Origin of the sequence: Stenotrophomonas acidaminiphila, from assembly GCF_001431595.1 — a bacterium.
GTDB lineage: Bacteria > Pseudomonadota > Gammaproteobacteria > Xanthomonadales > Xanthomonadaceae > Stenotrophomonas > Stenotrophomonas acidaminiphila.
The window spans coordinates 1-41,260 of record NZ_LDJO01000029.1 but is presented as its reverse complement, the minus strand read 5'-3'; the positions used below and the strand labels follow the sequence as shown (position 1 = coordinate 41,260).

The 41,260-nt window shown below is 70.6% G+C and carries 39 protein-coding genes; 22 read left to right on the top strand and 17 right to left on the bottom strand.

Annotated elements, in window-relative coordinates; genetic code table 11:
* Positions 1-2 precede the first annotated feature (2 nt).
* A complete protein-coding gene (locus ABB33_RS10820) occupies positions 3-578 on the top strand; it encodes a DUF998 domain-containing protein (protein WP_056932109.1) in 576 nt (191 codons plus the stop codon).
* Positions 579-628: 50 nt separating this feature from the next.
* Positions 629-976 (top strand): RidA family protein, encoded by a 348-nt coding sequence (locus tag ABB33_RS10815; RefSeq protein WP_054664520.1) that lies wholly within the window; start codon positions 629-631, stop codon positions 974-976.
* Positions 977-1,061: 85 nt separating this feature from the next.
* On the opposite strand, the gene ABB33_RS19300 is transcribed toward ABB33_RS10815, so the two are convergent.
* The 4 genes from ABB33_RS19300 to ABB33_RS10800 all read right to left on the bottom strand — a co-directional run bounded on the left by ABB33_RS19300 (position 1,062) and on the right by ABB33_RS10800 (position 4,710).
* Positions 1,062-1,298: a DUF3325 family protein gene (locus ABB33_RS19300; protein ID WP_161809419.1), complete on the bottom strand. Its 237-nt coding sequence runs from the start codon at positions 1,296-1,298 to the stop codon at positions 1,062-1,064.
* 40 nt (positions 1,299-1,338) lie between these two features.
* Positions 1,339-2,622, bottom strand: coding sequence for a DUF445 domain-containing protein (locus ABB33_RS10810; protein ID WP_056932108.1), 1,284 nt, complete (start codon positions 2,620-2,622; stop codon positions 1,339-1,341).
* Between the two features lie 2 nt (positions 2,623-2,624).
* Complete coding sequence (locus ABB33_RS18960) at positions 2,625-3,698, bottom strand: DUF5671 domain-containing protein (protein ID WP_182212468.1); 1,074 nt, start codon at positions 3,696-3,698, stop codon at positions 2,625-2,627.
* 136 nt (positions 3,699-3,834) lie between these two features.
* The gene (locus ABB33_RS10800; RefSeq protein WP_056932116.1) at positions 3,835-4,710 is read right to left on the bottom strand and encodes a hypothetical protein; all 876 of its coding nucleotides are present in this window, start codon (positions 4,708-4,710) and stop codon (positions 3,835-3,837) included.
* Between the two features lie 122 nt (positions 4,711-4,832).
* On the opposite strand from ABB33_RS10800, the gene ABB33_RS10795 reads away from it, so the two are divergent.
* The 3 genes from ABB33_RS10795 (at position 4,833) to dapA (ending at position 6,608) form a co-directional block, all read left to right on the top strand.
* Positions 4,833-5,192, top strand: coding sequence for a DUF1304 domain-containing protein (locus ABB33_RS10795; RefSeq protein WP_056932115.1), 360 nt, complete (start codon positions 4,833-4,835; stop codon positions 5,190-5,192).
* Between the two features lie 54 nt (positions 5,193-5,246).
* The gene (locus tag ABB33_RS10790; protein WP_054664528.1) at positions 5,247-5,603 is read left to right on the top strand and encodes a GlpM family protein; all 357 of its coding nucleotides are present in this window, start codon (positions 5,247-5,249) and stop codon (positions 5,601-5,603) included.
* Positions 5,604-5,708: 105 nt separating this feature from the next.
* Entirely contained in the window at positions 5,709-6,608 is a 900-nt protein-coding gene (gene dapA, locus ABB33_RS10785; RefSeq protein WP_056932107.1) for a 4-hydroxy-tetrahydrodipicolinate synthase, read from the top strand.
* A gap of 75 nt (positions 6,609-6,683) precedes the next feature.
* Here the strand turns inward: dapA and ABB33_RS10780 are convergent, their stop codons facing one another.
* The gene (locus ABB33_RS10780; RefSeq protein WP_054664533.1) at positions 6,684-7,118 is read right to left on the bottom strand and encodes a PepSY domain-containing protein; all 435 of its coding nucleotides are present in this window, start codon (positions 7,116-7,118) and stop codon (positions 6,684-6,686) included.
* A 365-nt stretch (positions 7,119-7,483) separates the two neighbouring features.
* Here ABB33_RS10780 and ABB33_RS10775 point away from each other — a divergent pair, with 365 nt between their 5' ends.
* Positions 7,484-8,764 (top strand): MFS transporter, encoded by a 1,281-nt coding sequence (locus tag ABB33_RS10775; protein ID WP_182212917.1) that lies wholly within the window; start codon positions 7,484-7,486, stop codon positions 8,762-8,764.
* Positions 8,765-8,912: 148 nt separating this feature from the next.
* On the opposite strand, the gene ABB33_RS10770 is transcribed toward ABB33_RS10775, so the two are convergent.
* Positions 8,913-9,374 (bottom strand): bacteriohemerythrin, encoded by a 462-nt coding sequence (locus tag ABB33_RS10770; protein ID WP_054664537.1) that lies wholly within the window; start codon positions 9,372-9,374, stop codon positions 8,913-8,915.
* An 87-nt stretch (positions 9,375-9,461) separates the two neighbouring features.
* Positions 9,462-10,772, bottom strand: coding sequence for a GGDEF domain-containing response regulator (locus ABB33_RS10765; RefSeq protein WP_056932105.1), 1,311 nt, complete (start codon positions 10,770-10,772; stop codon positions 9,462-9,464).
* Positions 10,773-10,931: 159 nt separating this feature from the next.
* Between ABB33_RS10765 and ABB33_RS10760 the strand changes: the two genes are divergently transcribed.
* The 6 genes from ABB33_RS10760 (at position 10,932) to ABB33_RS10735 (ending at position 18,929) form a co-directional block, all read left to right on the top strand.
* Positions 10,932-11,597 (top strand): response regulator transcription factor, encoded by a 666-nt coding sequence (locus ABB33_RS10760; protein ID WP_056932104.1) that lies wholly within the window; start codon positions 10,932-10,934, stop codon positions 11,595-11,597.
* A 368-nt stretch (positions 11,598-11,965) separates the two neighbouring features.
* The gene (locus ABB33_RS10755) at positions 11,966-12,979 is read left to right on the top strand and encodes a sensor histidine kinase (protein WP_056932103.1); all 1,014 of its coding nucleotides are present in this window, start codon (positions 11,966-11,968) and stop codon (positions 12,977-12,979) included.
* A gap of 248 nt (positions 12,980-13,227) precedes the next feature.
* Positions 13,228-14,310 (top strand): efflux RND transporter periplasmic adaptor subunit, encoded by a 1,083-nt coding sequence (locus tag ABB33_RS10750; RefSeq protein WP_054664546.1) that lies wholly within the window; start codon positions 13,228-13,230, stop codon positions 14,308-14,310.
* A 4-nt stretch (positions 14,311-14,314) separates the two neighbouring features.
* Positions 14,315-17,374 (top strand): efflux RND transporter permease subunit, encoded by a 3,060-nt coding sequence (locus tag ABB33_RS10745; protein ID WP_056932102.1) that lies wholly within the window; start codon positions 14,315-14,317, stop codon positions 17,372-17,374.
* Entirely contained in the window at positions 17,374-17,676 is a 303-nt protein-coding gene (locus ABB33_RS10740) for a DUF3240 family protein (RefSeq protein ID WP_056932101.1), read from the top strand. The genes ABB33_RS10745 and ABB33_RS10740 overlap by 1 nt, the downstream gene beginning before the upstream one ends.
* Positions 17,673-18,929: a TolC family protein gene (locus ABB33_RS10735; RefSeq protein WP_056932100.1), complete on the top strand. Its 1,257-nt coding sequence runs from the start codon at positions 17,673-17,675 to the stop codon at positions 18,927-18,929. Before ABB33_RS10740 ends, ABB33_RS10735 begins: the two co-directional genes overlap by 4 nt.
* A 46-nt stretch (positions 18,930-18,975) precedes the next feature.
* Here ABB33_RS10735 and ABB33_RS10730 read toward each other — a convergent pair whose 3' ends face one another.
* Positions 18,976-20,277, bottom strand: coding sequence for an NAD(P)/FAD-dependent oxidoreductase (locus ABB33_RS10730; protein ID WP_152985046.1), 1,302 nt, complete (start codon positions 20,275-20,277; stop codon positions 18,976-18,978).
* Between the two features lie 166 nt (positions 20,278-20,443).
* Between ABB33_RS10730 and ABB33_RS10725 the strand changes: the two genes are divergently transcribed.
* The 6 genes from ABB33_RS10725 to ABB33_RS10700 all read left to right on the top strand — a co-directional run bounded on the left by ABB33_RS10725 (position 20,444) and on the right by ABB33_RS10700 (position 27,739).
* Positions 20,444-21,835 (top strand): glutamine synthetase family protein, encoded by a 1,392-nt coding sequence (locus ABB33_RS10725; protein WP_054664559.1) that lies wholly within the window; start codon positions 20,444-20,446, stop codon positions 21,833-21,835.
* 139 nt (positions 21,836-21,974) lie between these two features.
* Positions 21,975-23,102 (top strand): polyamine ABC transporter substrate-binding protein, encoded by a 1,128-nt coding sequence (locus tag ABB33_RS10720; RefSeq protein WP_056932099.1) that lies wholly within the window; start codon positions 21,975-21,977, stop codon positions 23,100-23,102.
* Positions 23,103-23,362: 260 nt separating this feature from the next.
* Positions 23,363-24,505 carry an ABC transporter ATP-binding protein gene (locus tag ABB33_RS10715; RefSeq protein WP_056932098.1) on the top strand — a complete coding sequence of 381 codons (1,143 nt, stop codon included), beginning with the start codon at positions 23,363-23,365 and terminating at the stop codon, positions 24,503-24,505.
* Positions 24,502-25,428 (top strand): ABC transporter permease subunit, encoded by a 927-nt coding sequence (locus ABB33_RS10710; protein ID WP_056932097.1) that lies wholly within the window; start codon positions 24,502-24,504, stop codon positions 25,426-25,428. The genes ABB33_RS10715 and ABB33_RS10710 overlap by 4 nt, the downstream gene beginning before the upstream one ends.
* Entirely contained in the window at positions 25,425-26,270 is an 846-nt protein-coding gene (locus ABB33_RS10705) for an ABC transporter permease subunit (protein ID WP_054664574.1), read from the top strand. Before ABB33_RS10710 ends, ABB33_RS10705 begins: the two co-directional genes overlap by 4 nt.
* A gap of 101 nt (positions 26,271-26,371) precedes the next feature.
* Entirely contained in the window at positions 26,372-27,739 is a 1,368-nt protein-coding gene (locus ABB33_RS10700) for an NAD-dependent succinate-semialdehyde dehydrogenase (RefSeq protein ID WP_056932096.1), read from the top strand.
* A gap of 24 nt (positions 27,740-27,763) precedes the next feature.
* On the opposite strand, the gene ABB33_RS10695 is transcribed toward ABB33_RS10700, so the two are convergent.
* From ABB33_RS10695 to ABB33_RS10660, 8 genes are all read right to left on the bottom strand, one after another.
* Complete coding sequence (locus ABB33_RS10695; RefSeq protein ID WP_056932095.1) at positions 27,764-29,068, bottom strand: M24 family metallopeptidase; 1,305 nt, start codon at positions 29,066-29,068, stop codon at positions 27,764-27,766.
* Between the two features lie 54 nt (positions 29,069-29,122).
* The gene (locus ABB33_RS10690; RefSeq protein WP_152985045.1) at positions 29,123-30,136 is read right to left on the bottom strand and encodes a magnesium and cobalt transport protein CorA; all 1,014 of its coding nucleotides are present in this window, start codon (positions 30,134-30,136) and stop codon (positions 29,123-29,125) included.
* A 15-nt stretch (positions 30,137-30,151) separates the two neighbouring features.
* On the bottom strand, positions 30,152-31,405 hold the full coding sequence (locus tag ABB33_RS10685; RefSeq protein ID WP_082595069.1) for a lipoprotein N-acyltransferase Lnb domain-containing protein: 1,254 nt from the start codon (positions 31,403-31,405) through the stop codon (positions 30,152-30,154).
* Positions 31,402-32,280 (bottom strand): CorC family transporter, encoded by an 879-nt coding sequence (locus ABB33_RS10680; protein WP_056932093.1) that lies wholly within the window; start codon positions 32,278-32,280, stop codon positions 31,402-31,404. The genes ABB33_RS10685 and ABB33_RS10680 overlap by 4 nt, the downstream gene beginning before the upstream one ends.
* A gap of 69 nt (positions 32,281-32,349) precedes the next feature.
* A complete protein-coding gene (locus ABB33_RS10675; RefSeq protein ID WP_056932092.1) occupies positions 32,350-32,922 on the bottom strand; it encodes a hypothetical protein in 573 nt (190 codons plus the stop codon).
* A 34-nt stretch (positions 32,923-32,956) separates the two neighbouring features.
* Positions 32,957-33,472: a hypothetical protein gene (locus tag ABB33_RS10670; RefSeq protein WP_056932091.1), complete on the bottom strand. Its 516-nt coding sequence runs from the start codon at positions 33,470-33,472 to the stop codon at positions 32,957-32,959.
* An 82-nt stretch (positions 33,473-33,554) separates the two neighbouring features.
* On the bottom strand, positions 33,555-34,040 hold the full coding sequence (ybeY, locus tag ABB33_RS10665) for an rRNA maturation RNase YbeY (RefSeq protein WP_054664592.1): 486 nt from the start codon (positions 34,038-34,040) through the stop codon (positions 33,555-33,557).
* Positions 34,041-34,610: 570 nt separating this feature from the next.
* A complete protein-coding gene (locus ABB33_RS10660) occupies positions 34,611-35,594 on the bottom strand; it encodes a PhoH family protein (protein WP_056932112.1) in 984 nt (327 codons plus the stop codon).
* Positions 35,595-35,785: 191 nt separating this feature from the next.
* On the opposite strand from ABB33_RS10660, the gene ABB33_RS10655 reads away from it, so the two are divergent.
* Genes ABB33_RS10655 through ABB33_RS10640 form a run of 4 tightly spaced genes read left to right on the top strand, consistent with a single transcriptional unit; the run spans position 35,786 to position 39,510 of the window.
* A complete protein-coding gene (locus ABB33_RS10655; protein ID WP_082595068.1) occupies positions 35,786-36,520 on the top strand; it encodes a TetR/AcrR family transcriptional regulator in 735 nt (244 codons plus the stop codon).
* Positions 36,513-37,478, top strand: a complete 966-nt coding sequence (locus ABB33_RS10650; RefSeq protein ID WP_056932090.1) for an HlyD family secretion protein — start codon at positions 36,513-36,515, stop codon at positions 37,476-37,478. Before ABB33_RS10655 ends, ABB33_RS10650 begins: the two co-directional genes overlap by 8 nt.
* 20 nt (positions 37,479-37,498) lie before the next feature.
* On the top strand, positions 37,499-38,425 hold the full coding sequence (locus tag ABB33_RS10645; RefSeq protein WP_056932110.1) for an ABC transporter ATP-binding protein: 927 nt from the start codon (positions 37,499-37,501) through the stop codon (positions 38,423-38,425).
* Entirely contained in the window at positions 38,422-39,510 is a 1,089-nt protein-coding gene (locus tag ABB33_RS10640) for an ABC transporter permease (RefSeq protein ID WP_056932089.1), read from the top strand. Before ABB33_RS10645 ends, ABB33_RS10640 begins: the two co-directional genes overlap by 4 nt.
* A 271-nt stretch (positions 39,511-39,781) precedes the next feature.
* On the opposite strand, the gene miaB is transcribed toward ABB33_RS10640, so the two are convergent.
* Positions 39,782-41,239 (bottom strand): tRNA (N6-isopentenyl adenosine(37)-C2)-methylthiotransferase MiaB, encoded by a 1,458-nt coding sequence (miaB, locus tag ABB33_RS10635; protein ID WP_082595067.1) that lies wholly within the window; start codon positions 41,237-41,239, stop codon positions 39,782-39,784.
* Positions 41,240-41,260 lie beyond the last annotated feature (21 nt).

The window sequence follows — 41,260 nt, the reverse complement described above, 5'->3', positions numbered from 1 at the left end:
TGCTGGCCGCGCTGCTGCTGTTCGCCGCTACCGCGGCCTGGCTGCAGATCGCACGCACCGACCTGGACTGGACGCGCGCCACGCTCAGCCTGTACCTGCACGGCCCGCACGGGCTGTGGCTGCGCGGCGCCTACTGCGTGCTGGCGGTGGCGATCGTGGTGCTCGCCACCGCGCTGTACGCGCAGGCGCACGGCGCGGCACGGCGCGGCCTGCCGCTGGCCCTGTTCTGCGTGGCCGGCATCGGCCTGGCCACGGTGGCCGTGGGCGACAGCTGGCTGCCGCAGCGCGCACCGGCGCTGGCGCCGCTGGTGCATGCGCTGGCTGCGCAGGCCGCATTCCTCTGCGTCACCACGGCGATGCTGCTGCAGGCCTGGTGTTTCGGCCGCGACCGCCGCTGGCGCGGCGTCCACCGGCTTGCGTGGTGGTGGGCGTGGCTGGTGTTCGCCGGGCTGTGGCTGCACGTGCTCTGGCGCGACACGCCGCGCGGGCTGGGACAGAAGGCGGTGATCGCGCTGGTGGTCGGGTGGCTGGCGCTGGCCGCCCTGCAGTTGTGGCGGCAACCGCGCCGCCACCGCTGAAACCATCCGTTGCGGGCACAATGGGCCTACATCCACCCACGGGAAAACCCATGATCGAACGTTTCGATACCGGTCCGCGCATGTCGGAAATGACCATCTACCACGGCGTGGCGTACCTGGCCGGGCAGGTGCCCGAAGACACCAGCGCCGACATCGTCGGCCAGACCGAGCAGGTGCTGCAGGCCATCGACGACCTGCTGCGGCTGGCGCCGACCGACAAGCGCCACATCCTGCGCGCGGAGATCTTCCTGGCCGACATGGCCGATTTCGCGGGCATGAACCAGGCCTGGGACAAGTGGGTGCCGGAAGGCGCCACGCCCGCGCGCGCCACGGTGCAGGCCAAGCTCGCCAACCCGGCGTGGAAGATCGAGATCGTCGTCACCGCGGCCGTGCCGTAAGCGTGGCCGGTGCCGTTCCCGGGTTGTCGATCCGGGAACGGGGGAGCGCCCATCGCCCGGCATCGCCGCGCATGCGCCGCTGCCGTCAACCCCGCGCGACCCGCAGTCCGGCGGGCGGCGGCGTCCACGCCAGCGGCACCACCCGGCGTGGCCGGCATGGATGGAGCGCGAGGGCCAGCAGCAGTCCGGCAACGGTCAGCGCGCCAAGCCCCATTACTGGCCCCGCTGCCCAGCCCTGCGCGTGCGCGCACGGGCCTGCGCCAAGGACCAGCATCGCCCAGCCCAGCCCGCGCCATTCTCGATTGATCGAACAGGAGGCCACGCGGTGCGGCCATGCCCGGCGTATCGCGGTCCGGCCGGTATCAGAAGCGCAGCCAGACGGTCAGTGCATGCAGCAGCACGCCGATCAGGCCGCCGACCAGGGTGCCGTTGAAGCGGATGTACTGCAGGTCGCGGCCCACGCTGAGTTCCAGCTGCTCGACCAGCTTGCGCTCGTCCCAGGCCTTGAGCGTCTGCGCGATGTGCGTGGTCACGCCGCTGCGCAGGCGCGTGGTGAGGCGTTCGGCGCCGGCCAGCATGTGCTGGTTGAGCGCATCGCGCAGCGCCGGGTCGCGGCCGATGGTGGCGCCGAGCTTGCCGAGGTTGCGTTCAAGGTGCGCGGCCAGCACCGAATCCTCGCGCGACAGGTCGTCGCGCAGCTGCTGGTGGATGCGCTGCCACAGGCCCTGCACGTAGTCCTGCACGGCCGGATGGTCGATCACCTGCTGCTTGAGCGCGTCCACCCGCGCGGCCAGTGCGGGATCGTCGCGCAACCGCTGCAGGTAGCCGCCCAGCCAGCGTGCGTAGTCCTGGCGCAGCGGATGCCCGGGTTCGGACAGGATCGCCTGCAGTTCGTCCAGCCCGGCGCGGGCCATGCGCTCGGCGAGCGAATCGCCGATCTCGTCGATCGGTTTGACCCAGTCCACGGTGCTGGCCAGCTTCGGCCATTCCTTGCGGATGTAGCGCACGATCAGCGCCGAGGCGCGCTGGCGCACGGTGTCGCTGTCGAGCCAGCCGGCGATGCGGGTCAGGCCCTCGTCCAGCACCCGCTGGTGGCGGTCGTCGGCGGTCAGCAGGCCGAGCAGGTCGCCGGCGGTGGCCGCGGCGTTCCATTGCCGCAGCTGTTCGACCACGAAACCCTGGATGGCCCGGCGCACGGCCGATTCGTCCAGCAGGTCCAGCGCCTGCAGTGCCCAGCCGCGTGCCATGCCGGCCAGCATCCGCGCCTGCTGCGGCTGCGCCAGCCAGTGGCCCAGGCGCGTGGCCGGGTCGAATACCTTCAGCTTGGCCAGCAACGCCTCCGGCTCGAGGAAGTGGTCGCGCACGAACAGCGCCAGGCTGTCGGCGATGCGCGCCTTGCTGCGCGGGATGATGGCGGTATGCGGGATCGGCAGGTTCAACGGGCGGCGGAACAGCGCCACCACCGCGAACCAGTCGGCCAATGCGCCGACCATGGCCGCCTCGCAGAACGCGCCGACCCACGCCCAGGCGCCGTGCCCGCCATTGAAGTGGCTGAGGACGAAGCCGGCCAGCATCGCCAGCAGCATCGCCAGCGCGTACAGCTTGAGCCGGCGCAGCTGGGCGCGGCGCGGATCGGCCGGCGCCACGCTCAATCCTTGTCGCCCGCGCTGCGGCGGAAGCAGTGCGATCCGGCCGGATGCGCCCATTGTCCGGCCTGCGGCAGGCGCCAGCGCGCGCGGCGCTGGCCGCTGTCGGTGGCGAAGTCCGCGCACAGTTCGTAGTGGCTGTCATCGATGCGGCGGTAGCGGTAATCCGCGCCGCCGGCCGGATCGCGCCGCGGCAGGTTGACGCCCGGCTGCGCGGCCAGCGCGTCCATGTCGGGCGGCAGCGCGTCGTGTTCGCCGCGCCATGCGGCAATGGCCGACTCCAGGGTCTGCAGGTCGCCGATGCGGGCTTCGTCCAGCCGCAGCTGCCGCTGCTGCATCGGCGAGTCCATGGTCCATACGCCGGCAGCGACCGCCAGCACCGTGGCGACGCCGGTCGCCCACAGCACACCGCGACCGGAACCGGCGTGGCCGCCGTCGGCGACTTCCTCGCGGCGCAGGTCGCGCAGGTAGTGGCCGAACACGGTGCCGGCGATCGCCGCCACCACCGCGACCTTGAGCACGAAGCGCAGGCTCAGTTCGCCGCCGAGCAGGTTGAACACCAGCGTGGTCAGGTCGCCGATGAGCACGCTGGCGGCGACGAACAGGGTCAGGTAGGTCAGCCAGCGGCGAACCGGCGACAGGCGCTTGATCGGGTTGCGCGCCACGTCGTGGGCAAGGTGGCGGGCGAGGAAGGCGAACACCGGGAAGGCGATGACCAGCGCCGAGATCGACCAGCGGATCGAACCGGTCAGCCGCGCCACCTGCCACTGCGCGTCGGCCGGGTCGGGCAGGGCGTGCTCGAGCAGGGCGAACACCAGGCTGCCCAGGTTCCAGGCGAAGAAGTACAGGGTGCTGAACAGCACCAGGTAGAGGAAGGCTTCGCGCGCCGACAGCGAGGCGCGCGGGCGCGGCACCGGCAGCGCGAAACCCACTTCGGCCCAGCCGTCCAGCACGCCGCGTATCTGCTCGGCGCTCCAGCCGGCGGCGAGCAGGGCCTGGCGCACCTGCTCGCGGTCGTGGCCGCGCATCAGCGCGTCGCGGACGAACTGCTCCAGTTCAGGGGATGCCGAGGCCATGGCCGACTCCTGTGGGGACACGCGCATGGTGACCGCCTCGCCCGCCGTCTTGCAATTCCACCGCCGGCTGCCGGCAGCGCCGGCGCATGCCGCCGGTGCCCTGGCGGAGGCGCGCGGCGTGTCACCGCCAGGGCGCTCAGGCCTCGGTGGCTTCCGCCGTGGCGGCGCTGGCCAGGCGCGCGCGCAGCGCTTCCAGCTCCATGCGCAACGCCTGGTTTTCCGCGGTCAGCGAGGCCACGCGCTGGCGCAGGGCGTCCACTTCGCCCGCATCGCCGTCGGCCTGCGCGGGCATGGCCGGCGGCGTCTGTGCGGTATCCGGCTCGGGCGCCGCCCTGGGCTTGCGACGCGATTCGCGCACGCGCCGGGCGGCTTCCTTCAGCTGGTCCTTGCCCCCCTGGGCGGCCGCGCGCTGTTCCGCTTCCGGCAGGCTGGCGACCACCGCCGCGGCACTGAGCGAGATCTCGCCGGCCTTGACCGCTTCGATCACCTCCTGCGCGGCCTGCGCGCTGATCTTCTCGATCAGCGTCACCTGGCTGGCACTGAGCTTGGCTTCGCGGGCGATTTCGGCCTTGGACAGCCTCGGCGCCGGCTCCCATGGCGGCAGATCGGCATCGGCCGGACCGTCGGCGGCCGCCAGCGGTGCCTCGCCCTCGCTCTCCCGGCGCAGCTGTTCCTGCTCGGCGCGGTGCCGGGCCTCGACGATCGCGCGCTTGCGCAGGGCCAGCACGCCGCGCTGGAAGTCGGACACGCTGCGCCGGCCCAGGTGCTGCTCGATCATCCACAGGTGCACGTCCTGCATCGACTGGAAGCGGGTGTTCTGCACCGTCTGGAACGGGATGCCGTGCTTGCGGCAGATGCCGTAGCGGTTGTGGCCGTCGACCAGTACGTTGCCCCACAGCACCAGTGCGTCGCGGCACCCCTCGGCCAGCAGGCTGCGCTCCAGCGCGTCGTGCTCGTCCGGGGTCAGCGGATCGATGTAGGCCTTGAGTTCTTCGTTGACGATGATGTCCATGCGCATGCCGGTGGAACGAGGGGGCGGCATTGTAAGTGAGGCCGGGGGACGGCACGGCCGCGGTGCTTGCCGGCCTGCGGGAAGTCGATCATGCTCGCCTGCCGCGACTGCACGAGGCGGTCATGCTCCTCATTGCCGATATCGCAACCGCCCTGGTCGCGCTGATCCATGCCTGGATCCTTGTCCTGGAGATGTTCCTGTGGACGCGGCCGGCAGGACGCAGGGCCTTTGGCCTGACCCGGGAGTTCGCCGAGCAGACCCGGGTGCTGGCGGCGAACCAGGGGCTCTACAACGGCTTCCTGGCCGCCGGCCTGGTCTACGCCCTGCTGTTGGGCCCGGCCGGATACCCCGTGCGGATGTTCTTCCTGGCCTGCGTGCTCGTGGCCGGCCTCTACGGCGCCGCCACCGCCAGCCGCAGGATCCTGTTCGTGCAGGCGCTGCCGGCCGCCATCGCGCTGGCGCTGGTCCTGGCGGCCCGCTAGCCGGCGCCGGGGCAGGGCGCCCGCTTTTCCCCGCACAGCCACCTTGACGACCTGATGATTCCCCTGTTCCTGAAATCGCTGCTGGGCGCCCTGGCGGTGCTGTTGATCGCGCTGCTGGCCAGGTCGAAGAGTTTCTTCATCGCCGGCCTGGTGCCGCTGTTTCCCACTTTCGCGCTGATCGCCCACTACATCGTCGGCAGCCAGCGCTCCGGCGCCGACCTGCAGAAAACCGCGCTGTTCGGGCTGTGGTCGCTGTTCCCCTATGCCGGCTACCTGGTGGCGGTGTATTTCGGCAGCGTGCGCTGGCCGCTGGCGGTGACCCTGGGCGTGGCCACGGCGGTCTGGGTGCTCATGGCGCTGGCGATGATCGTGCTGTGGGCACGGCTGCATCCCGCCGCCGCGGGAGCCTGAGCGCGCCGGTTTGCTGCCGGTTGAAACCATTGCGGGCGTGGAAGGCGGCGGGCGCCGCTTCGCGATTAGAATCCGGGTTCCCCCGAACGCCTTCCGGATACCGCGATGACATCCTCCCACGTCCTCCTCCGCGGCAGCATCGTCGCGCTCGTCACGCCCATGCACGAAGACGGCAGCGTGGACTATGCGGCGCTGCGCAGGCTGGTGGACTGGCACGTGGCCGAGGGCACGGACTGCATCGGCGTGGTCGGTACCACCGGCGAGTCGCCCACCGTGGACGTGGAAGAGCATTGCGAGATCATCCGCGTGGCGGTGGAACAGGCCGCCGGACGGGTGCCGGTGATGGCCGGATGCGGCGGCAATTCCACCGCCGAGGCCATCGCCCTGGCGCGGTACGCGCGGGAAGTGGGCGCCGACAGCCAGCTGCAGGTGGTGCCGTACTACAACAAGCCCGGCCAGGAAGGGCAGTACCGCCATTTCCGTGCCATCGCCGAGGCCACCGGCGACCTGCCGATCGTGCTCTACAACGTGCCCGGGCGCAGCGTGGCCGACCTGCAGCACGACACCGTGCTGCGGCTGGCGCAGGTGCCGGGCGTGGTCGGGATCAAGGAAGCCACCGGCAACCTGGAACGCGCGCAATGGCTGATCCGCGAGGTGCCGGACGGGTTCGCGGTGTACTCGGGCGACGATGCCACCGCGGTGGCGCTGATGTTCTGCGGCGGCCACGGCAACGTGAGCGTCACCGCCAACGTGGCGCCGCGGCTGATGCACGCGCTGTGCATGGCGGCGATGGCCGGCCAGGTGCAGGCGGCCATGGCGATCCAGCAGCGCTTGCTGCCGCTGCACAGGCAGCTGTTCGTCGAAGCCAACCCGATCCCGGTGAAGTGGGCGATGCAGCGCCTGGGCCTGTGTGGCGGCACGCTGCGACTGCCGATGACCGAACTGGAGCCGGGAAACCAGCCCAGAGTGGAAGCAGCCCTGCGCGAGGCCGGCCTGCTGGGCTGAGCGTGGCCCGGGCCGCAGTGGTCGGCCCGGACCGGGTGAACGGCGGCGCTCATGCCGCCGGCACCGCAAGAGTGCTCAGTCCTTTTCCAGCGCGATCACTTCGCCCGTCGTCGGGTCCAGCTGGACCTTCACTTTCTCGCCCGCGGCGGTGGTGCCCTTGGCCTTCCACAGGCCGTCGTCGAGCTTGACGTCATGCACGCCGCTGTAGCCGGCGGTGGACAGCTGGGCGCGGATATCGGCCTCGCCCAGCGCCGGCACCGGCTTGTCCGGGTACACGTTGCCGCTACGCGGGTCCAGGCGCACGTCCACCCGCTTGCCGTTGGCACTGGTGGCATCGGCCTTCCACATGCCGTCCTTGAACTCCAGGTCCTCGACCTTGGTGTAGCCCTGCGCCTCCAGCTGCGCGCGCACCTGCGGCGCGGTGAGCGCGTCCTGGGCCTGGGCGGCGCCGGTGCCGGCCAGGGCCAGCGTGGCGGCGAAGAGGGCGGTATGCAGCGGTCGATTGTTCATGGGTTGCTCCTGTCGTATCGGCGCGTTGCTGCGCGTAGAGCGGAACGTAGCCGAGGTTTCCTGTACGCCACCGTGAACCGGCGTCGGCGCGCGGTACGCCGCTGCGCTGCGGTTAACCGACGTGGAGGGCGCGGCAAAAAGAAGTTCACTTCCTGTTCGGCGGGTGTGGCGAGGGCGTCAACGCGCACGCCTCCAAGCTGGATGGCTGGATGGCGGCATGCGGCCGTGGCGGCCGACGGGGCATCGCCCTGCGGCCTGCGCACAGGCGGCAGGCCGCGGCTGGACGATGGTGTCGTCCGCAACCGGCCTGCTGGCGGCGCATGGCGCGTGGCAGACTGCGCGGGTATCCCTCGGCCATGGCGCCCATGCCCTCCATCGCGACTTCCGCTAACTCACCGCGCCGGGTGCTCGCCGCCAGCCTGGTCGGCACCACCATCGAGTTCTTCGACTTCTACATCTACGCCACCGCGGCGGTACTGGTGTTCCCGAAGCTGTTCTTTCCCGAATCCAGCCCCAATGCGGCGCTGCTGCAGTCGCTGGCCACGTTCGCGGTGGCGTTCATTGCGCGGCCGGTCGGTTCGGCGCTGTTCGGGCACTACGGCGACCGCATCGGGCGCAAGGCCACGCTGGTGGCGGCGCTGCTGACGATGGGCCTGTCGACGGTTGCCATCGGCCTGTTGCCCACCTATGCCGGCATCGGCCTGCTGGCCCCGGCGCTGCTGGCGCTGTGCCGGTTCGGCCAGGGCCTGGGCCTGGGCGGCGAATGGGGCGGGGCAGTACTGCTGGCCACCGAGAACGCGCCGCCGGGCAAGCGCGCCTGGTACGGCATGTTCCCGCAGCTGGGCGCGCCACTGGGCTTCCTGATGTCGGCCGGGATCTTCCTGCTGCTGGGCCGGCTGATGGACGATGCCGCGTTCCTGGCCTGGGGCTGGCGCGTGCCCTTCCTGGCCAGCGCGCTGCTGGTGATCGTCGGCCTGTGGGTGCGCCTGAACATCCACGAGACCCCGGATTTCCGCCGCGCGGTAGCGCACGGGCAGCGGGTGCGCCTGCCGATGCGCGAGGTGATCGCCGGCCATGGCTTCGCGCTGGTGGCCGGGACCCTGGCGGCGTTCGCGACCTTCGTGCTGTTCTACCTGATGACGGTGTTCACCCTGGGCTACGGCACGTCGGTGCTGGGCTACAGCCGTGAACAGTTCCTGCTGCTGCAGATGGTCGGCATCCTGTTCTTCGCCGCCGGCATCCCGCTGGCGGCGCTGCACGGCGACCGCCACGGCACGATCCGCACGATGCTGTGGGCGACGCTGGCGATCTTCGTGTTCGGCCTGCTGTTCAAGCCGCTGTTCCAGGCCGCGCACCCGTGGCAGGTGCTGGGGTTCCTGTCGCTGGGCCTGTTCCTGATGGGCCTGACCTATGGCCCCTGCGGCACCATGCTGGCCAGCCTCTATCCGGTGCAGGTGCGTTACACCGGCGCATCGCTGTCGTTCAACCTGGCCGGCATCCTCGGCGCCGCGCCGGCGCCGTATGCGGCCACATGGCTGGCGGGCAGGTTCGGGGTCGGTGCGGTCGGCGGTTACCTGTGCGCCACCGCGCTGGCCACCGCGCTGGCGTTGTGGGCGATCCAGCGCCGCGCCGCGGCGCGGCCCTGATCCGTCCCGCGCGTGGCGGGCAAGAGGGGCCGCCATCCTTGGCGGCCATCGGCCGTCGATGGCCGGGTGCCGGGCATCGTTCCCGGCGGTTCCATGGTGCAGGGCCTGCCGCCATGCGCCGCGCGGCGCCGGCAGGCTCCCGGTGCGATCAGCGGAACAGGCGCTTGAGGGTGCGTCCGAGCCAGCCGCCTTCCTCGTGTTCGCGGGCGAACTTGTTGAGGTGGCGCTTGACGTGCTCGGCGTAGGCCTTGTCGTCGCCGCGGATGTGGTTGAACAGCCAGCGCGAGAGCATGTTGCGCAGGTCGTCGGTGATGTCCTCGCCGGACTCGAAGCGCATGCGGTACTCGGAGACGCGCTTGATGAAGACCTCGTGCACGCGCTTGTGCGCGGCGCAGAACGGGTAGCCCGCCTCCTCCATGAGCTCTTCCTCGAAGGCGAAGTGCGACAGCGTGTAGTCGATCAGCTCGTCGATCACCTCGCCCACGGCGACCCGCTCCATGCTCTTCTGGGTCACATGCAGGTGGTTGAGCATCTCCACGATGCGCATGTGCTGGTGGTCGATGACCTCCACGCCCGTGTTGAGATCGTCCTGCCAGACCAAAAGTGCCACCGCCGCTTCTCCAGGTAGATGCTGTCGGGCGCACTCTAGGCAGGGCGGCGGCGCGGCGCGTTGATCTGGATCAAAGCCCGCCGGCGGTCAGTTCAGGGTCACGCCATGGACGCGGTTGCGGCCGCCGGCCTTGGCCAGGTAGAGCTGGCGGTCGGCCTCGGCGATCAGCGCGTGCAGGGTGCAGTTGCGCGCCGGCATGCGGCATACGCCGATGCTGACGGTCATGCGCAGCGTGCTGCCACCCAGGCTCAGTTCCAGGGCGGCCACGGCCGCGCGCAACTGTTCGAAGTGGCGGGTGCAGGCGTCCTCGTCCGGGGCGGTGACCAGCAGGCAGAATTCCTCGCCGCCAAAGCGGGCACTGAGGTCCTGCGGCCGGGTGTGGGCGTGCAGGACCCCGGCCACGGCGCGCAGCGCCTGGTCCCCGGCCTCGTGGCCGAGGCTGTCGTTGATGTGCTTGAAATGGTCGATGTCGACCATGGCCACCGCGACGCTGCCGGCCTCGGCGCCATGCCGCTCGAGCTGGCGCTGGCTGCGCTCCAGGAAGCTGCGGCGGTTGGGCAGGCCGGTGAGGAAGTCGCGGGTGGCCAGGTCCTGCAGCGTGCCGATCAGCTCCAGCTGGTCGACGTTCTGCGAGACCCGGCAGAAGAACTCCTCGCGCGAGAATGGCTTGCGCAGGAAGTCGTTGGCGCCGTTCTTGAGGAAGCGCGGGATCAGCGAGGGGTCGGAGTTGCCGGAGATGCCGATCACCGCCACCCGGTCGCGCGCGCGCAGGGCGCGCAGGCGCCGGGTCAGTTCGACGCCATCCATCCCCGGCATTTCCTGGTCGACGATGGCCAGGCGGATCGCCGGGTCGGCTTCCAGCGCCTGCAGCGCGGCCTGGCCGTCGCCGGCCTCGGCGACCCGGTAGCCGTACATGGCCAGCAGCGAGGCGGCATAGCCGCGCGCCGAGGGCGAGTCGTCCACCACCAGCGCCGAGATGCGGCGGTTGCGTTCCAGCCGCTGCACCAGCCACACCAGGTAGTCCAGGCTGCCGGGCGTGTTCTTCAGTACGTAGTCGATGATGTCCTGCTGCAGCACGCGCCGGCGCAGGTCCTCGTCGTAGACGCTGCTGACCACGATGGTCGGCAGCCCGCGTTCGACGAAATAGGCCACCACGCCGTCGCGGTCGCCGTCGGAAAGCACCAGCCCGGTCAGCACCAGGAACCAGTCGTCCTCTGCGTCGAGCAGGGCGCCGGCCTCGGCCAGCGAGGAGGCCACGCTGACCGGCAGTTCCAGACGCTGCTCGATGGCCTCGCGCAGCATCGTGGTGAAGGTGCGCGAGTTCTCGACGAGCAGGATGCGCTGGGGCAGGGGGGTGATCGGTCGGCTGTCGAAGCCGGCCGGCGGCGACACTGTCATGGGTGGGTGGGATCCGGTGGCGGGTCGTCGCATCCAGTTAGCGGCCGCGGCGCGGCGGACTTTAACCCGGCCCCGGCGACGCCGCGATGACGGGCTCGCGGTGCATTGGCCGGGCAGACAGGGCATGATGCCGCCGTCTCTGCTGATGCCGTCTGCCCCATGCGGTTGTTGCTTGTCGAGGATTCCACCGCCCTGCGCGAGAGCCTGGCCCTTGCCCTGGCCGCGGAGGGCCATGCGGTGGACGCGGCCGCCGACGGTACCCAGGCGCTGGGATTCCTGGCGCATTACGACTATGACCTGATGGTGCTGGACCTGGCCCTGCCCGGCGTCGACGGACTCGGGGTGCTGGATGGGCTGCGCGCGCAGCGGCGCGCCACGCGCGTGCTGGTGCTGTCCGCGCGCGACCAGGTCAGCGACCGGGTCGAGGCGCTCAACCGCGGCGCCGACGACTACCTGGTCAAGCCCTTCGCCTTCGACGAACTGCTGGCGCGGCTGAAGGCGCTGGCGCGGCGCCGCTTCGACGACGCCTCGCCGCGGCTGGCCGCCGGGGCGCTGAGCGTGGATACCGCCACCTGCCTGGCGACCGGCCCGGGCGGGGCGATCGCGTTGTCGCCCAAGGAGTACGCGCTGCTGGAGCTGCTGCTGCGCGAGCGCGGCCGCATGCATACCCGCAACGCGTTGTTCGAGCGGCTGTATGCCGGCAGCAGCACCGCCTCGGACAAGGTGATCGAGGTGCTGGTCAGCACCCTGCGGGCCAAGCTCGCGCGTGCCGGCGTCGATGGCCTGATCGAGACCCGCCGCGGGTTCGGCTATGTGGTCGTCTGAGCGGCGCTGGCTGAGGTCGATCCGACGGCGCCTGATCGTGGCGCTGGTCGGGGGACTGGGCAGCCTGCTGGTGGTGCTGTTCCTGCTGCTGGACCAGATGCTCGACCACCACCTGTACGCGCGGCTGGACGCGCAGCTGCTCGACCGCGCGCGCGCGGTCGGCGCGCTGCTCGCCAGCGGCACCCCGGTGGATGCGCTGATGCCGGAGTTCCGCGAGCACGGGCACACCGATTTCTACACCATCTGGGACACGGCCGGCGCGGTGCTGGCGCGCTCGTCCTCCAGCGGCACGCAGGCGCTGGCACGCCCCCCGCGGATGCCGGCCGCCGAACCGCTGTATTACGACCTGGTGCTTCCCGACGGCCACCGTGGCCGCGCGGTGGCGCAGCAGGTGGCCCCGGGCCCGGCCGGCGACCCGCGCGGCGCTGATCACCGTCGCCATCGAACGCACCGATGTGGACGTGCTGGAGCGGCGCATCCACCTGTCGTTGCTGCTGGTCAGCCTGCTGGCGGCGCTGGGCGCGGCGACGCTGGCGATCGTGGTGGTCAACCGTGGCCTGCGGCCACTGCTGCGGCTGGGCGGCCGGGTGGGGTCGCTGTCGCCGGAAACCGCGCAGGTACCGCTGCTCGACGCGACGCTGCCGTCCGAGCTGGCGCCGCTGGCCGCGGCCCTGGACAGCGCGTTCGGCCGCCTCTACGACGCGCTGGAACGCGAACGCCGGTTCGCGCGCGACGTCGCCCACGAACTGCGCACGCCGCTGGCCGAGATCCGCACCAGCGCCGAGCTGGCATTGCGCGGTGGCGACCCCGGCCGCGCGGCGGCGGCGCTGGCGATATCGCTGGCGGCGGTGGAACGCATGCAACGCAGCGTCGACGGCCTGTTGGCCCTGTCGCGCTACGAATCGGGGCAGGCCGAACCGCAACCCGAGCCGCTCGACCTGCGCGCGCTGCTCGAACAGCAGCGGCAGGTGCTGGCCCGCGCCACGTCCGCCGGTGCGCACATCCAGCTCGAAGGCGCGGCGGAGTGGTGGACGTCGAGCGATGCCGCCCTGCTCGAGCGCATCGTCGCCAACCTGCTGCAGAACGCCGTCGAATACGCGCCGGCCGGCAGCCGCATCCTCGCCGGGGTGAAGGTGACGGCGGAGGGCGCCTGGCTCGAGGTCCGCAATCCAGCGCCCGACCTGCATGACAGCGACCTGCCGCAACTGGGCGAACGTTTCTGGCGCAAGCGCCCGGAACGGGCGCCCGATACCCACGGCGGGCTCGGCCTGGCCCTGGCACGGACCCTGGCGCGGGTACTGGTGCTGCAGCTGCACTTCCGGCTCGACGCCGGCGACCTCGTCGCCCGCCTTGGCCCGTTCCCGGCGCTGCCCGAAGCCTGAGGCCGCGGGGCCGACACCGGCATTCCATCTCCCGGACCGGCCGCACCCGGTCACCGGCCATTGCCGGCTGCGGGCACCGGGCATCGCCGCAGGCAGCGTCTTGGCCGGTATCGCGGTGCGTACCGGGCCCCATCGCCGCCGTTGTGGAGACGCAAACGCAACTGCTTCGCACTCGAGCGCCTTAAGCGTTTCCAAAGCCGCGCCACGCAGACTCCCGGGACCCCCGCACCCCACGTCGAGGTTGTTCGATGTCCTGCCGTACCCGTTTCCTTCCGGCGCTGCCGTTCGGCCTGGCGCTGCTGCTGGCCAGTTGCACCGCGGTGGCTGCCGCCGCACCTGCGGCGATCCGCATGCCGGCCGAGCAGGCGCGCGCACTGGGCGTGCGCAACGCGGCGGCGGTCGCAGCCACCGGCATTCCGCTCGAACACCTGCCGGCGACGGTGGAACCGGCGCTGGAACGCAGCGCGGTGGTGACCGCGCCGTACGCCGGTACGGTGACCCGGGTGCTGGCGGTCGAGGGCAGCCAGGTCGCCGCCGGTGCGCCGCTGGCGCGGGTGCAAAGCCGCGAACGGATGATGCTCGAGGCCGATGCCGGGCGCGCGGCCAGCGAAGCACGCCTGGCGGCGCGGCAGGCGCGGCGCGATGCCGACCTGCTGGCCGAGGGCATCGTGCCGGCCGCGCGTGCCGAGAGCAGCCGCGCGTTGCAGGAGCAGACCGGGGCCACCCAGGCGCAGTTCGCGCGGGCACTGGCGCTGGCGCCGGCGGCCAGGGGTGGGCTGCCGGGCGAATACGAGCTGCGCGCACCGCTGGCCGGGCGCGTGCTCGAGCGCAAGGTGGCGCCGGGGCAGGCGCTGGAGGCGATGGCCGCCGCGTTCGTGGTGGCCGATACCTCGCAGCTGGACGTGGCCATCCGCGCGCCGGCGGCAGCACGCATGCGCCTGGCGGCCGGGCAGGTGGCGCGCATCGACGGTACCGACGCGCGTGGCCGGATCACCGCCGTGGGCAGCGCGGTCGATGGCGCCAGCCAGACCGTGCCGGTGCGCGCACGCTTCGAGGCCAGCAGCGTGCTCGTGCCGGGCCAGCCGGTGGCGGTGACGCTGGAACTGCCGGCACCGCAGGGAGCGCTGGCGCTGCCGCGCGGCGCGTTGGCACGGGTTGGGCGCGACAGCGTGGTGTTCGCCGCCACGGCTGGCGGCTACCGGGTGGTGACCGTCGAGGTGCTGGGCGAATCGGCGACCCAGGTGGTGGTGCGCGGGCCGCTCGCGGCCGGTACGGCGGTGGCGGTGGCCGGTACCAGCGCATTGAAGGCGCTGCTGGCGGCCGGGGAGTAAGCCGATGCTCGGACGCCTGGTCGAATTCTCCCTGACCCAGCGGGTGCTGGTGCTGGTGGCCGCCGCGGGGCTGGCGCTGGCCGGCGCGCTGGCGTTCCTGAAACTGCCGGTGGATGCCTACCCGGACATCGCGCCGACCCAGGTCAAGCTGATCCTGAAGGCGCCGGGGATGACCCCGGAGGAAGTGGAGAGCCGCGTCGTCGCGCCGCTGGAGCTGGAGCTGCTCGGCCTGCCCAACGGCACGATGCTGCGCTCCACCGCCAAGTACGCCATCGCCGACATCACCCTGGACTTCGCCGAAGGCACCGACATCTACTGGGCGCGGCAGCAGGTTGCCGAGCGCTTCGGCAACGTCGTGCTGCCGGACGGCGTCGGCGGCGGGCTGGCACCGATCGCCACGCCGCTGTCCGATCTTTTCATGTTCACCATCGAGGGCGGCGACCTGGAGCTTGCCGAGCGCCGCGCGCTGCTGGACTGGGTGATCCGCCCGGCGCTGCGCACCATCCCCGGCGTGGCCGACGTGAACGCGCTCGGCGGCGAGGTGAGCAGCTACGTGGTCGTGCCCGACCGCGCCGCGCTGTCGGCCGCCGGCCTGCATTTCCGCGACCTGGCCGACGCGCTGGAGCGCAACAACCGCAACGACGGCTCCGGCCGCCTCGGCGACGGCGAGGAAGCGCTGGTGGTCCGCGCCGAGGGCGCGGTGCGCGGGCTGGAGGATCTGCGCCGGATCGTATTGAAGGTGCAGGACGGCATCACCCTGCGGGTCGGCGACGTGGCCCAGGTGCGCATGGCCGGGATGACCCGCTATGGCGCGGTCACCCGCGACGGCCAGGGCGAGGCGGTGCAGGGCATCGTGGTCGGCCTGCGCGGCGCCGATGCCGGCGCGGTGGTCAGCGCGGTGCGCGCGCGCCTGGCCGAACTGGCGCCGCAACTGCCGGCCGGGGTGCGGGTGGAGCCGTTCTATGACCGCAGCGCGCTGATCGACCGCGCCGTCGGTACCGTCACCAAGGCTCTGCTCGAGGCCACCGTGCTGGTGGTGGTGCTGCTGCTGCTGTTCCTGGGCGAGCTGCGCGCGGCGCTGGTGGTGGCGCTGACCTTGCCGTTCGCGGCACTGCTCACGTTCCTGATGATGCGCGCGTTCGGCATGAGCGCGAACCTGATGAGCCTGGGCGGGCTGGCGATCGCCATCGGCATGCTGGTCGATGCGGCGGTGGTGGTGGTGGAGAACACCGTCAGCCGGCTCGACCCCGATGCGTCCGGCGCGGGCCTGCCGCGCCTGCACCGGGTGTTCGCCGCGGTGCGCGAAGTGGCCGCGCCGGTGGCATCGGGCATCCTCATCATCTGTCTGGTGTTCCTGCCGCTGCTGACGCTGGAAGGGCTGGAGGGCAAGCTGTTCGGCCCGGTGGCGCTGACCATCGTGTTCGCACTGGCCGGCTCGCTGCTGCTGTCGCTGACGGTGATCCCGGTGCTGGCCTCGCTGCTGCTGCGCGAACGCGCCCACAGCGAGCCGTGGCTGATGCGCAAGCTCGATGCCCTGTACATGCCGCTGCTCGACGGCGCGCTGGCGCGGCCGCGCCGCGTGGCGATCGGTGCCGGCGCGGCGCTGCTGCTGGGCGTGGCGGCGTGGTTCGGCGTCGGCAAGACATTCCTGCCGACGATGGACGAGGGCGACCTGCTGGTGCAGCTGGCCAAGCTGCCGTCGATCGGCATCGAAAGCAGCGTCGAACAGGACCTGGCGGTGGAACGGGCACTTAAGGCGCGGGTGCCGGAGATCCTGCACGTGATCGCGCGGGTGGGGTCGGACGAACTCGGCCTGGACCCGATGGGCCTGAACGAGAGCGACGTGTTCCTGGAGCTCAAGCCCAAGGCGCAGTGGCGCAAGCCGGACAAGGAATGGCTGGCCGACCAGATCCGCACCGTGCTGGAGGATTTCCCGGGCGTCGGCTATGGCTTCACCCAGCCGATCGAGATGCGGGTCAGCGAGATGCTCACCGGCAGCCGTGGCGACGTCGCGGTCAAGGTGTTCGGGCCGGAGCTGGCCACCGTCAACCAGCTCGGCACGCGCATCGCGCAGGTGCTGCAGGACGTGGCCGGCGCGCAGGACGTGCTGGCGCAGACCGCCGAGGGCGTGGAATACCTGCGCCTGCAGATCGATGCCCAGGCCGCCGGCCGCGCCGGCCTGGCCGTGGCCGACGTGCAGGACGAACTGCGCGCGCAGATCGAGGGCCTGCCGGCTGGCACCGTGATCGCACCGGACCGGCGCATCCCGGTGCTGGTGCGCGGGGATGCCGGCGTGCAGCAGGACCCGGCGCGCTTCGAGCGGCTGCTGCTGGCGCGCGGCGATGGCGCCGGCGAGGTGCCGCTGTCGGCGCTGGCGCAGATCGAGCGCAGCACCGGCCCGGTGGCGGTGCGCCGCGAGAACGGCTCGCGCTTCGCCCTGGTGCAGGCCAATGTCGACGGCCGCGACCTGGTCGGCTTCGTCGAGGAGGCGCGTACCCGGGTCGCCGGCGAGGTGCCGTTGCCCGAAGGCTACCGCATCGTCTGGGGCGGCCAGTTCGAGAACCAGCAGCGTGCCGCCGCGCGCCTGGGCATGGTCGTGCCGGTGGCCATCGGCCTGATCTTCCTGGTCCTGTTCTCCACCTTCGGTTCGATGCGGCAGGCGCTGCTGGTACTGGGCAACGTGCCGTTCGCGATGGTCGGTGGCGTGCTCGCGCTGTGGCTGACCGGGCAATACCTGTCGGTGCCGGCCTCGATCGGCTTCATCGCCCTGCTCGGCATCGCGGTGCTCAACGGCCTGGTGCTGGTCGAGCATTTCAACCAGTTGTCCGCCACCGGCATGGCCATGGCGACGGTGGTGCGCGAAGGCGCGCGGCGGCGCCTGCGCCCGGTGCTGATGACCGCCAGCATCACCGGCCTGGGGCTGGTGCCGCTGCTGTTCGCCAGCGGCCCCGGCTCGGAGATCCAGCGCCCGCTGGCGATCGTGGTGATCGGCGGGCTGGTCAGTTCGACCGCACTGACGCTGTTGCTGCTGCCGGTCCTGTTCCGCCGCTTCGGAGCCCGTTGATGGAACTGCGTCGCCTGAACCTGGTTTTCTCTCCCATACTGGAGGACGCGGTGATCGCCGCGCTGCTCGACATGCCCGACCTGCCCGGTTTCACCACGCTGCATGGCGAAGGCCATGGCAGCAGCTTCGACAAGGCCAGCAGCCGCGAGCGTGTGCGCGGCCGCGTCGCCCGCGACATGGCCTGGCTGGTGCTGCCGGCCGAGCGCGTGGACGACGTGCTGGACGGACTGCGCCAGCGCCTGCCCGGCGCCGACATCCGCTGGTGGAGCGAGATCGTCGAACGCTTCGGGAGGCTGGCATGAGACGCCTGCGCTCGACCCTGGCGCTGGCCGCGTGCCTGGCCCTGCCCGGCGTGGCACCGGCCGCCACCGATGCCGGCTACCTGCCGCCGGAGACGCTGGTCCTGCAGGCCATCGCCGCGCATCCGCAGGTGCAGGCCGCCGCGGCCGGCGCCCGCCGTGCCGAGGCCGAGGCGCGCGGGCTGGCGGCCGGTGCGCACGAGCCGACCCTGAGCCTGATGTCGCAGCAGCGGCGCGTGCACGGCGGCCTGGACTACCGCGAGTACGAAGCGCAGCTCACCCGTGGCGTGCGGCTGCCGGGCAAGGCGCGGCTGGATCGCGAGCTCGGGCGGCTGGGCCGCGAGGTCGCCGGCCTGCAGCTGGCTGATGCCGAGCACCAGGCCGCGCGCCTGCTGCTGGCGCAGTGGATGGAGTGGCTGCGGGCCGAAGGCGGGGTGGCCCAGGCACAGGCGCAGCTGGAGCTGGTGCAGCGCGACCGCGACGCCATCGCCCGCCGCGTCACCGCCGGCGATGCCGCCCGGCGCGACCTCGACAGCGCGCAGGCCGCGTTGTCGCAGGCCCATGCACAGGCGACCGCGGCGGCGGCACGCTGCGAGGCCGCGCGCATCGCCCTGCGCACCACGTTTCCCTCGATCCCGTTGCCCGGGCGCGCGCCGGCGCTGCCGGAACCGGTCGCCGATGATGCGGGTGCGCAACTGCACATCGACCATATCGTCAGCCGCAGCCACGAGATCGGCGCCGCCGAGCGCGAGGCCGAGCGGCTGGACCGTGCGGCCCTGCGCGCCCGCGCCGAGCGCCGGCCGGATCCCAGTGTGGGCCTGCGCTGGCTGGACGAGCGCGGTGGCGAGGAACGCTCGCTCGGGGTGGTGGTCAGCATTCCGTTCGGCGGCGCGGCGCGTTCGGCCACTGCCGACGCGCAACGCGCCAGTGCCGAGGCCGGCAGTGCCATGGCCGAGAGCATGCGGCGCATGATCCAGCGCGAGGCCGAACAGACCGTGCGCCACGCCGATGCTGCCTGGCGGTTGTGGCGCGACAGCCGCCAGGCGCTGGAGGCGGTGCGTGCCAGCACCGCCAAGGTCCGTCGCGCCTATGCGCTGGGCGAGGCCGGGATCGCCGAGCTGATCGCCGCGCAGCGCCAAGAGCAGGAAAGCGCGCTGGCCGAATCCGACGCCCGTGCCAATGCGCTGGAGGCGGCCCTGCTCATCCGCGTCGACGCGCACGAGCTGTGGCACGACGCCGGGGACAACGACGCCTGAGCGCGGCGCCGGGCAGCGGACACGGCCCGGCCGCGCGGCCGGCCGCTCACCACAGCAGGTCGCGCAGCTTGTACCAGGACATCGCCGCCACCAGCAGCGGGCGGCGCAGCGCGGTGCCGCCGGGAAAGCGGTGGTGCGCGATCCGTTCGAACACGTCCAGCCGCTGCGCCTGCCCGGCGATGGCCTCGGCGATGACATCGCCGGCCAGGCCGGTGCTGGCCACGCCGTGGCCGGAGAAGCCCTGCGCGAAGTAGATGTTGGGGGTGAGCCGGCCCCAGTGCGGGGCGCGGTTGCGGGTGATGTCGATGTAGCCGCCCCAGACGTATTCCAGTTCCACGTCGGCCAGCTGCGGGAACACCGCGCGCATGCGCCGGGTCATCGCCCCGCGCAGGCCCGGCGGCGGCAGCGCCGAATAGCTGGCCTGGCCACCGAACAGCAGCCGGTGGTCGCGGCTGAGGCGGAAATAGTCCAGCGCCCAGTTCACGTCGGCCACGGCCATGTCGTTGCCGATCAGTGCGCGCGCGCGTTCGGCGCCGAGCGGTGCGGTCGCGCCGATATAGGTGCCGACCGGCATCATCCGGGTTTCCAGTTCCGGCGCGATGCCCTGCAGCCAGGCATTGCCGGCCAGCACCACGAAGTCGGCCTCGACCTTGCCCTGCGCGGTATGCAGCAGCGGGCGCGCGCCACGCTCCAGGCGCTGCACCGGCGAATGCTCGTGCACGGTGGCGCCGGCCGCCTCGGCCGCGCGCGCCAGCCCCTGCGCATACGCCAACGGGTGCAGGTGGCCGCTGCCCGGGTCGTACAGCGCGCCGCGGTAGCGGTCGCTGGCCAGTACCTGGCGCAACTGCGCGCGGTCCCACCACTGCAGCGGGTAGTCGTAGCGCCGCGCCAGGGTTTCCATGTCCGCGCGCAGCGCCCGCTCCTGGCGGCTGCGGATCGGCACGCTGGCATGGCCATCGCGCCAGTCGCAGTCGATGCCGTGCCGCGCGATGCGTTGCCTGAGCCGGCGCACGCCCTCGCGCGAGAATTCGAACAGCAGCCGCGCATCGTCATGGCCGAGCAGCGATTCCAGCGTATGCAGGTCGCAGCCATAGCCGACCAGTGCCTGCCCGCCATTGCGGCCGGAGGCGCCCCAGCCGACCCGTTCGGCCTCCAGTACGGTCACCCGGTAGCCCTTTTCGGCCAGGGCCAGGGCGGCGGTCAGTCCGGTATAGCCCGCGCCCAGTACCGCCACGTCGGCGCGCGCGTGGCCGCGCAGCGGCGCGCGCGGCGCCAGCGGCGGCAGGCTGGCCGCATACCAGCTGGGCGGATAGTCGGGCCGGGCGGCGGCGTCGGGCATCAGGCGCATCGAAGCGGGCGGGCAGTGCAGTCTACGTGTCCCGGCAGCGCTGGGCACGGCGGCATGCGGTTGCCTAAACGCCGGCGCGGCAGTAGCGTGCCAGCAGGCCTGTCCACCGGGGCAGGGCATACAGACCGGTGGCGGGCGCCTGTCATGCCACCGAAGCCGAACCGTCATGAGCTCCCGTCCCCGTTCCCGCCCCCGCAAGCCCGCCGTCGTGCAGGAAGACAGCACCCTGCTGCGCTGGCTCAAGCAGCGCAACATCACCGAGGTCGAGTGCCTGGTGCCGGACATCACCGGCAACGCGCGCGGCAAGATCATCCCGGCGGACAAGTTCTCGCACGACTACGGCACGCGCCTGCCCGAGGGCATCTTCGCCACCACCGTCACCGGCGACTCGCCCGATGACTACTACGAACTGGTGGCGCCGGCCGATTCGGACATGGTGCTGCGCCCGGACCCGGACACGGTGCGCATGGTGCCGTGGGCGACCGACCCGACCGCGCAGGTCATCCATGACTGCTACACCCGCAATGGGCAGCCGCACGAACTGGCGCCGCGCAACGTGCTGCGGCGGGTGCTGGCCGCCTACGAGGAACTGGGGCTGAAGCCGATCGTCGCGCCGGAGGTGGAGTTCTTCCTGGTGCAGAAGAACACCGACCCGGACTTCCCGCTGCTGCCGCCGGCCGGCCGTTCCGGGCGCCCGGAGACCGCGCGCCAGTCGTATTCGATCGACGCGGTCAACGAGTTCGACCCGATCCTCGACCTGATGTACGACTACTGCGATGCGATGCAGCTGGACGTGGACACGCTGATCCACGAATCCGGCGCGGCGCAGCTGGAGGTGAACTTCACCCACGCCGATGCCATGGCGCTGGCCGACCAGGTGTTCCTGTTCAAGCGCACCATGCGCGAGGCGGCGCTGCGCCACGGGGTGTACGCCACCTTCCTGGCCAAGCCGATGGAGAACGAGCCGGGCAGCGCGATGCACATCCACCAGAGCCTGCTGCGCATCCGCGACGGCGCCAACGTGTTCGCAGGCGACGGCGAGGGCGAGTACAGCGCGCTGTTCATGCAGTACCTGGGCGGGTTGCAGAAGTACGTGCCTATGGCGATGGCGTTCTTCGCCCCGAACGTGAATTCCTACCGCCGGCTGGTGTTCGGCGAGGTGTCGCCGAGCAACGTGGAGTGGGGCTTCGACAACCGCACCTGCGGCCTGCGCGTGCCGATCGACAGCCTGGAGAACAGCCGCGTGGAAAGCCGTTTCGCCGGCTCCGACGCCAACCCCTACCTGGCGATGGCCGCGACCCTGGCCTGCGGCCTGCTCGGCATCCGCGAGAAACTCACCCCGACCGCGCCGGTGGCCGGCAACGCCAAGGCGCCCGGTTACGCGCTGCCGCGCTCGCTGGGCGAGGCGCTGGACGGGCTGGAAGGCTGCGAGCCGCTGCAGGAACTGCTCGGTCGCCGCTTCTGCCGGGCCTATGTCTCGGTCAAGCGCAAGGAGTACGAGACCTTTTTCCGGGTCATCAGTTCCTGGGAGCGCGAGTTCCTGCTGCTCAACGTGTGAACGCCCGCCAGGCGCGCGTTCCGGCCGCCGCGGCCGCGTGAAGGCGGCACGGGCGGCGTCGCTCCGCCCGGTGCTTCGTGGGACAATGGCCCGTCCCGCCGGTGCAGCCGGCCCCCTCCCGGATCACACTGGAGAACCCATGAATCTGCGCATCCTGACCGCTGGCGTCGCCCTGTCCCTGCTTGCCGCCTGTGGTGGCAAGGAGCAGGGCGCCCAGACCGCCGACGCCGGTGGCGAGGCCAAGGTCCTCAACGTCTACAACTACTCGGATTACATCGCCGAGGACACCATCCCGAACTTCGAGAAGGCGACCGGCATCAAGGTCGCCTACGATGTGTTCGACAGCGACGAGATGGTCGAGACCAAGCTGCTGACCGGCGACAGCGGCTACGACATCGTGGTGCCGACGCTGAACTTCTTCGGCCGCCAGATCCAGGCCGGGGTGTTCCTGCCGCTGGACAAGAGCAAGATCCCGAACCTGGCCAACCTCGACCCGGAGGTGATGGCGCGCATCGCCGGCCAGGACCCGGAGAACAAATACGGCGTGCCGTACATGATGGGCACCACCGGCATCGGCTACAACGTGGCCAAGCTCAAGGAGCGCTTCGGCGGCAGCACCGACATCGCCGGCAGCTGGGACCTGGTGTTCAAGCCGGAGAACATCGCCAGGATGAAGGACTGCGGGGTCACCATCCTCGACACCCCGGCGGACATGATTCCGATCGCGCTGCACTACCTGGGCCAGGACCCGCACAGCACCGATCCGGCCACCATCCAGAAGGCCGCGGACCTGCTCAAGAGCATCCGCCCGTACGTGCAGAACTTTCACTCCAGCCAGTACGTCGGTTCGCTGGCCAATGGCAGCACCTGCCTGGTGGTGGGCTGGTCGGGCGACATCATCCAGGCCCGCGACCGCGCCGAGGAGGCCGGCAACGGCGTGGAAGTGGCCTATTCGATCCCGAAGGAAGGCGCGCCGCAGTGGTTCGACATGCTGGCCATCCCGAAGGATGCCAAGCACCCGGAGAACGCCTATGCGTTCATCAACTACCTGCTCGAGCCGCAGGTGGCCGCCAACAACACCAACGTCACCCACTACGCCAACCCGGTGAAGTCGGCCACGCCGCTGGTGGACGCGGCGATCCGCGAGGACCGCACCATCTATCCGCCGCAGGACGTGGCGGCGAAGATGTTCACCTACGCGATCAACCCGCCGGAAGTGGACAAGCTCTATACCCGGCTCTGGACCGAGATCAAGACCGGGCGCTGAACCACGCGTTCGCACGGTTCCCCGGGAGCCGCAGGGCAACCCCGGGGCCATGGCCCCCTTTCCGCGCGTCGCCCGTGCCTCTGGCCGGCCCCCTTGGACTCCAGGGGGGCTTCGCCCGCGCCGGGCACGGCTGCCGCGCGCTTCCAGCCCAGGGGGCCGTCGAACAGGACGTTCTTTCGTGAAAAAGCGTGGTGTCCCCGGCAAAACGCCGGCACTACACTACGCGCGCCCGTCCGTCCCGCCCGTTCCCGGAACCCTTCATGCCCGTTGATGCCAAGCCCGACATCCGGCCCGACGCCATCGCCCTGAACAGCGAGCCCGGCTACCTGTCCATCCGCGACCTGCGCAAGGAGTTCGATGGCTTCGTCGCCGTCGACGACGTCAACCTGGACGTGCGCAAGGGCGAGATCTTCGCGCTGCTGGGCGGCTCGGGCAGCGGCAAGTCCACGCTGCTGCGCTGCCTGGCCGGCTTCGAGACCCCGACCCGCGGCCGGATCCTGCTCGACGGCCAGGAAATCAATGCGCTGCCGCCCTACGAGCGGCCGATCAACATGATGTTCCAGTCCTACGCGCTGTTCCCGCACATGACCGTGGAGCAGAACATCGCCTTCGGCCTGAAGCAGGACGGCATGGCCCGCGACGCCATCGCCCGCCGCGTCGGCGAGATGCTGGAACTGGTGCAGTTGCAGAAGCTGGGCAAGCGCAAGCCGCACCAGCTCTCCGGCGGCCAGCAGCAGCGCGTGGCGCTGGCGCGCTCGCTGGCCAAGAGCCCCAAGCTGCTGTTGCTGGACGAGCCGATGGGCGCGCTGGACAAGAAGCTGCGCTCGAAGATGCAGCTGGAACTGGTCAACATCATCGAACAGCTCGGCGTGACCTGCGTGATGGTCACCCACGACCAGGAAGAGGCCATGACCATGGCCACCCGCATCGCGGTGATGGACCAGGGCTGGATCCAGCAGATCGGCAAGCCGGACGACATCTACGAGCAGCCGGCCAACCGCTTCGTCGCCGGCTTCATCGGCTCGGTGAACCTGTTCGAGGGCGTGATCGACGAGGACCTGCCCGAGTACGTCACCGTGCGCACCGCCGACTTCCCGGCACCGATCTACGTCGGCCACGGCATCACCGGCTATGAAGGGCAGCCGGTGGCATTCGCGCTGCGCCCGGAAAAGGTGCACATCGCCAAGGACGAGCCTGCCGGCGACACCAACAAGGCGTTCGGGGTGGTCGAGGACATCGCCTACTTCGGCAGCCACTCGGTCTACCACGTGCGCCTGCCCAGCGGCGCCAAGATCCTGTCCAACTTCGCCAACATGAAGCGCTGGGACAGCGACGGCATCACCTGGAACGACGAGGTCTGGGTGAGCTGGGACGACAACGACGGCGTGGTGCTGACCTCATGAGCGCGCGCGAGCCGAACCCTGGCGGTTGGCGACGCTGGCTGCCGGGCACCCGCGCCGGCGTGATCGGCGTGCCCTACCTGTGGCTGCTGCTGTTCTTCGCGATCCCGTTCCTGATCGTGCTGAAGATCTCGTTCGCGAAGATGGCGGTGGCGATGCCGCCGTACACGTCCATCGTGGCGTACGTGGACAACGCCTTCACCGTCAACCTCAACCTGGGCAATTACACCCAGCTGTTCGCCGACAGCCAGTACGTGGTCGCCTACCTCAGCTCGATCAGGATCGCGGTGATCGCCACGGTGCTCACCCTGCTGATCGGCTACCCGATGGCCTACGTGATCTCGCGCATGTCGCCGTCGGCGCGCAACATCGCGATGATGCTGGTGGTGCTGCCGTCGTGGACCTCGTTCCTGATCCGCGTCTACGCCTGGATCGGCATCCTCGACAGCAACGGCCTGGTCAACCGCACGCTGCTGGGGATGGGCCTGATCGACGCGCCGCTGCAGATCCTGTACACGCCGCTGGCGGCCTATATCGGCATTGTCTACTGCTACCTGCCGTTCATGGTGCTGCCGCTGTACGCCAACCTGGTCAAGCTCGACCATCGCCTGCTGGAGGCGGCCTACGACCTCGGCGCCAGGCCGTGGCAGGCGTTCGTGCGCATCACCCTGCCGCTGTCGCGCAGCGGCATCGTCGCCGGCTGCATGCTGGTGATGATCCCGGCGGTGGGCGAGTTCGTCATCCCGGAAATGCTGGGCGGGCCGGACACGCTGATGATCGGCCGCGTACTGTGGGGCGAGTTCTTCAACAACCGCGACTGGCCGCTGGCCTCGGCGGTGGCGATCGTGATGCTGGTCCTGCTGCTGGTTCCGATCATCATCTTCAACCGGTCCCAGCAGCGCGCGCTGGAAGGGAAGCTGGCATGAGCATGGTCCGCGGCCAACGCTGGCTGGGCTGGGGCGTGCTGCTGCTCGGCTACGCCTTCCTGTACCTGCCGATCCTGCTCTTGATGCTGTATTCGTTCAATGCCTCGCGGCTGGCGACGGTGTGGGCGGGCTTTTCCACGCAGTGGTACGGCGAGCTGTTCCGCGACCGGCAGCTGCTGGACGCGGCCTGGGTCAGCGTCAAGGTCGCGTTCTGGACCGCGAGCGCGTCGATGGTGCTCGGCACCATGGCGGCGATGGCGATGACCCGCTTCCGGCGCTTCCCCGGCAAGACCGTGTTCGGCGCGCTGGTGACCGCGCCGCTGGTGATGCCGGAGGTGATCATCGGCCTGTCGATCCTGCTGATGCTGGTGTCGATGGGCGGCCTGTTCGGGCTGCCGTCCAAGGGCGTGGTGGCGATCTGGATCGCGCACGTCACCTTCACCCTGTCGTTCGTGACCGTGGTGGTGTCCTCGCGCCTGCAGGAGCTGGACCGCTCGCTGGAAGAAGCGGCCATGGACCTGGGCGCCAACCGGCTCAAGGTGTTCTTCCTGATCACCCTGCCGATCATCGCCCCGGCGCTGCTGTCCGGCTGGCTGCTGGCCTTCACCCTGTCGCTGGACGACGTGGTGATCGCCAGCTTCGTGGCCGGGCCCAGCTCGACCACGCTGCCGATGAAGATCTTCGCCTCGGTGCGCATGGGCGTGAGTCCCAAGATCAACGCGCTGGCCACGCTGCTGGTGCTGGCGGTATCGACCGTGGCGGTCCTCGGCTGGTGGATCTCCGCCCGCGCCGACAGGCGGCGCCAGCGCGACATGCAGCTGGCGCTGCAGGACAACGGTTGATCCGGCCGCAGGCCGGGCGCGGCCGGCGCCTGGCCTGCTGACGCGGGCGCAACGCCGGCGGCGCTACCATGGACGCATCCGTTTCATGCAGGTGCAGCGCCATGGCTTCCTACCCGACCCTCAACCCCTTCGACGGCCGTGACCTGCGCACGGTCGAGCTGATGAGCGCCGTCGCCGTCGAGCAGCGGCTGGCCGCCGCGCAGGCGGCGTTCCCGGCGTGGTCGGGCCTGCCGCTGGAGCAGCGCGGCGTGCTGCTGCGCCAGGTGGCCGCGGCGCTGCGCACGCGCCGCGACGAGATCCAGCGCACGATGACCCGGGAGATGGGCAAGCTGCGCGGCGAGGCGCTGGCCGAGATCGAGAAGAGCGCGGCGGCCTGCGAGTACTACGCCGACCATGCCGCCGGTTACCTCAGCCCGCAGCCGATCCCGACCGAGGCGCAGCGCAGCTACGTGGTCTACCAGCCGATCGGCTGCGTGCTGGCGGTGATGCCGTGGAATTTCCCGGTATGGCAGGTGTTCCGTTTCCTCGCGCCGTCGCTGATGGCCGGCAACGTGGCGCTGCTCAAGCACGCCAGCAACGTGCCCGGCTGCGCCGACCTGATCGCCGCGGTGCTGGCCGATGCCGGCATGCCGGCCGGGGTGTTCGCGGTGCTGCACATCGACAACGAACAGGCGGCCGGGGTGCTGCGCGACCGCCGGGTCAAGGCGGTCACCCTGACCGGCAGCGAGCGCGCCGGCCGCGCCATCGCCGCCAACGCCGGCGACCAGCTGAAGAAGTGCGTGATGGAGCTGGGCGGCAGCGACGCCTTCGTGGTGCTGGACGACGCCGACCTGGACGCGACGGTGGCCGCGGCGGTGAAATCGCGCTTCGACAACGCCGGGCAGACCTGCATCGCGGCCAAGCGCTTCGTGCTGGTCGACGCCATTGCCGACGCCTTCGTGCAGCGCTTCGTCGCGGCGGCCAAGGCGCGGGTGTACGGCGATCCGCAGGACCCGTCCACCACGCTGGCGCCGCTGGCGCGCGCCGACCTGCGCGACGGCCTGCACCGGCAGGTGCGCCAGAGCATCGACCAGGGCGCCAGGGCGTTGCTGGGCTGCGAGCCGCTGGCCGGTACGCATGCGGGCTACCCGGCGTCGATCCTCGACCACGTCGCGCCGGGCATGCCGGCCTACGAGGAGGAACTGTTCGGCCCGGTGGCGGCGATCGTGCGGGTGAAGGACGAGGCCGAGGCGGTGCGGGTGGCCAACGACACCCCGTTCGGGCTCGGCGGCAGCGTGTGGACCGGCGACGCCGCGCGCGGCGAGCGGGTCGCCGCGCAGCTGCAGTGCGGCGCGGCGTTCGTCAATTCCGTGGTCAAGAGCGATGCGCGGCTGCCGTTCGGCGGCACCAAGCGCTCGGGCTTCGGCCGCGAACTGGCCGAGCACGGCATCCGTGAATTCACCAACATCAAGACCGTCTACGTGGCCTGAGCCGGTGCCGGCACGCGCGGTGCGTCAGCCGAACGGGTGATCGATCGACGGACTCTGCGGGGTCAGCAGTTCGGCGCCGTCGGCGGTGATGTGCAGGATGTCCTCCAGGCGCACGCCGAACCTGCCGGGGATGTAGATCCCGGGTTCGTCGCTGAAGGTCATGCCCGGTTCGAGCAGGCGGGTGTTGCCGCGGACCAGGTAATCCCACTCGTGCATGTCCATGCCGATGCCGTGGCCGAGGCGGTGGCTGAAGTAGGCGTAGTCCGGGCCGTAGCCGGCATCGACGATGACCTTGCGCGCGGCGGCGTCCAGCGCCTCCATCGCCACGCCGGGGCGCGCCGCCCGCAGCGCGCTGGTCTGCGCGTCGAGCACGATGTCGAAGACCCGGCGGATGTCGTCGCCGGCCTGGCCCAGCACCACGGTGCGGGTGATGTCGCTGGTGTAGCCGTCGGCCCTGCAGCCACCGTCGAAGATGACCGGCATGCCCTCGGTGAGCCGTTGCGGCGCATCCGAGCCGTGTGGCGAGGCGGTGTATGGACCGATGTTGACGTCGGCACTGCCGCGCAGGCCGGTGCGGGCATAGGCCATGGCGACCAGCCCGGCGATGTCGTCCTCGCTCATGCCCGGTACCAGCGCCTTCCACACTGCCTCGTACACCGCCAGCGTGGTCTGGTTGGTCAGGCGCAACAGCGCCAGTTCCGCCGGGCTCTTGATGCGCCGGCAGCCGGCGGTGACCGGCCAGGCATCGACGAAGGTGGCGTGGGGCAGGGCGCCCATGATGCCCTTGCTGCGGAAGAACGGCACGGTCTCCTCGATGCCGATCGTGCCATTGCCGGCGCCGACGCCGCGCAGCACCTGCGCGACCAGCGCATACGGATCCTCGTCTTCCTGCCAGCCGCGCACGTCGTTGCCGAGCCGGATCTGTTCCAGCGTGCGGCCGCGTTCGAACTCGGGGGTGACATAGACCGGCTCGCCCGAGCGCGGCAGGATCACCCCGGTCAGGCGCTCGCTGTTCCACCAGTGCATGCCGGTGAAGTAGGTCAACGAGGTGCCCGCGCCGATGAACACCGCATCGATCCGGTGCCGCTCCATCAGCTGCTGCGCGCGCGCCAGGCGCTGCACGCGTTCGCCGGCGCTGATCGGCACCACCCGCTGCGCGACCGGTTGCAGCGCGCGGATCGACGCGGGCAGCGCCGGCGCGTCGCCGCGGCCCTCGGCAGCCAGCGCGCTGCCCGGCTGGCCCAGCACCGGCAGCGCCATGGCGCCGGCGGCCAGCGAGCCGCGCAGGAAATGCCGGCGGGGGTGATCGAAGAGGGCATCGTTGCGCATGGCGTTCCCCGCAGGGCAGTGATGTGGGTCGGAGTGGCCGCGGGCGGTGCGGGCCTACAGCCAGCCGGAACGCTTGAACAGCCGGTACAGCACCGCGCAGACCGCGCCGACGATCAGCACCAGCAGGGGGTAGGCGAAGCGTCCGGCCAGCTCCGGCATGTGGGTGAAGTTCATGCCGTACCAGCTGGTGATCAGGGTCGGTGCGGCCAGCAGCGCCGCCCACGCGCCGAGCTGCTTGACCGTCTCGCCCTGCGCCAGGGTGACCAGCGACAGGTTCACGCTCAGCGCGGTGCCGAGCATTTCGCGCAGGGTGTCGATGGCGTCGTTGACCCGCGCGGCATGGTCCTGCACGTCGCGCAGGTACAGCCGTGCGTCGTCGTTGAGCAGCTGCACCGGGTTGCGCTGCAGCTGCGCCAGCGCGTCCTGCAGCGGGGTGACCGCCAGCCGCATCTTGTTGAGTTCGCGCTTGAGGTCGTACAGGCGGATGACGGTGCGGCGCCGGTAGTTCTCGGCGAAGATGTCCTTCTCCAGCGAATCCAGCGTATCGCCGAAGCTGTCGGTGATCGGCAGGTAGTTGTCCACCACCGCGTCGAGCACCGCATACAGGCAGAACGACGGCCCCTGGGCCACCAGGTCGTGCTCGCGTTCCAGCCGCGCGCGTACCGGCGCGTACGACAGCGAGGCGCCGTGGCGCACCGTCACCAGATAGCGCGGGCCGAGGAAGGCATGGGTCTCGCCATAGCGGATGCGCTCCTCGACAACCTGCGCGGTGTGCACCACCACGAACAGCGAGTCGCCGTAGGTCTCCACCTTGGGCCGCTGGTGCGCCTTGCGCGTGTCCTCGATGGCCAGGTCATGCAGCCCGAACTCGGCCTGGACCTTGTCCAGCACGGCGTCGTCGGGTTCGTACAGGCCGACCCAGACAAAGCCCCGGCTGCTGGCTTCGAGCACGTCGCTGATCGAATCCAGCGACAGATTGCGCAGCGTGCCGTCCTCGCCATACCAGGTGCAGTTGATGACACAGGGCGGGTTGGCCGGCGCCACCGCGGGAGAAATACCGGGGTCCATGGACCGCATCGTGCCTCAGCCCGGCGCAGGCGCCAAGCCGCGGCGGCCCAGCACCAGTGCCAGCGCCAGGTGGACCGGCAGCAGCAGCACGATCCACTGCATGTTGAACTGGGCCTGCAGCGACAGCCAATGCAGCGGCAGCGACAGCGCGGCGATGGCGGCCAGCGTCCACAGCAGCCAGCCGAACGCGCGACCCGGCAGACGCCCGCGCAACAGTTGCCAGGCGCCCGGCAGCAGGGCCAGCGCCAGCGGATTGAGCAGCAGCAGGTTGCGATTGCCCCAGGCGGCGCGGTGTTCGCTGGCACCCCACAGGTAGGCCAGCAGCACGCCGGCCACGCCGCAGAACAGCCAGAACGGCAGCGCCACGCCACCGAGCATGCGCCGGTGGCGGCGAGCGGCGTAGACCAGCCCGGCCAGGACCAGGCCGGTCAGCAGCCAGGGCCACCAGGTGCGGTCATGCTCGCCCGGCTCGGGGGCCAGCCGTTGCGGCAGCAGCTCCTGTTCGGCCTGCACCAGTGGGCGTCCCTCGCCGTTGCGCGCCTCGCGCAGGCCGTCGGCCAGCCGCATCGGCACGAACGCCTCCTGCCAGCGCGACAGCGGCTGGTCGGCCCACGGGCCCAGGCCGAGGTCGAAGCCCAGCCACATCCACGGTGACGGCGAGGCCAGCCGCACCGCTTCGCTGCGGTAGGTGTTGCCGCGCGAACGCCCGGACAGCTGCGACTGCAGGCTGCCGCCCATGGCGCGGTCGAGCGCGTCGCGCACCATCGTCGAGCAGTTGGCGGTGAAGTAGTCGTAGCGGTAGCGTGCATTCTCCGGCCGCGAGCGCTCGGCCAGGTCGTCGGCCAGCGCCTGCGCCTGCCGTGGCGGCAGGTCCAGCCACTGGATGGATGCGCCGCGCCCGGCATCGCGGTACTGCGCCAGGTCCTCGTCCAGCGGCAGCGCGACCAGGTAGTACATCATCCGCCCGCGCACGAAGTTGCCGATGAAGTCGGGCTCGGACGGGTCGAAGAAGCCGAAATTGTAGGAAATGGCGGGGCCGCCGCCGGGCTCGGCCACCACCAGCGCGTCGTGGCCGAAACGTTCGAAGAACACCTCGCCGGGCTGCATCGTCACCACGCCGATGCGCGGTGCCCCGGTTGCGGCATCGGCGGCGGGGGTGGCCGCGGCCGATGCCACGCCGGCCACCAGCAGGTACAGCAGCGCGCACGCCAGCAGGCGTGCGAGCGGCAGCGCACGGCGCAGCGGCCGGGAGAGGCGCGGGGCGGTCAAGCGTCTTCCTGCGGGTCGGGCGGCAGCACGGTGACGTGGAAGGCCTGCACCCGCCGCGCGTTGGCGCGCGCCACCCGGAACACGAAACGGTCCAGGGTGAGTTCGTCGCCGATCTCGGGCAGGTGGCCGATGGCCTCGGTGACCAGTCCGCCGATGGTGTCGTAGTCGTCGTCGGAGAACCCGGCGCCGAAGCGTTCGTTGAAGTCCTCGATCGCGGTCAGCGCGTCGACCACGTAGCGGCCGTCGGCCTGGATGGCGATCTGCGCGGTGTGGTCCTCGGCCTCGTCGTGCTCGTCGTCGATCTGGCCGACGATCTGCTCCAGCACGTCCTCGATGGTGACCAGCCCGGCGACGCCGCCGTACTCGTCCACCACGATCGCCATGTGGTTGCGCGAGAGCCGGAACTCCTTGAGCAGCACGTTGAGCTTCTTGGACTCGGGGATCAGCACCGCCGGGCGCAGCAGTTCGCGGATGGCGGCGTAGCTGTTGTCGGCGACCACGCCGCGCAGCAGGTCCTTGGCCAGCAGGATGCCGAGCACGTCGTCCTTGTTCTCGCCGTGCACGGGGAAGCGCGAATGGCCGGATTCGACCACCTGCTTCATCAGTTCCAGGAATGGCTGCTCGACCGGAAGGGACACCATCTGCGAGCGCGGGATCATCACGTCGCCGACGGTCAGCTCGGCCACCGAGATGGCGCCTTCCATCATGCGCAGGGTATCGGCGGCGATCAGGCCGTCCTGTTCGGCCGTCTGCAGCACGGCCACCAGTTCGTCGCGGGTATGGGGTTCGCCGGAGAAGGCCGCGCTGAGGCGTTCAAGCCAGCCGCGTTTCTTTTCGCCCAGCTCCGGGGGGGTACTACTGTCGTCTTCGGACATCTCTTCGTTCAGGGCACCCGGCGGACCGGGCGGTACGGAAAGTCTAGCAGGATGTCCGCGGGCGCCTGCTCAGCCCGGCGGCGTGTCCGCCGTGGCGCCCGCGGCGGGGGCCGGCACCTCGTTCTCGGCCGGCAGATCCAGGCTGTAGGTGCAGCCGGCCAGGGTCTTGCCGGGGTGGGATTTGACGTTGGACACGCTCAGGATCACAGATTCGATCAGCGCTTCGCCGGTCCTGGCATCGTTGACGTCGCGGCTGACAAGCTCGCGGCCGGCCATGAACTTGCCGTCGGCGTCGTAACCGGTTTCCAGTTCCAGCGCCTTGGCCAGCGGCCGTGGATCGGCCAGGTCGAGGATTGCCATGATGCTGGAGCCGGCCATGGCGATATGGTCGGACGTATGGCCGAACACGGTCACCGGCGTGTTCAGCATGTACTCGTTCATGAACAGGTTGCCCTGCGGCAGCGGCCGCCAGCCCAGGGCCACCGCCTTGAGCGGATCGGCGGCGATCGGCGCCAGTGCGACGAACTCGCTCACGCCCTGGCGGCACTCGATCAGGGCGGGCAGGTCGATCGCCGGGTCGGCGAGTGCGGTGGCAGGCAGCGCGGCGGCGAGCAGCAGCGGTATCGGGCGGATCGTGGGCACGAGGGGCGGGGCGGTTGCAGGGACGCCCACGTTATCAGTGCGCGCTCATCCGCCGCCACAGCCAGTCGCCACCCCATCCCAGCAGGCGCAGCAGCAGGATCAGCGGAACGGCCAGCAGTGTGCACAGCAACAGCAGCGTTGCCGCCGCGCCGATCGCCTGCAGGGCCATTGCCGTGTTGATATGCAGGGAGAATGCCGCCTGGGCCGCATCGAACCGCGGAGCCAGGGCGAAGTACGCCGCCGCCAGCGCGAACGCCAGGCCAAGCATCAGGGGCGATGCACGGAAGAACGGCAGCGCCGCGACCGGACGCCCGGCGAACAGACGGGCGATCGCGCGCCAGCCCATTGGCGCCGTCAACAGCGACAGCCCTGCCACCCCCAGCGCCCACGTCGCGGGAAACGTGCGCGTGCCGAAGAGCGGCGCCATCAGCGACAGACAGCAGGTGGCCGCGAACGACACCAGGAACACCGTGCCAAACACCATGCGTACGACGCGCCTGATGCGATGGTGTGGAGTGGACGGAACCGGGGCCAGGGTGTGGTCGTTCATCCTGAATGACTCGGTTGGCGGCTGAGTGGCACCATTGAATGATGAATGGACGCCGGCTGCAACCGGTGTGCGGTCGGCGCGGTCAGCGCTCGCCGGCGTAGGGGTCGGCGATGCCCAGTTCGGCGAGGATCTCTCGCTCGAGCTGCTCCATCGCCTCGGCTTCCTTGTCGTCCTCGTGGTCCCAGCCGAGCAGGTGCAGTACGCCGTGCACGGTCAGGTGCGCGTAGTGCGCGTTGAGTGCCTTGCGCTGCTCGCCGGCTTCGCGCGCGACCACCGGCGCGCAGATCACCAGGTCGCCGAGCAGCGGGAACTTGACGCCCTTGGGCAGTCCTTCGGGAATCTCGGCCGGGAAGCTGAGCACGTTGGTGGCGTAATCCTTGCCGCGGTAATGGCGGTTCAGCGAGCGGCCTTCGCGGGCATCGACCAGGCGGATGGCCAGGTCGGCCTCGCGGATGCGCCCCTCCAGCGCCGCGGCGACCCAGCGCCGGAAACTCACCGCGGCCGGCAGCCCGGCGCGGGGCAGGGCGTAGCTGACGGCGACATCGAGACGGACGGGGCCCTTGGTCATGGCAGGTTCCAGCGATCAGGCAGTGCGGAAGTGCACAGTATCGCGCGCAAGCCGTTTCACTGCGACTTCCACGCGTCCGCGTCGAGGCGATTTCCACGATCTTGGCGGTGGCGCGCGGGTCGGCGATGCCGGCTTCTTCGGCGGACGCATGGCGGTTGTCGCCCAGCAGCAGGGTGATCTGGCGGACCGGTTGCGCCGCCCACGCTTCCGGCGTCATGTCGTTGGATACATGAAGGGTGCGGCCTGCGCAGCCGCCGGCATCGGCCACCTGCAGGGCAGGGGCCAGCACGCGTGCGGCCCGGTCGGTCAGTACGTCGAGTTCATCCTGCGGAATACGCGCCTGCGCGGCCGGGGCGCGCAGCCTGAAGTAGCAGCGCTGCCTGCAGGACAGAGAGCCGTTGGAATACGGCGGCCAGTCCTGCGGCGGCAGGCGCATGCTCAGGTGCAGCTTGTGCCCGGCCGGTTGCCCGGCCTTGGCCTTGGTCGCGAGCACCGCCGCGTCGATGGCGGTGGCGGGCGGCGCGTCGCCCGTCTCCGGTCATGCCACCTCCCGCGCGGATCGGTGCCCCCTTACCCGGCCGCGGGGTTGACCCGCTGCAGGTCGCGGCGGTCGTAGGCGCTGACGATCCGCGCCACCAGCGGGTGGCGGACCACATCGCGCGATTCGAAGAAGGTGAAGCTCACGCCCTCGACGTCGCGCAGCACCTCGATGGCGTCGCGCAGCCCGGATTTGACGTGCTTGGGCAGGTCGGTCTGGGTGAGGTCGCCGGTGACCACCGCGGTCGAGCCGAAGCCCAGGCGGGTCAGGAACATCTTCATCTGCTCGATGGTGGTGTTCTGGGCTTCGTCCAGGATCACGAAGGCGTCGTTGAGCGTGCGCCCGCGCATGTACGCCAGCGGGGCGATCTCGATGACGTTCTTTTCCAGTAGCTTGGCGACCTTTTCCACGCCCAGCATCTCGTACAGCGCGTCGTACAGCGGGCGCAGGTAGGGGTCGACCTTCTGGGTGAGGTCGCCGGGCAGGAAGCCCAGCTTCTCGCCGGCCTCCACCGCCGGGCGTACCAGGATCAGCCGCTGCACGCGCGATTCGTTCAGTGCTTCCACCGCCATGGCCACCGCCAGGAAGGTCTTGCCGGTGCCGGCCGGGCCGATGCCGAAGTTGATGTCGTGGGTGGCGATCTGGTGCAGGTAGCGCGACTGGTTCTGGCCGCGGCCACGCACGGTGCCGCGCTTGACCTTGATCGCCACATCCTGGGCCTCGTAGGCGCGCTCGGCCACCTGCTCGACATTGGCACGGCTCAGCAGCAGGTGGATGGCGTGGCTGTCCAGGGTGGTGCCGGCGGCTTCATCGTAGAGCGCCTTGAGCAGGCGTTCGGCCTCGCTGGCGGCCTTGTCCGGCCCGGTGACGCGGAACACGTTGCCGCGGTTGGCGATCTGCACGCCCAGGCGCAGTTCGATCTGGCGCAGGTTCTCGTCGAACGGGCCGGCAAGGTTGGCCAGCCGCTCGTTGTCGGCCGGGTCGAGGGTGAAGTCGTGATGGATGGTCGCGGTCATGGATGCAGAAATGGTGCCGATGCGCCCGGTATCAATGCCGCTGCGCCGATGCCGCATTGTCTCACTTCAGTTTCGCGCGGATGCCTCGAGAGGGCGGCAGGGCCGGCGCCACGGCGCCGCGGGCCGTCACCCCGTGCAGGCCGCTACGGATCATCATTGAAATTTAATTATCCATTGAATTAAATAGGGTCATGAAACGCATCCGATCCAAGCCAGCCGCGGACCCTGCCGGTGCCGCCCTGCCGCAGTCTGCCGCGGCGCAATCGGCGCCGGTCGCGCACAAGCCGCGCAAGCGCGCACCGGGACGGCGGCCCGGCGCCGATGCCGTCGACCTGCGCGAACGGCTGCTGGACGCGGCGTTGGCCTGCTTCGTCGCCCACGGCATCAACGCCACTTCGCTGCGCGACATCGCCCGTCGCGCCGGAGTGACGCCGGCGCTGGTCCACTACTACTTCGGCGACAAGCTGCAGCTGCGGCAGGCGGTCGTGGCCGAGCGGCTGTTGCCGGTCATGGCCACGGTCCATGCCGGCGTGGCCGAGGCGGGGGACGACGTGGCGGCGATGGTGGGCGGCTTCGTCACCGGCATCACCCGCGCGGTGATCGCCAATCCGTGGCTGCCGACATTGTGGGTACGGGAAATCCTCTGCGAAGGCGGTGCCTTGCGCGGGATGATGATCGAACAGGCCGGGCCGCTGCTGCCGCGCCTGCTGGTGGAGCGGTTGAGCGCCGCGCAACAGGCCGGGCGACTCGCCCCGGCGCTGGATCCGCGGCTGATGGTGGTGTCGATGGTCGGGCTGACGATGTTCCCGCTGGCCAGTGCGCCGATCTGGCAGCAGGTGTTCGGTGCCGGGGAACTGGGCGCCGATGCGGTACAGCGGCACGCATTGGCGATGTTGACGCACGCTCTGGAGCCGGGACATGAATGACCAAGGCATCCCCGTGGCAATGCTGTTGGCGTTGGCATTGGCCGGCTGCTCGCAGCCGGCGCCGCAGGCGCTGGGCACGCTGGAATGGGACCGGGTGACGGTGCCGGCGCCGGTGTCCGAGCGCATCGTGCGCCTGGACGTGCGCGAAGGCCAGCAGGTCGCTGCCGGTGCGTCGCTGATGCAGCTGGAACCGGCGCAGACCCGGTCGCAGCTGGACGCGCTGCAGGCGCGGGTGCAGCAAAGCGACGCCGCGCTGCTGGAGCTGCGCCACGGTCCGCGCGTCGAGGACATCGACCAGGCCCGCGCGGCGCTGGCCGCGGCGCAGGCGCAGGCGCGGGAGGCGCAGGCGTACCACGCGCGGCTGCAGCCGCTGGCCCGGCGCCAGCTGGTGGCGCCGGCGGAGCTGGACCGCGCGCTTGCCGCCGCGCGCAGCGCTCAGGCACAGGTGCGGCTGGCCGCGGCGGTACTGGATGAACGGTTGCGCGGCAGCCGCAGCGAACAGCTGTTGCAGGGCGAGGCGGCACTGGCGTCGGCCCGGGCCACGGCCACGGCGCAATCGGTGCTGCTGGACAAGCTGACGCTGGTGGCGCCGCGTGCCGGCCGCGTCGACAGCCTTCCCTACAAGCTCGGCGACCAGCCCGGGGTGGGGGCGCCGCTGGTGGTACTGCTGGTGGGCGAGGCGCCGTATGCGCGTGTCTACCTGCCGCAGGCGCTGCGCAACCGCCTGGCGGTGGGTGACCGCCTGCGGGTGCAGATACAGCCGGCCGGGCAGGTGTTCGAAGGGCGCGTGCGCATGATCCGCAGCGACCCGGTATTCACTCCCTACTTTGCATTGACCGGGCAGGATACCGAGCGCCTGAGCTACCTGGCTGAAATCAGCCTGGGCAAGGAGGCTGCGGCGCTGCCGGTGGGCGCGCCGCTGCAGGTGCTGGCCGACGCGGCGGCGGGGACGCGGTGATGGAGGGCGAGGGCGTCGCCATCCGTGCGCGCGGCCTGGTGCGGCGCTTCGGCACGCTGCTGGCGGTGGACGGCGTCGACCTGGACGTGCCGCGCCGGCAGGTGTACGGCTTCCTCGGCCCGAACGGCTCGGGCAAGTCCACCACCATCCGCATGCTGTGCGGCCTGCTCACGCCCAGTGCGGGCGAGATCGAGGTGCTGGGCCTGCGCATTCCCGAGCAGGCCGAGGCACTGCGCAGCCGCATCGGTTACATGACGCAGAAGTTCTCGCTGTTCGACGACCTGAGCGTGCGCGAGAACCTGGAGTTCCTCGCGGCCGTGCACGACCTGCCCAGGGCGCAGGCGCGGCGGCGCATCGACGCGCTGGTCGAGCAATACCATTTCCCGGACCGGCAGAAGCAGCTGGCCGGCACCATGAGCGGCGGCCAGAAGCAGCGCCTGGCGCTGGCGGCGGCGGTGATCCACCAGCCGGAACTGCTGTTCCTCGACGAGCCCACCAGTGCGGTGGACCCGGAGTCGCGCCGCGATTTCTGGGAAAAGCTGTTCGAGCTGGCCGATGCCGGCACCACGCTGCTGGTCTCCACCCACTACATGGACGAGGCCGAGCGCTGCCATCGCATCGCCATCCTTGACCGCGGCGTGCTGGTGGCCGACGGTACCCCGGCCGAACTCACCGCCGCGCTGGCCGGGCGCACCCTGGTGATCGATGCCGACCAGCCACGGCAGGCGGCACGGGTACTGTCGGCCTGCGCGGGCGTGGCCAGCGTGGCGCAGATCGGCAACCGCCTGCGCGTGCTGCTGGACAAGGACGCGGGGCAGGCGCCGCTGGCGCAGGCGCTGGAGACGGCGGGCATCGCCGCGCGCCTGCTGCCGCAGTCGGCCAGCCTGGAGGACGTGTTCGTCGCCGCGACCCGGCAGCGCCCGGCGGCCGGCAGGGGCGACGCATGAAGCTGCGCCGCCTGCTGGGGGTGATGACCAAGGAGCTGCGGCAGATGCGGCGCGACCGCATCACCCTGGCGATGATCATCGGCATCCCGGTGATGCAGCTGCTGCTGTTCGGCTACGCGATCAACACCAACCTGCGCGACCTGTCCGCCGGCTTCGCCGACCAGGCGCGCACCTCGGCCTCGCGGATGCTGGCGCGCGACATCGTGGCCAGCGGCGTGGTCTCGCCGGTGCTGGAGGCGGCGACGCCGCAGCAACTGCTCGATGCCATGCGCCGCGGCGAGATCAGCATCGGCATCGTCATCCCGACGGACTACGAGCGCCGCCGCGCCGAAGGCCGCGAGGCGCTGCAGATCCTGGTCGACGGCAGCGACAACGCGGTCCAGAGCGCGGCGGCGCAGCTGGCGCGCATGCCGCTGGAGGGCATGACTTTCGACCCGCTGGCGCCGGGTGCGATCAGCGTGGTCAGCTTCTACAACCCGCAGCGCAGTTCCGCGACCAACATCGTGCCGGGGCTGGTGGGGGTGATCCTGACCATGACCATGGTGCTGTTCACCGCGGTGGCGATCGTGCGCGAACGCGAGCGCGGCAACATGGAACTGTTGATCGCCACGCCGCTGACCAGTGCCGAGCTGATGGTCGGCAAGGTCGTTCCCTACGTGGCGGTCGGCCTGCTGCAGACCGGCATGGTGCTGGCACTGGGCGCATGGTTCTTCCACGTGCCGATGGCGGGCAGCCTGTGGCACGTGTTCATCGCCGCCAGCCTGCTGATCGTCGCCAACCTGGCGCTGGGCCTGTTGATCTCGACCCGCGCGCAGTCGCAGTTCCAGGCGATGCAGATGACCTTCTTCCTGTTCCTGCCATCGATCCTGCTGTCCGGCTTCATGTTCCCGTTCTCGGGCATGCCGCGCTCGGTGCAGTGGCTGGCGGAGCTGCTGCCGCTGACCCACTTCCTGCGCCTGATCCGCGGCATGATGCTGCGCGGCGCGAGCCTGTGGGAGCTGTGGCCCGATGCGCTGGCGCTGCTGGTCTTCAGCGCGGTGATGATGGCCGGCGCGATCCTGCGCTTCCGCAAGCGGCTGGACTGAGGGCACGCTGCGCGGTTGTCCACACCGCATGTGGATGCCTGCACGACGAAGCTGTGGATGGATGCGCGCAGGCCATGCGTGGCAAGGTATTGCGGGTGCTGGTGAAGATCTGTCCAGGGCGCGGCCGGTTGTCCACCGCGGGTGTGGATGATGCCTGCGCGAACATGCCGGCAAACCATGGTGCCGCCCGCCACACGCAAGGCCTGCTCGGCTGCTCCGGAAGTGGCCGGCAGTTCACGCCAGGGCGTGCCCGCCGGCCATCGGGCACGATTCAGTCGGCGGTGACGATGCGCCCGCGCAGCGAATTGGTCAGCGCCTCGGTGATGACCACGTCGACGAACTGGCCGATCAGCCGCTTCGGGCCCGGGAAGTTCACCGAGCGCATGTTCTCGGTCTTGCCGGTCAGCTCGTTGTCGTCCTTGCGCGAGGTGCCCTCGACCAGCACGGTCTGCACGCTGCCGACCATGTTCCTGGAGATGCCGGCGGCATATGCGTTGATGTGCGCCTGCAGGCGCGACAGGCGCGCGTGCTTCTCGGCCTCGGACGTGGTGTCCTCCAGGTCGGCGGCCGGCGTGCCGGGGCGGCGCGAGTAGATGAAGGAAAAACTCTGGTCGAAGCCCACGTCCTCGATCAGCTTCATGGTCTTCTCGAAATCGGCCTCGGTCTCGCCGGGAAAGCCGACGATGAAGTCCGAGCTGATCGAGATGTCCGGGCGCACCGCGCGCAGCTTGCGGATCCTGGCCTTGAACTCGAGGGCGGTGTAGCCGCGCTTCATGGCGCTGAGCACGCGGTCGCTGCCGGCCTGCACCGGCAGGTGCAGGTAGTTGGCCAGCTTGGGCACGTCGCGGTAGGCGTCCACCAGCGAATCGCTGAACTCCAGCGGGTGCGAGGTGGTGAAACGGATGCGGCCGATGCCGTCGATCTCGGCGATGGTGCGGATCAGCAGGCCCAGGTCCGCCAGCTCCCCGTCGCCATACGGGCCGCGGTAGGCGTTGACGTTCTGCCCGAGCAGGTTGATCTCGCGCACGCCCTGCGCGGCCAGCTGCGCGCATTCGATCACCACGTCCTCGAACGGGCGGCTGACCTCGGTGCCGCGGGTATAGGGCACCACGCAGAACGAGCAGTACTTGGAACAGCCTTCCATGATCGACACGAATGCGGACGGGCCTTCGGCGCGCGGCTCGGGCAGGCGGTCGAACTTCTCGATCTCGGGGAAGCTGATGTCCACCTGCGGCCGGTTCTGCTCGCGGCGGGCACGGATCAGTTCCGGCAGCCGGTGCAGGGTCTGTGGCCCGAACACCAGGTCCACGTAGGGCGCGCGCTTGACGATGGCCTCGCCCTCCTGCGACGCCACGCAGCCGCCGACGCCGATGATGACGTCGCGGCCGCCGGCCTTGAGCTCCTTCCAGCGGCCGAGCTGGCTGAACACCTTCTCCTGCGCCTTCTCGCGGATGGAGCAGGTGTTGACCAGCACCACGTCCGCCTCCTCGGGGTTGTCGGTCAGCTCCAGGCCCTCGGCTTCGGCCAGCACGTCGGCCATCTTGGCCGAGTCGTACTCGTTCATCTGGCAACCATGGGTCTTGATATAGAGCTTGCCACGCGCCGGCGAGCGGGCAGCGGCGTCACGTCCGCGCCCGGGCAGGGGGATCAGTTCGGGGGTATTCATTTCGACGGAAGGCATGGCGGAAACCGCCACGTTCGGCAGGGGGGAGGCTGGCGTCCCGGGCATGGCGCTTATTCCAGACGGGTG

Coding starts and splice junctions, on each gene's coding strand:
- ABB33_RS10815 (WP_054664520.1), top strand. CDS start 629: ATGATCGAACGTTTCGATACCGGTCCGCGCATGTCGGAAATGACCATC.
- ABB33_RS18960 (WP_182212468.1), bottom strand. CDS start 3,698: ATGGCCTCGGCATCCCCTGAACTGGAGCAGTTCGTCCGCGACGCGCTG.
- ABB33_RS10800 (WP_056932116.1), bottom strand. CDS start 4,710: ATGGACATCATCGTCAACGAAGAACTCAAGGCCTACATCGATCCGCTG.
- ABB33_RS10795 (WP_056932115.1), top strand. CDS start 4,833: ATGCTCCTCATTGCCGATATCGCAACCGCCCTGGTCGCGCTGATCCAT.
- ABB33_RS10790 (WP_054664528.1), top strand. CDS start 5,247: ATGATTCCCCTGTTCCTGAAATCGCTGCTGGGCGCCCTGGCGGTGCTG.
- dapA (WP_056932107.1), top strand. CDS start 5,709: ATGACATCCTCCCACGTCCTCCTCCGCGGCAGCATCGTCGCGCTCGTC.
- ABB33_RS10780 (WP_054664533.1), bottom strand. CDS start 7,118: ATGAACAATCGACCGCTGCATACCGCCCTCTTCGCCGCCACGCTGGCC.
- ABB33_RS10775 (WP_182212917.1), top strand. CDS start 7,484: ATGCCCTCCATCGCGACTTCCGCTAACTCACCGCGCCGGGTGCTCGCC.
- ABB33_RS10765 (WP_056932105.1), bottom strand. CDS start 10,772: ATGACAGTGTCGCCGCCGGCCGGCTTCGACAGCCGACCGATCACCCCC.
- ABB33_RS10760 (WP_056932104.1), top strand. CDS start 10,932: ATGCGGTTGTTGCTTGTCGAGGATTCCACCGCCCTGCGCGAGAGCCTG.
- ABB33_RS10750 (WP_054664546.1), top strand. CDS start 13,228: ATGTCCTGCCGTACCCGTTTCCTTCCGGCGCTGCCGTTCGGCCTGGCG.
- ABB33_RS10745 (WP_056932102.1), top strand. CDS start 14,315: ATGCTCGGACGCCTGGTCGAATTCTCCCTGACCCAGCGGGTGCTGGTG.
- ABB33_RS10740 (WP_056932101.1), top strand. CDS start 17,374: ATGGAACTGCGTCGCCTGAACCTGGTTTTCTCTCCCATACTGGAGGAC.
- ABB33_RS10735 (WP_056932100.1), top strand. CDS start 17,673: ATGAGACGCCTGCGCTCGACCCTGGCGCTGGCCGCGTGCCTGGCCCTG.
- ABB33_RS10730 (WP_152985046.1), bottom strand. CDS start 20,277: ATGCGCCTGATGCCCGACGCCGCCGCCCGGCCCGACTATCCGCCCAGC.
- ABB33_RS10725 (WP_054664559.1), top strand. CDS start 20,444: ATGAGCTCCCGTCCCCGTTCCCGCCCCCGCAAGCCCGCCGTCGTGCAG.
- ABB33_RS10720 (WP_056932099.1), top strand. CDS start 21,975: ATGAATCTGCGCATCCTGACCGCTGGCGTCGCCCTGTCCCTGCTTGCC.
- ABB33_RS10715 (WP_056932098.1), top strand. CDS start 23,363: ATGCCCGTTGATGCCAAGCCCGACATCCGGCCCGACGCCATCGCCCTG.
- ABB33_RS10710 (WP_056932097.1), top strand. CDS start 24,502: ATGAGCGCGCGCGAGCCGAACCCTGGCGGTTGGCGACGCTGGCTGCCG.
- ABB33_RS10705 (WP_054664574.1), top strand. CDS start 25,425: ATGAGCATGGTCCGCGGCCAACGCTGGCTGGGCTGGGGCGTGCTGCTG.
- ABB33_RS10700 (WP_056932096.1), top strand. CDS start 26,372: ATGGCTTCCTACCCGACCCTCAACCCCTTCGACGGCCGTGACCTGCGC.
- ABB33_RS10695 (WP_056932095.1), bottom strand. CDS start 29,068: ATGCGCAACGATGCCCTCTTCGATCACCCCCGCCGGCATTTCCTGCGC.
- ABB33_RS10690 (WP_152985045.1), bottom strand. CDS start 30,136: ATGGACCCCGGTATTTCTCCCGCGGTGGCGCCGGCCAACCCGCCCTGT.
- ABB33_RS10680 (WP_056932093.1), bottom strand. CDS start 32,280: ATGTCCGAAGACGACAGTAGTACCCCCCCGGAGCTGGGCGAAAAGAAA.
- ABB33_RS10670 (WP_056932091.1), bottom strand. CDS start 33,472: ATGAACGACCACACCCTGGCCCCGGTTCCGTCCACTCCACACCATCGC.
- ybeY (WP_054664592.1), bottom strand. CDS start 34,040: ATGACCAAGGGCCCCGTCCGTCTCGATGTCGCCGTCAGCTACGCCCTG.
- ABB33_RS10660 (WP_056932112.1), bottom strand. CDS start 35,594: ATGACCGCGACCATCCATCACGACTTCACCCTCGACCCGGCCGACAAC.
- ABB33_RS10655 (WP_082595068.1), top strand. CDS start 35,786: ATGAAACGCATCCGATCCAAGCCAGCCGCGGACCCTGCCGGTGCCGCC.
- ABB33_RS10650 (WP_056932090.1), top strand. CDS start 36,513: ATGAATGACCAAGGCATCCCCGTGGCAATGCTGTTGGCGTTGGCATTG.
- ABB33_RS10640 (WP_056932089.1), top strand. CDS start 38,422: ATGAAGCTGCGCCGCCTGCTGGGGGTGATGACCAAGGAGCTGCGGCAG.
- miaB (WP_082595067.1), bottom strand. CDS start 41,239: ATGCCCGGGACGCCAGCCTCCCCCCTGCCGAACGTGGCGGTTTCCGCC.